This is a genomic window from Vibrio sp. 10N.261.46.E11 (genome assembly GCF_041472735.1).
Taxonomy (GTDB): domain Bacteria; phylum Pseudomonadota; class Gammaproteobacteria; order Enterobacterales; family Vibrionaceae; genus Vibrio.
This window is the reverse complement of the sequence record NZ_JBFRQW010000013.1, coordinates 1-48,099: the sequence shown is the minus strand read 5'-3', so window position 1 is coordinate 48,099 and position 48,099 is coordinate 1. Positions and strand designations below refer to the sequence as shown.

Below are 48,099 nucleotides of genomic sequence, written 5' to 3'. Positions count from 1 at the left end.
AATCCGCGATGAACCTTAAATTAAAGGTGGATGCCATTACCAGTAGAACGACCGATAAAATGACGATGGAGACGAGTTTTAATTTGATAGATAGGTTACTTAATTTCATAGCTGACTGACTTTATTATTTGTTTTGATTATGGATTTTCGACCAAGTTATCAAAAATTCGTACAGTTCAGATGATATGCATCAAGATCGAAAGATATACACCGTGTTACATAGCTAAAAAGAGGTATACGTCAAACAGGCGGAGGTTGAGATTTGGCTGGCGATAGATTAGTAGTGCGGAATTTTCGTGCTTGGGCTAAAACGTTCGTGTACTAGCCCAAGCACTTAATGTAATTGTCGAGTGACAGCCGGTAAAATTAACTTAGAGATTCGACACCAATAATTGAGGTGTAGCTTTTTGTTGGAGGTAGATACTAAAGCGACTTCCTTTACCGACTTCAGATTCAACACGTATCTCACCGCCCGTTTGGCTCAAGATACTTTGGGAAACGGATAAGCCTAAGCCTGTACCATCTCGCTTGGTCGTGTAGAAAGGCGAGAAAATGCGTTTCAGCTGCTCTTCCTTGATACCGCAACCTTCATCTTCCACATGAACAATCGCCCCATGAGACACGCCATTCTCTATCCAGTCTTCACTTGAGATCGTCAATGTGCCCCGTCCTTCCATCGCATGAATCGCGTTCATTTGTAGGTTAACCAGAATCTGTAGCAATTGGTTGCGGTTCACTTCGACCGAGGTTTTAGCATTCAATTTTGAGACATACACAATGCCTTTCTTTTTCGCCCCTGTTTTTACGAGCGTAATACTTTCATCGACAATTGGATTGATATGTTGCCACGTAATTTCATCTTGCACGCCGCCATGACGGCTGTATTGAAGCAGGCTTCGCGTTATGTTTCGAATTCGGTCTATCTGCTCCATGATGGCGTGGACTTCTTCGTCTACACGGCCCACTTCATCGCCGAGTTCAAACTTCATCAATTCTACATTGCCAAGAATCACTGCAGTTGGGTTATTGATCTCATGAGCAATGCCTGCGGTTAATTCACCTAATGCGGCTAATTTCTCATTGACCACCAGCTTATCTCTGGCTTGATTAAGTAGTTTGATGTGCAATTCGAGCTCTTCAGTTTTCTCTTTTAAACTCGCGGTACGAGAGTGAACCTTACATTCAAGTTCAGACGCAGCTTGTTGAATCTCTTGATTACGTTCGTGCAGCAAATCTAGCATCTTGTCGAACTGTTTAGCGAGCAAAGTAAGTTCGTGTTGATCATCCAAACCCAACGTACCGATTCGCTTGTCTTGCCCCATTTGGACTAGCTTTACGACTTTATGGATGCGTTCAATTGGGTTGAAAAGATCGCGCGCACCACGGTGTACGATCAAACCTGAAGCTAGCAGCAGCAGTATGATAGTGATGCTGATTTCACCAAGGTTAGTCAGATACGTTTCTACGAGTGGCCAGATTAGATAGCCGGTATAAAGCATGCCAATAACGTTATCAAACTGGTCGTGGATTGGTTGATAAGCCGTGATGTACCAAGCGTCGTAGACATATGCTCGGTCTAACCACTTTTGCCCTTGATTCAAGACTTTTGAATGAACTTCATGAGAAACGCGAGTACCAATTGCGCGCCCTGCACTGTCTTCACTGCTTAATGGCACATTAGTGCTGACACGCAGATCATCAAGGAATACGGTAACCGTACCAATACGGCGGTTAAAACCATCACGTTGCGGATAGATCAAGTTGCTGATCTGATCAACTAACTGAGTACTGTTGTTGAGTAGGATACCGCCGTCTAGAAAACCGATTACTTGGTCATTCTCATCTCGAATCGACACAACGGTGCGGCTAACCAAACCCCGAGTTTCAACTTTTTGACTATTGAGCATTGGAACTTCGGCTTGCCTTGCCAGGTTTTGGTCTAGATCGTTGAGTTCATTTTGGCTCAATACACTAAAGAACGATTCTTTTCGTGTCAGGTCGAGGTATTCACGCTTTTTCCCCATGCTCTCAACACTTCTCCAACGCAAAAAGTCGAGCTCATAGCGAGATTTGTTTTCAGAAACCCAACGAGTGAGCTCTTCCTTTGAAATATCACTCGTGAGCTTTAGTCGGAAGTTATAAGACTCAGCAAATGCTTGAACGTTGTAGGCCTGTTGGTTTTGAATGAGATGGATACTGTTGTCGGCAACATCCAAACGCTCATCAACATCGATCAATGCCCCCTGCCACGTATAATGAACCGACCAATACAAAGTGATCGCAACCAGAGCACATAAAGTTAAGATGATCGGCGCAGATGTCAAAAATAGCAGACGATAACGCACCATGGTTTTGAACCGGAACGCCCACTTTGTCCACCAATGACGTCTAATCGGCATATTCAGAGCCTTCTGTGTTCCAATCTTTGTACTTACGCTCTAGTGTTTTACGCGCCACACCGAGATCTCTCGCTGCTGCAGATTTGTTACCATCATGGAAACTCACCAGTTGTTCGATGTGAGACTTTTCTACTTCCTTGAGTGTCCAAGTGTTTGGGTAACCCTCAGCAGCGTCTACGTTATTCAAGTTTGGTATTTCCGCACCATGTGACACCGTCACTGAAATGCTAGTGGGTGCAGGATCGCCATTAATTTCACGCCAATAGTGTGCTGGTGGCTTATCTAAAAGTATGCATCGTTCGACTAAGTTCTTTAGTTCACGGATATTGCCTGGCCATTCGTATTCATTCATCGCCAAAATATCTTCATGCGCCCAGTTTGGGATGGGTACACCCAGCTCAGTAGATAACAAACGAGTGAAATATGGGACTAGCTCTATCAGATCAGACGGTCGTTCTCTTAATGGCACAACATCGATTTTAAGCACATTGAGTCGGTAGAATAGATCGCGACGGAAGTGCCCTTTTTCGACCTCTTCTTGAAGGTTACGGTTTGTCGCCGCTACCACACGAACATCGACAGCGATCTCTTTCTCACTGCCGACAGGGCGAATCGTCCTTTGTTCTAATACACGCAACAGTGCTGCTTGCATTGGCAGTGGCATTTCACCAATTTCATCGAGGAACAAGGTACCGCCACTTGCGACTCTGAATAGACCTTCACGGTTTTTCTTCGCGCCGGTAAATGCGCCAGAGGTATGCCCGAATAGTTCACTTTCTAGAAGTTCTGGCGCAATTGCGCCACAGTTGATTGGCACAAATGGCCCCGTGCGTTTACTGGCTTCATGTACACCACGTGCAACTAGCTCTTTACCTGTACCCGACTCACCTTCTATCAAAACGGATGCTCGAGAGGGTGCAAATTGACTGATCAGCAATTTAAGCTGTTTGGTTTTATCTGAGTTACCGATTAACTCGGTCTTGATATGACGGCTAACATCACGCTTCAATGCGTATTGCATTCTTTGATCAAGGCGCTTATCCATACAACGTAGTACAGCTTGTATCATTTGTTCTAAGTTGAAAGGTTTAAGAATGAAGTCTGAAGCGCCAAGCTTAAGCGCGGATATGGTCATCTCTAGATCAGCATAGCCAGTCATGAAAATAACATCGGCACGTTTGTCGTTGTCGTTAAACGCTTCTTCCCACTCAATACCAGAGCGTCCTGGCAGGTTGATATCAAGAACAATGAGATCAAAATGTTCGCTCGAACGCAGTATTTCAGCATCTTCAACGGATCCTGCACTCGATACCTTGCCAAAGAACTTACCCAGAGCCTTCTTTAGAATAGCCTGCATCCCTACTTCATCGTCCACGACCAAGACGGAAAACGCCTGATACTGAGTCAATGTGTTCGGGTTGAGATTGGATGCAGATGAACTAGGTAAAGACATAATGATTAGCCGGTGAGGAAAGTTGGGACAGAGTGTACCAATTAACCTTTTGTCCAACAGGGGCAATGTGCGACATTTTGTCCTAGCTCATGTTTTGATTCATTTTAACGGGGTAAATGGCGCAGTTTTGTCCGAAATAACAGCAATTTAATGAGATCCGATGCATGATTTATTGGCATTAAGATTGCTTGTAAGGTGTAGATTTCTAATTACAACAATTAGCATCTTATGTACATGCCCTTCTTTGAGCCCTTTAAAACGAAGGCATGTCATTCATTTATAACAGAATGGACATAATAATAATGAAAGCAATTCCCCTAACTATTGCAGCTCTATCTATCGTCAGTTACTCGGCTAGCAGCGCAGAAGACACCACGCATATCAAGCTTGCGACAACGACAAGCACTTATCACTCTGGCCTACTGGATTACCTACTGCCTGAATTTGAAAAAGATTCTGGCATCAAAGTAGATGTTCTGGCTGCGGGTACAGGTAAATCACTTCGCATGGGTGAAAATGGTGACGTGGATTTGGTGATGACTCACGCACCAAAGGCTGAAGCGAATTTCGTAGAAAAAGGTTACGGCGTTTTACCTCGTAAGCTGATGTATAACGACTTTGTCATCGTTGGCCCACAAAGCGACCCTGCAAAAATTGAATCTCAAAAAGCAGTGGCAGATGTGTTCAAAGCGATCGCGACTAATAACGTGACGTTTGTGTCTCGTGGCGACGACTCTGGTACTCATAAGAAAGAGATGGGTATTTGGGCGCAAACTAAAATCGAACCAAACTTTGGTGGCTACCGCAGTGTTGGTCAAGGCATGGGCCCTACTCTGAACATGGCGTCTGAAATGCAAGGCTACACCATGACAGACCGTGGTACGTGGTTGGCTTACCAAAACAAACTGGATCTTAAAATCCTTTTCCAAGGCGACAAGAACCTATTCAACCCTTACCAAGTAATCCTTGTTAACCCTGAGCGCTACCCAAGCATTAACTACCAAGCAGCCAAAGTATTCAGTGATTGGTTGGTTAACCCTAAAGGTCAGAAACTGATTAACGACTTTAAACTGCACGGCAAACAACTGTTTGTTGCAAGCGCAGAATAGTATGCTCTAAGTAATAAGTCGTTGGTTGTAAGTAAAGCGTAGCGTTGAAGATGTCGTCAAAACCAACAAACACTACGCTTAACTAATCAGTTAACTGAAGCAATTAAAGAAACAATAGCTGGCCAATATAGGCTCAATAATATTGTGTCAGCTATGATTAACATCAGTCATTACCGATAAAGACCCATTATCGATTCACACGAGATACTTCATGACCCTATGGCAAACAACGATTGATGCAATGAATCTACTGGTGAGTTTTGACCACGAATTGTGGCAGATCGTCGCGGTATCCTTCAGCGTATCTTTGTCCGCCATCTCATTAGTGATTGTTCCTGCAATCCTTATGGCTTTCTTATTGGCTTACACCGAATTCCCCGGTAAATGGGCGCTGCTTTCGGTGATCAACACCTTACAAGCGATACCGACCGTGGTAATTGGCTTGTTGATGTACATGATGCTCTCTCGTTCTGGTCCTTTAGGTGACTGGCAATTACTGTTCACGCAAAAGGCGATGATTCTCGGTCAGATGCTGATCTGTTTCCCTATCCTAGTTGCGATGATGCATGGCGCTCTGCAGGCCAGTGACCGCCGAGCAGTAGAAACAGCGCGCACTCTTGGCGTATCAACAACACGAGTCGCGTGTACCTTGATTTGGGAAACTCGTTTCCCTCTATTGGCTGCAACCATTGCTGCCTTCTCTCGTATCGTCACAGAAGTAGGTTGTTCAATGATGGTGGGTGGCAACATTATGGGGATGACAAGAAACATCCCAACAGCTATCGCCATGGAAAGCCACAAAGGCGCATTCGCTCAAGGCGTCGCCCTCGGTATGGTGTTATTAGCATTGGCATTAGCCCTTAACTTTTTCCTTTCCAGTGTGAGAGGAAAAGGCTATTTAAGAACTTAGGAACGCTGTCATGAGTATAAAAATAACAACGCAGCAAATTTCAATGCGCTACAAAGAGCGTGTTTTGTTCCACATCCCCGAATTGTCGATCGGCCCCAACGATGCCATTTATCTCAAAGGAGACAATGGTGTTGGCAAAACGACCCTACTTAAAATCTTGTCTGGATTAATTCAGCCGAGCTCTGGCCGTATTCAATCACCGACACAGAGCTGGCAGCAGAAATTATTTCCTCGGCTAAAGTTCAAAGACATCATTTACCTACATCAAACCCCTTACCTTTTTGATGGCTCGGTGTACCAAAATGTCGCTTATGGCATTCGCTTTAATAAAGAGAGTCAAAAAGATAAGCGAGCTCAAATAATTAATGCATTAAGAATGGTAGGTTTAGAAACCTTGGCAGACGAGCACATTTCTGTGTTGTCTGGTGGTGAGCGCCAACGCGTAGCAATGGCCCGTGCTTGGATTCTTAAGCCTTCAATCTTGCTTATGGATGAACCAAGTGCTTCTTTAGACAAAGAATCTATTGAAAGATTGGTGATTATGGCCGAAGATCTTCTTCAGAGAGGCGCGAGTTTAGTCATTACAAGTCACCAAACTAACGCGTTAACCGATTTGTGTAAGAAGCAGTGGTGGATCAAGGACAACACTTTGAGCGAATCACCGCTTCTGCAAGTTATTAAAAAGAACAAAGCACAAGAGAATATTTATGCTGCTTCCAACGCAAACTAGTTGGGTTATTTTGGCTGGCGGACAAGCCAGCCGCATGGGCGGAAAAGATAAAGGACTCGTTGAGCTCAACGGTTCTCCGCTTATTCAATACGTTATTAACAAGCTGTCACAACAAGATGTCAGCATTACCATCAATGCCAACCGTAACTTAGACAGTTACCAAGCATTTGCACCGGTTGTTTCCGATTCTTTCCCTGACTATCCAGGCCCATTGGGCGGCATTCATGCTGGCCTTAAAAACGCGAGCACAGATTGGGTCGGCTTTGTCCCTTGCGACAGCCCACAGATTAGTGATGACCTTGTTGAACGTTTTTGTGCAGCAGTAAAAGAAGACAGCGACATTCTTGTCGCGCATGATGGCGAATTTAAGCAACCAGTATTCACCCTATTCCACAAACGTGTTCTACCAAAGTTAGAAGCGTTTTTGGAACGTGGTGATCGTAAAATTATCTTGCTGTACAAAGAGTGTGTCACGGAATACGTTGATTTTAGCGATTCTCCTAACTGCTTTGTTAATCTCAACACGCCAGAAGAACTCACCCAATTCGGAACGCTTCAATAATGAAAGATTCTAAACAACGCCCTAACCTTCCTCTATTGGGGTTTGCTGCTTACAGTGGCACAGGCAAAACGACCGTATTAGAAGCTCTGCTTCCTTTATTGACAGAGTCGGGTTTAAAAGTTGGTGTGCTAAAACATGCTCACCACGATTTTGATGTCGATAAGCCGGGCAAAGACAGCTACCGTTTACGCAAAGCGGGCGCAAATCAAATGCTGATAGCTTCGCGTAACCGTCATGTGATGATGACTGAGACTCCAGAAGCAGAAGCCGATTTTGATTACCTGTTGACTCGCTTTGATACCAACACACTTGATCTGATTTTGGTTGAAGGCTGTAAGAACATTGCTTTCCCTAAAATCGAGCTTCACCGTGATGAAGTGGGTAAACCTTGGTTGTACCAAAACGATGACAACATCATTGCTATTGCTGCTGATAGCCACGTTGAATCTGACTTACCTCAAATGGCTATCAACGACTTAGAAGCGATTCGTGATTTCATCATCGATTACGCGCAGTCCTTTGACCTTTCCTCTACAACAGGCAAAGCAGCGTCATGCACATCTTCAAAAGACGCAGCGCCCGCGGTGTGTTGTGATTCGTTCTCTCCAGCAGGTTTAACCGTAACTCAGGGCCAACAAAAGATTGTTGATAGCATTGACGCGCTTGATCTCACAGAGAGTGTTGAATTACTGCAAGGCTACGGTCGTGTGCTGGCCGAAGATGTGATCTCGCCAATCAACGTCCCACAGAATACTAATTCTGCAATGGATGGCTACGCGATTCGTAGTGAAGATCTTGAATTGGATAGCTACAACATTGTTGCTGAAGTCATGGCTGGTCACAGCTACGACAAAACCGTTCAACAAGGTGAAGCTGTTAAGATCATGACGGGTGCACCAATGCCAGATGGCGTTGATGTTGTTGTGATGCGTGAGCAAGCCGTGCAAGATGGCGATAAAGTTAGCTTCCCAGATGCGAAAATCTCGGTTGGACAAAATGTCCGTATGGCCGGTGAAGATTTAGAAATTGGCCAACCTGTCTTTACACGTGGCACACGCATCGAAGCACCAGAAATGGGCATGATGGCGTCGTTAGGTTTCGGTACCTGCCCTGTTCTGCGTAAAGTGAAGGTGGGTGTGTTCTCAACGGGTGATGAAGTTCAGGCACCGGGCGTTGAGCAAAAGCCAAACTCTATCTACGACTCGAACCGTTTCACTATCATCGGCATGCTTCAAAAGCTAGGTTGCGACATCGTTGATTACGGCATTATCGAAGATGACGAACAAAAGATGATGGATGTACTTCATGCTGCGTCGTTAGAGACCGATATGGTTCTGACTTCTGGTGGCGTGTCTGTTGGTGATGCTGACTACATCAAACTCGCGTTAGATAAGTTGGGTGAGATTAACTTCTGGCGTATCAACATGCGTCCAGGTCGCCCTCTTGCTTATGGCAAAATTGAAGACAAACCTTTCTTCGGTTTACCTGGCAACCCAGTAGCCGTGATGGTGTCGTTCATTAACTTTGTAGAACCTGCAATCCGCAAGCTACAAGGTCAAACTAACTGGACACCAGTGAAAGCGAACGCGATAGCGACTGAGCAATTACGTTCTCGTCAAGGTCGTACTGAGTTCAGCCGTGGCGTGTTCTCAATGAACGAATCAGGCGTGCTTGAAGTAAAAACAACCGGTAAGCAAGGTTCAGGTATTTTGCGTTCAATGAGCGAAGCAAACTGTCTAATCGAGATTTCACCAGCGGTAGACACTGTAAAAGCCGGTGAAACGGTGACGATCATTCCTTTGCAAGGTCGTGTGTAAATAAACAAGATTGTGAGCTTTAAGCGAACTTTAGGCTAGCGAATTTAGAGTAATACATACTCTAAATAGATGAAGCCCCTGATACCAGATATCAGGGGCTTTCTTTTTATTGGGGTAAAGCTCAGCTTAACATTAACAAGAAAAGGTCATTGACGAGGAAATCCGAGTTAACGTTAGAATTGGAATCAAAGTACTCCCGATCCCAATTTAACTAAACAAGCTCGACTTTAAGTAATCTGCAATCGACCAAATTATAGTTGTTACGGCCATTTTCTTTGATTTGATAGAGCTGTTTGTCTGCAATATCACAAATCATTTTGAAGTTTCGATCCACATTGTCACTGGCTAAGTCGACGTTAACCCCACCAATAGAGAGTGTTAATTGTTCCGCATAGAGAGCTTTAGGGTTTGCTAATTTGACTTCATTTAGCATCTTTCGCAGAGTGACAACCTTATTTTCAATATCACTACTATTCTGTCCGAAGCAAATCGCCATGAACTCATCACCGCCATATCTGAAAAGGTAGTCATTCTTGGTTGTGAATGTTTTTTTAAGTAAGCGACTGATAATACGAAGCGCTTCGTCGCCCTCTAAATGCCCATGAAAATCGTTATAAGCTTTATACTCGTCAACATCGATCATAAGGACCGCTAGAGATTGTTTTTGGTAGTAAGCGTTATGTATTAAGACTGGCGTGATGTTATCTAATTGATATCTATTAGCTAGACCTGTTAGTGGGTCAGTAGTACTCAAGATTTCTAGTGTTTGATTCGCACTTTCTAAACGCTGTCTTTGCTTTTGATTTTCTAGCGACACGGCAATAAAGCTAGCTAAATGTTCTATAAGCTGACAATGGTGTTCCTGATATTGGTTTGGTAGATGATGCTGAACTGACAGAAAGCCGATTAATTTTTCATTAAGAATGATTGGCGTTAGAATCATTGAGTTAGTATCAAGCTCGCCACGAAACGTAACGAAATTATCGTATTGTGTGGTTTTACCGATATAGGGTTCTAGAGCCGCATCTGTCGCACTATTAAAATGAACGGTAGCTCGCTTGCGAATCACATACGTACCAATGGTTTGGTTCTCTTGGCAAACTACTTTTAGGTTCGGTATTAATCCTTGAGTATCAACAAAATAGCGGTAGTCGAGTATGTCTGATTTATCGTCATACATAGCAATCCCAAACTCAGATGTTGGTAGAATCATATTTATCTTATGGAGTATCTCAGGCAGTACGCTTTCTAAATCTGCAGCGGTTGCTATGAATTGACCAATATCAGTGAGCGCACCCATATATTTTTGCATTTGAGTAAGAACGTCATTTTGCTTCTTACTCTGAATGGTACCTACCCCTTCTAGAATACGTTCGCTCTGTTCGCGCTCATAACTTCTCATGTGTTTTTCTAAAAGTTCTACATGCTGAGTTTGAAGTGCCGCTAAACCAGACCAATCCTCTTCATCTCGAAAGAGCTTCGCCTTAGTTTGGGCATAGATAGCATAAGAACGGTAACTACTCTTTAGATCAAAATTCTGTTCGAGAAAAGCGCACCCTACTTTTGCTTGTTCGCGCTCTCCAATGCCTTCTAAGAATTGAAACCAGTAAACCAAATTTTCTTTTCGATTATGCTCATCTCTCGATTTTTTGAAGTGCTCTTCTGCCTGATAAAATGCATCTAATACATCACTATCATCGAAGCCTCCCCACAAGAGCATGGTTTGCCCTAGGTAACTATGACAAAGAGCTATCGTCCTGTGACTAGAAAGCGAGGTGCCAATTCTTTTCGCTTCCATAATGGCGCTAACCGCTTGCTCAAACTCATTTGTATGAGCACAGCTATAGGCTAGGTTTAAATGGCTGACAGCACAATCTAGTAACCTATTAGCATTTTGAGATGAAATAATGGCTTTACGAGCATATTGCTTTGCTTGTTCGTATTTTTCTAAGCTTAAGTGCAGGTCGCTTAGATTACAGAATATAAGTGACCTAAAATTGTCGTCTACGAGGTGTAAGTTTTCCAGTGTCTTTGAATAACATGCATACGCGAATTGGTAATCGCCTTGAACGTTATGGGCAGAGGCAAGCAAACCGTTTACAAAAACATAAAGTTGAATTTCTTCAGGCGAAATGACATTTAGGCAGGCTTTATAATGTTCAGCGGCGTCAGCTATATTATCGTGGCGATAGCTTGTTAAACCTTTGAGAAAAAGTGCAATAGACTCTGGGAGCTGTGTATCGTGAGCTTCGCATAAACTCGTAATTCTATCTTCTACTTCTTTCAATCCTTTGATTCCAGGGAAGTTCTGGATTCGCGTGATAATTCCCATAATCTGTGGGTAAAGCGTATTGCTCATAAGTTCCGTTTAGGTCAGCCATATTCAAAAATAGTGAATAGTATACCACGAAATGCTTATTACGCGTTCCATTCGTGAGGCTAATAAGTGGTAATTTCCTATCATTATCTTGAGCGGCGTACTGTTTTTATGTAGAGTGCGCGCAAAGTAATAATTATATTGGAGAGCACCATGGCTCGTACCATTCTGTACACTTATAAAGATGAAGACAAAGAGTTACTGTTTTCGAAACAAGAACACCGCACGATCCAAGAAGCTGTAGCGGCCGCTGAAGGTATAGACATCACTGAGTATCTAAAAACTGAGCAGCAGCTTGAGTTCATTTCTGATACTAAAGCGGTTCGTAACTACCAAGACAACTACTTCCGTAAGCTTGGTTTTACTAAGCTTACGTTGAAGCAAAAAGACAACCTTGGTGTCGGTAAAAAGAAGAAGTAAGCCCTCTGGCTTCTTTTTCTCGATCTGTAGTTTCTAGCTTTTCGTTTTCACTTGAGAGCTAAGAAGTTAAGAGCTAAAGAAACGAAAACACCGAACAATAAAAAATGCCGCAACCTCTTTCGAGATTGCGGCATTTTTATTTGTTCTTTTTAACTATCTAACCTTAGCTAGCTTAACGGTAAGTAACGATTACTTAATGTTAAGGAATGCAGCACCACGGACGCCGCCTGAATCACCGTGTTTCGCTTTGATGATCTTAGGACACTTCGCTACAGACAGTAGGTACTTAGGTATACGCTTTGGCATTTCTTCGTAGATAAGTTCGAAGTTTGAAAGACCGCCACCCAGTGCAACAACATGTGGGTCAAGACCCGTAAACAGGTTCGCAAAACAGATAGCCAATAGCTCCATGAAGCGATCTACGTGCTCAGCGGCTTTTGCTTCACCTTCGTTGTATGCTTGGATGATTTCAATCGCTTTCTTCTTCTCACCGAAGTAGTGCTCGTAAATCAGTTCGAAGCCGCGACCCGATAAGTAACTGTCTAAACAACCTTTCTTGCCACAACCACAACCCAGTAACGGTGCGTTGTCGCCAAGGTGGAACCATGCATCTAGAGGAAGGCGCATGTGACCTAATTCACCAGCAACGTGGTTACGACCAGAGAACACTTTACCTTCGTAAACCAAACCACCACCGAAGCCAGTGCCTAGAATTAGGCCTGCTACTGATGGTTCGTCTTTAAGTTCATCATCCCACGCTTCTGAAAGCGCAAAACAGTTTGCATCATTTTCAATTTTCACACTACGACCAATAAGCGCTTCTAGGTCTTTGCGTAGTGGTTTCCCCGTTGAAGCAGGTACGTTAACAACCAGCATTGTGCCGTCGTCAGCATCTTCCATTCCAGGAAGACCAAGACCAATTTTGCCTTCGCAAGAAAATTCGTTGTCGTACTTCTTTACCAAACCGGCAATTGTATCAAGTAGCAGTTGATAATCTTCAGTGGGCGTTGGTACGCGTTCTGTCGCTACTCGCTCAAGTTTTTCATTGAACGCACCAAACTCAATCTTTGTGCCGCCAACATCGAAGCCGTAATACATGAAATCTCTCCAATTTTTCCCTAAATTCGGGCAAATAAATTTTTGTAAATAAACAACTAAAGAGCATTATCCATAACACTCCCCCTACAAACCGTGATAGATGACAAACTTATCCCGTGTTTGAGTTTGTTTGAACAACAAGTCAGCACAAAGCGGTTAAAGGTTAGAGTGACTTCTCACTTTTAGTATGATCTATGAAAGCATTCAGGCTCGGTTTGGTTGGATCTGACTTATAACGTGTCTTACTTAACATGTAACTTTCCCGAAATGTCTCAAACCATAGCTGTAAAGTCTTGGCACCCTGCTCTTCACCAGCCTGTTTCAAAACCAAGCTCGCCACTTCTGCTGTCGAAAGGTGTTGTTCGTTGTCTGACTTGCGCATCATGTATTGAGAAACCGATTCAGGCTCAATCGACAATACAGGTAAATCTTGCAGATACTCTGAACGACGGAAGATACGTCGCGCTTCGCGCCAGCTGCCATCTATGAAAATCAGCAATAGTGTTTTGTTTGGGTCACGCATTTGTGGCAGATCTTGAACCACGCGTGTTTTGTCGTCGGTATAGTCTTCAGGGAACACGATCACAGGTTGGTATTTGTCCTCTTTTAGAACATCCAACATCTCTTGATTTGGCTCTGTGCGATGCCATAGGTAAGCGTAACTGTCTTTTACAGTATCGAGAATCAATCGACCTGTATTACTTGGTTTCAATATTTCGTTATCTGACAAGATCAACATGGTCGCGACGTTCGTACTTACGTCTGGTTGATGTTCACAGATACAGCTGTCTTGTTTTATTTTACAGAACTCACATCGCACTACTTTACACCCGCGCGCATTAAACGGCTTAGTAGCAATGGATAAACGATGTTGATATAAACGGTGAAAAGCGTGGATTCTCATGGACAATAACGATAAATCTAGAAAAGTGGCACGATTGTACTTACAGTGTCCTTAGAATGATAGAAGGAATAACCATGCAAGACCCATCCCTGCTTCGCCTTGTTTGTTTTATTGTCGTTTTTGGATTATGTGCGCTTTGGGAGTACCGCTTTCCACGTAAAACGCTGACTCAGAGTAAATGGTTTCGTTGGGGAAACAACTTTGCTTTAGTCGCTCTGAATAGCTTTCTGTTAGCGACGTTAATCCCTATCGCGGCGTTCCAAGCGGCAGTTATCGCACAAGATAACCAATGGGGTTTGTTTAATACCCTGTCACTTCCCAAAGAACTTAGCATTGTGGTTTGTGTATTGTTGTTGGATTTCGCTATTTACCTACAGCACTTGGTGTTTCACCGTGTTCCTTGGCTTTGGAAACTGCACCGAGTTCACCATGCGGACCTAGATATTGATGTCACAACGGGAACCCGCTTTCACCCAATAGAAATGATTCTTTCAATGCTGATTAAAGTGAGCTTGGTCGTAGCACTTGGTGTTCCAGTAATCGCTGTTGTCATCTTCGAAATTGTGTTGAATGCCAGTGCCATGTTTAACCACAGTAATGCGCGCCTGCCGTTGTGGTTTGATAAACGATTAAGAAAAGCGATCGTTACACCAGACATGCATCGCGTCCATCACTCTGTCATTGTTAAAGAAACACACTCAAACTTTGGTTTCTTCTTGTCGGTGTGGGACATTTGGTTCAAAACCTATCGCGCTCAACCTAAGCTTGGCCATGATAACGTTCAGATTGGCGTTCCAGAGATTCAAGATGGCAAAGAGCAACGGTTAGACTTAATGCTACGTCAGCCATTTGCACGATTCCCGACAACGAAAGACTAGGTTCGAATTCAGTTGAGTCTCAAGTTTATATTGAGATCAAACCTATCTTAATATCAAACCTGTTTCTATGACAAACCCGTCTCCATAACAAACCAAGCTTAATACTAAGCAAAACGCCCTTAGATTCTTGTGAAAACTTAAGGGCGTTTCTGTATCAATAGGAATTTTAGCGTTGTAAGTACTTCAACTATTATGCTGTCAGGCTTAATTCAGCACGCTCGTTTATTTCAATACGTACTTATGAAGCATAGCTTGTTGGTGTCCTGCTATCTCTCCGACTTGCTCTGAACTCTCGATCATGGACTCAAGCTGTAACTTAGTATTCTCCCCTTGTTCAGAAACGCGAGTTATAGAATGTGTTACATCAACCGTTGCACGTGCCTGTTGCTCAGTCGCCACCATGATTTGTTCAACACGTCCTTTAATTTGGCTAACCGCTACCTCGATTTTTTCAAACGCTTGTTTCACATCTCCACTGGTTTCCAGCGCATTCGCCATTTCATTTCTCGACTCTGTTACAGACGCCCGTGAGCGATCAGCGGCTGCCACCAATTCATTCATCATATTTCGTATATTAGTGGTTTGCTGAGAAGTATCGCTGGCTAGTTTTCTGACTTCATCGGCGACCACTGCAAAGCCTCGGCCTTGATTTCCTGCTCGAGCAGCTTCTATTGCTGCATTCAATGCGAGTAAGTTAGTGTTGTCAGCAATGCCGCTGATCATGTCGACCATTTCGCGAATCTGTTTAACACGTCCGTCTAAGTCGGCCATCGATTCTTCATTCATGCTTAGAGAACGTTCTAATGCATGCAGTCGCTGCTGGTTAAGTCCAACAACTTGACTCCCTGTCACTGACTCATTTTCAGCAAGCTGGGCGTCATCATTTGAGGCGTTAGAAATACGTGCAATTTCACCAATAGATGCTTCAAGCTCTGTAATCGTGGTAATCATGTTTTGAAGTGACTCATTTTGCTCGTGTAAGCTTGAGTTAGTTTGCTCTGCGGCATCGTGACTGACTTCCGCTGTTTGATAAAGCGTTTCACAGTTTCGTGTTACCAAACGCACCGAATCAGCGGTTGAATCTACGACCATATTTAGTTTCAAAGTAATAACCTGCAGCTCTAGCGGCCCCATTAGTTCACTTTGTTTAGAGAAATCATGATCTGCGAGCAAACTCAGTTGTTGAGTAATGTTTTTAAGACCTTTATTCATCCAGCGGCGTAATACAAACCATGAGAACACGATAATTATGGCTATCACTACTCCACTAATAAACAACACACGGTCAATACTGGTGATGGTTTGACTAACGACCAATTCGCTTTCATCAATCAGGTGTGCAGCAGTAGAAGACAATTGGTTCAATGTACTAATCACGGTATTCGCTAAGGTGATCACTTGGGTTAGGTTCTGCTCTTGTTGGTTAACCAGTTCCAGTTTCAGCAGTATTTGTCTAATCACACCTCCTTCTGTAAAGCCCTCCTTCACCATCTCATAAGGTGCGGTAAGGCTTGCAAACTCAGCAATGTCTGGGTGCCAATCGGCAAAATCGCTGTAAGCTAAATTAAGGCCCGCGATTCGGTTTCTCAACTGACGATATTCCTCTTGTGCTTTATCAATGTCAGATTGCATCATCAACATCAAGAAGGTATTGGCCATAGCGGATGCACTGGATGTAAATCGGTTTGCTGCATCGCTCGCTTCTGGGTTGTCTTCAACCAAGAATGAGCTGATTCGGTTCATTTCAGGTCCAATCGATCCAACACCATAACGAAACTCGCCCATTTTACTGTCGATTAGGTTTTGCTTACTTTGAATCTCAATCTGCGCCAGCAATACCGTGTTGGTCATGGTTTGTAGTTGCGCCATATCATCAATAAGGTTTTGTTGTTGATCTAAAGAGATCGCATCAGGAAAAGATTGGGAGATAAAAAGGAGTTCCTCAAGCGTGGTATTACTCTCTGTTGCGAGTTGTTCAATTGAAAATCTTGTTGAATTTAGTGCATCTAAGTCGGTGGACTGGGTGCTGTAGGTGAGAAGTTTCACTTGTTCTAATACGCTTTGCGTTAATTCAGCGTTGTGTAAAGCAAGAGGTAGAGCTTGTTCGGAAAGTGCACCAAAATGTCCTCCGACCCGTTCAACTCCTCGAATGCTAACCATTGATAAAAAGCTAACGAGTAAAAGAATGGCAATAAATACAGCGGTGACGGTTTGAATGAGTGAGAATGTATAACGTGAAGGTTTTATTGATAAATTTGTGTCGGGCATGTGAAATCCAGTTTGACTACGAAAAAAGATATCCTTAAGTTAGTTCGTATACTAGAAGTCCTTGATGACGTTTATATTTCAGTTTTTTGTCAGAAGAGTTACATATGAAATTCAGAAAAATGGCTGTAGTTACAATAACTTTAGCAACATTGGCTGCTTGTAGCTCGACGCTTAGTCAAACGGCACACAAGCCTCTGTCAAAGTTAGAACAATCAACGACCAATGCGTATATGAGTGTGTATGAACAGTGGAAAGGTGTGCCATATCATTTCGGAGGGACTTCATTTAGAGGCGTAGATTGCTCTGCTTTCGTTCAAATCGCAGTGCAAACTGCGACCCAGCAAGCCTTACCGAGAACCACAAAAGATCAAGTTAAAAAGGGAAAGGAAATAGCATATGGACAGGCAATAAGTGGTGACTTGGTGTTTTTCAAAACATCGATGACGGTACGACACGTCGGTGTATATTTAGGAAACAATCAATTCCTACATGCTTCGACATCGAAAGGTGTCATTATATCGAGATTGGATAACCCTTATTGGGCCTCTAAGTTTTGGCATTTTAGGCGTTTATAGTGATTAAAAGATTAACTGATAACACAGTTGCTTTGAAGGTACTATTTAAACGCCTATCGCTGTTTAGCCTAGTAAATGTACTAGAAGCTAATTAGTCGTATTGAGCGACCGCAGTATCAAACAGATTCTTCACTAATGCGATGTATTCATCTAAGAATACAATTTGTTCGTTAGTCGCTTTTTTTGACCATACACCAGCTAACACTTCACCTAAATCAGCCACCACTGAATCCGCTTCTTTCAATAGTTGAAAACGAACGCTTGAATGTAACTCAGGGTTTTGCTCGAAAATAGCCATGATGTTTGTTGATATCATGTCAGTGATGATGTCTTCGACACTTTCATTACCTGTATCGCCATTACTATTAGTAAAGACATCTAGGTTAAATGATAAGTGTTCGATCAAAGCCAAATAGCCATCGGTTTCTACAACCACAATAAATCTCCGTTTAAGCTCAAGAGCAGATTAATATGTACCTACCTAATACTATGTATATGAGTCTGTTTGTCATCTCTTTATTACTAAAAACTGTATTAAAGTGATCCGAGTTAGCATTTAAGCTTAAATTTCAATCAAAACACCCTAACTTCACCAAACACACCTAAAATATAGTGAAAAATAATCTCAACCTATTTCTGCGATTCTATTGTATGAAAATCATCATGCCGTGAGATTAGTTCCAAACTATTTCCTTATATCATTCTCAATTTCTGTTTTGATTTCAAAGGGCTTGAATCAGTTCGAGTTCACAAATCAGCCAATTGATTCTACATTAGTTGAAGAAGAACCAAGAACATTGACGAGTGCGTCTATAAATTGCTCAGATTTATCCTAAACTATTGCTATCAAACAAACAGTATTTCTAACCTTCAATTTTTAACTTTCAGTCTTTGAGGATTTCCTATGTGGCAGGCCATTTCTCAACAACTTTCAGATACTCTTCTATTTAACTTTCAGATTACTGAACGAACCAAGGTTTCTGGTGGTGACATTAACGATTGCTATATGATCAGCGATGGTAATGAACGCTACTTTGTAAAAGTGAACCAGCGAGAATTTTTACCTAAGTTTGAAATCGAAGCTGAGAACTTGCGTTTGTTAAGAGAAACCTCCACCGTTTATGTGCCTGAGTTGGTACTGATTGGTAAAACCAAAGAATGCTCATTCATTATTCTCAATTACTTGCCAACCAAGCCGCTTGAAACAAGCAATAATAGCTATGATTTTGGCGTTCAACTTGCCCAATTGCATCAATGGGGTGAACAGAAAGAGTTTGGTTGTGACCAAGACAATTATATTGGTAGCACCCTTCAACCCAACCCTTGGCATAAGAAATGGGGGCGTTTTTTCTCTGAGCAACGCATTGGCTTCCAACTGCAATTGTTAAAAGAAAAAGGCATCGAATTCGGCGATATTGATGACATTGTTGATGTAGTGAATATGCGTCTTGCAGGCCACAACCCTCGCCCTTCTTTGCTTCATGGCGACCTTTGGAACGGTAATGTTGCTAACTCAGCCTTTGGGCCAATCTGTTACGATCCCGCTTGTTATTGGGGCGATCATGAATGTGATTTAGCGCTAACTGAACTGTTTGAAGGGTTTTCAAAAGAGTTTTATGAAGGTTACCAGAGCGTCAATCCACTCGACGTTGGCTATACTGATCGGAAAGACATTTATAATTTGTATCATCTTCTCAACCACTGCAATCAATTTGGCGGCGAGTATTTAGCACAAACTGAGGCGTGTATTCAGAAGATACAGGCCGTTTAATACCAATCACAGCTAGTTACTGCGATCGATATAAGTGCAACGTCCCATATCACTATTCATTACGATCTATACAAGCTACTACGGTTGGTCAAGTTACAGTGAGGAGAATTCGCGATGCATAAATACACAGAAAAACATGTTTCTTGCCCCCATTGTGGGCATTCAATCAGCATAACACTTGATGCTTCTAATGGGAGCCAAGATTTTTATGACGATTGCCCTGCATGTTGCAATGCAATTCATCTGGACATGCAGGTTGACGAATTGAGAGACAGAATCCATCTGTCAATTGATGCAGATGATGAACAAGTTTTCTGAGCCCAGCCTTTGCTTGTTGATATAAAATGAAAGCTATTCATAGACCAAGCCAAAACGCAAAAAAGAGCACCTGATGTGCTCTTTTTAATATCTTCGACTTTTACTTAGTCAACGCTTTTAGGGCAAGTGTTATTGATGAACCGCTACTACGACGTCTGGTTTGCTAGTACGCGTTCAACAGTATCAACAATCGCTTGTGTTTGCGGATCAAACTCAATGTTTACTTGGTCGCCTACTTCACGGCCACCAAACAGAGTACGATTCAGCGTTTCAGGAATCAAGTGTACAGAGAATCGGTTCTCTTCCACTTCACCAATCGTCAATGAACAACCATCAACGCCAATGTAACCCTTGCTTAACACATACTTCATTGATTCTTGCGGCAGCTCGAACCAAAGCGTGCGGTTATTTTCTGTCTTAATCACATCAACGAGATTAGCCATCAGAGTAATGTGGCCAGACATGCTATGCCCGCCAATTTCGTCACCAAACTTTGCTGCACGCTCAACATTCACTTTGTCACCAACAGTCAGTTGGCCTAAGTTCGTCAATCGCAATGTCGCTTGCATTAAATCAAAAGCAATCTGATTGCCTGAAATTTCCGTTACCGTTAAGCAACAACCGTTATGAGCTACTGAGGCACCAATCGCTAATCCCTCAACCATTTCATCAGTTAACTCAATGGTATGAGTCTGAAACATGTCTTTTTTATTGATAGCAATCAGTGTTGCCATGCCTTGAACGATACCTGTAAACATAAGATTCCTTTAGTAACAGTTTTTCATAGCAGTTATTGTGACATTTCTTTATGATTCGTCCAGTGGAAGCTTAAGATCATTGTCTCTGATTCCTTCAGAATGTCCTTTCCTACACTATTATTCTAATTTTCCCTCTTATTTGGAGTTGTTTGTGCATCGTTACAAAGAAGAATCCTCGAATCTAATCAAACTTGCGACCCCAGTATTAATCGCATCCGTTGCACAAACTGGTATGGGTTTTGTTGATACCGTAATGGCCGGTGGCGTAAGTGCTATCGATATGGCGGCGGTTTCAATTGCAGCAAGTATCTGGCTACCATCAATATTATTTGGTGTTGGTTTATTGATGGCGTTGGTTCCTGTCGTTGCACAACTGAACGGTTCTGGTCGACAAGTAAAAATACCATTTGAGATTCAACAAGGTGCGTTTTTAGCGCTCGTCATCTCCCTTCCTATCATTGGCGTACTGTTCCAGACACAACTGATATTGGAGTGGATGGACATAGAACAACTCATGGCAGAAAAAACCATCGGTTATATGAATGCGGTGATGTTTGCTGTCCCTGCATTTTTGTTGTTCCAAACATTGAGAAGCTTTACAGATGGTATGTCTTTAACTAAGCCTGCAATGGTGATTGGTTTTATTGGCTTGCTATTAAACATCCCGCTTAACTGGATGTTCGTATACGGAAAGCTTGGCGCTCCCGCTCTGGGTGGTGTTGGCTGTGGCGTTGCAACGGCTATCGTATATTGGGTGATGTTTGCTCTGCTGTTCGCGTACGTTTTAACATCAAAGCGTTTGGCTAGAATCAATATCTTCGGTACGTTCCACAAGCCTCAGCTCAAAGCACAAATTCGTTTGTTTAAACTTGGCTTTCCAGTTGCTGCTGCTATCTTCTTTGAGGTGACGCTATTCGCTGTTGTTTCTCTGTTGGTTGCCCCTCTTGGGTCTTTGGTTGTTGCCGCACACCAGGTCGCAATTAACTTCTCGTCACTGATATTTATGATACCAATGAGTATCGGTGCCGCCGTGAGTATTCGTGTTGGCCATAAGTTGGGTGAAAACAACACTGAAGGAGCGAAAATCGCGACACACGTAGGAATCATTGTTGGTTTAGTCACAGCCTTAATGACAGCTACATTAACGGTACTATTCAGAGAGCAAGTTTCGTTACTGTACACAGAGAATATGGCGGTAATTACTGTTGCAATGCAATTACTATTGTTCGCTGCAGTTTATCAATGTACTGACGCAATCCAAGTTATCGCTGCAGGGGCTTTGCGTGGATACAAAGACATGCGTTCGATCTTCAACATTACTTTCGTTGCTTACTGGTTGCTTGGTCTTCCTATTGGCTACATTTTAGGAATGAAAGATTGGATTGTTGAGCCTATGGGCGCGTACGGTTTCTGGGTTGGGTTCATTGTCGGTCTAACATCGGCCGCGATTATGCTGGGTATGCGTCTGCACTGGATGCACAAACAAGACGACGATGTGCAGTTAGAATTTAGCTCTCGCTGAGTTATAACTCACTCAACCGGTATCCCTGATATTGAATACCAAAAAGAGCTCTGATATTCAGGGCTCTTTTTCGTCTAATCAATTAATACTGTTTTATGTGTAGATATTTTTGTGCGGAGACTGTCTACGGGGCGATATTTCGCATCAGTCGGCAGTATGTGCCTTAATATTCACTTTTCTCTCTAACGAAGCGCGCAAACTTGGGTTTTCCATTTTGAGTAAAGCCATTGTAACGAAAGGTAATACGGCTGCCGATCTCAGGCGGCGCAAGTCTCATTTGATCACTGAACCCGCTTCCAATATAAAATTCCACACCCTCTTCCGTGTAAACCAAAATCGAACCCATCATTCCTTTATACTTACCTGTCCCGCCCTTGTAGCCAATAACTGTGGCTTCGGCATCGTGATGCCTTTTTAGTTTTAACAGGTCATTGCTTCGACCTGCTTGATAACGACTGGTAATTTTTCTGAGCATCAAACCTTCGCCATTACGTTCATCGACATTGTCTAATTGATAAAACAGAGCTTCTTCATTTTGAATCGGTACATGTTCGATGTAGCTGACATGACGTTCTCCAATCACACTTACCCAATGCAATATGTTGTAATAGCGCTTTTGATAATCGCCAGTAGCCCCTGGCATATCAAACAGCATCAAGTCTATTTGGCGCCACGCAGCATCACTAGGTGTGTGATCGAGGACGGTGGATTGGACTAAGTGGAACTTGCCTCTTCCTGCCCAGAGCTCCCCTTCAAGGTGTACCTTCGGTAAGTTTTTTGTAAACCACTTCGGTGAGTATATGCGATTACCGTTGCGTGTATAAAGATGCTGCCCGTCCCACAGCGCTCTAATCCCATCGAGTTTTTCACTCTTCCAGTATTCAGACACATCAATGCCTTGCTGGTATGTGTTTGCGAGCACCAGATGATCAGGCGGTAAATAGGATGAATGAGATGCAAGCGAACACGCCCATAGAGTGGCTATCGCCAATTTAGTTAATCTCATCATTTGCTCCGTATTAATATCTGTAGTGGTCAACAAATGCCTTTAATCCTAAGCGCTCTAACACACAGTTAGACAATCTTTGCTAGAAGATGCGATCAACTCATCAACCTTATCTAACCTTTACTTTCATTCATTAAATTAATGGCTTATGGCTCTCATATGTTCCGCCGTTTTTAGTTCTCATATTGAGAAACCAACTTTCTCAATATGAGATAGAGATTAGCAGTCGATTTAAGTTGTTGAAAAATATAAATATAAAAGTTGGCACATTCAGTGCAATTGTTCATACATACTTAAAAGGAGATTTCGCTATGGAACTACGTAAGATTGATTTGAATACAACCACACTAACTCTTTCTATCTTCGGTGATTTAGACGCAGCGGGAAGCCGTGATGCTCAGACTGATATTGACGATGTAATCTCAAATGACGGCCACCCTGAAATCGAAGTCGATTTTAGCCAAGTTGAGTTTTTAGATTCATCTGGTGTCGGCGCGATTGTTTACATGTTCAAACGCCTAACTGAACGCGAACGCAACATGCGACTTGAAAATGTGACTGGTCAGCCTCTTGAAATAATGAACTTGTTACGTATTGGGCACGCCATCCCAGTAAACTCAAAAAATCCTACAAATTCATGAAGATCCACTAAGCTAGAAGTAACAAAACATAATAATAAAAAGTAAAAACATAGGACGTTGGCATGAAAATACTGAAAAGCTACATAGCCCTTTCTCTGTCTGCTTTAGTTCTAGGTGGCTGTACTAGCTACCCTGAACAAGGCACTGGCGGCTTGGCTGAAAGTTATGACTCTATTAATTACCAAAATTCCGACTTTTCTCCTGTCATGCCAGACGAGCCTCTTGGTCCTGAACACGGATTACGTTTTGATTGGCAACTGGCTAAATTACATCTTGATGCCTTGATTCAAGAAGGCGCCCGTTGGTGCTTCCCCGCTGCTGTTGTGCAAGCGATAGAGAAGCAAAATCGTATCGCTCGCGAACTACAAGGTGGCCTGCTTCTAGATGCGGCAAACGACCTAGTCATTCAAAGAAAACGTTTAAACGAACTTGAAGTTCAACTGGACTATGTGACGTCACAAGCACGGTGTGAACCACCAAAAAATGAAAACCAATTTAGAATGCAATTGTCGGTTATCGAACAGTTGTACGACCTGCTTAATGTTGACAACCAATTTGCAGAGAACTCTACCGAAGTTAACCCAAAGTACATGGGGCGACTTGCTGAAGCGACCAACCTGTTGAAAGAACACAAATCCATAGACCTTGTTGTTACCGGCCACGCTGATGCAACGGGTGCCGAAGAATACAACGATAAGTTAGCACTTGGACGAGCGAAACAAGTCGAACGCTACCTAACTATTTTTGGCTTAGGTGCTCAACGAATCAAAGCGGTATCTGTTGGCGAAACGGTTCCTCTTTTTGAAGGCGAATCAGACGGTACGCGTTTAACTAACCGCCGAGTGAGTATTGAAGTTATCTCCCCTAAAAATGCCGAGAAAATGGGAGGTGGATTATGAAATCATTGATCGCTTTTATCATCACCCTATCGTTAAGCTTTACGAGTGTCGTAAATGCTAACGAAGAGTTTTCAGACGCGGTTCAAGTCGGTGACCTTATCCAAGTTAACGTACCCGGTGAAAGTACGTTGAACAAAGGGTTCCAAGTGGATAAACGTGGCCGCATTACCCTCCCTGAAGTGGGCGCCGTATTTGTTGCGGGTTATAACAGTGAACAACTTAACAAAGTCGTTTTAGAGTCACTGGCTACCGCTTATAAAGATCTTTCAAACGCTTCGGTATATGTAAAAGAGCAGCAAATTATCATCTACGTGCAAGGTTATGTAGAACAACCCGGTGAATACACACTGGCGTTAGGCTCAAGTATCCAAATGGCGCTTTACGCAGCGGGTGGATTACGCCCAGGCGCGCAACTGGACAAATTGATTCTTAAGCGAGGCGCGGATAAGAAAGAGTTTAACTACAAACGTTTCCTTGATTCAGGTGACGAATCAACGCTACCTACTCTGCAATCATTGGATTCGCTTTTTGTTCCAGCATCGCCATTAGTAGGCAATATTGAACAAGAATTCGATGCTGCCAAGCTTGCTAACTCTGGCGACAGTGCAGATTCTCGTAATTCCATTAAAGTATTTGGCGAGGTAAACGCGCCGGGTTCGTTCACTTATAAAGAGAACACCGACCTTGTCGACGTACTAATGCGCTCGGGCGGCGTAACTCGCTATGCAAGTGTTGAGCAAATTCGTGTGATTTCAAATAACACACCGACGCTGTTCAATCTTAAACGTTATTTAGATTCTGGTGACGAAAGCTTGCTTCCAATCTTACGCCCGGGTGCGACCATTTTCGTGCCTAAGCAAGAAGAAGAGATCAAGTCCGGCGCAAACATGGTTTACGTTATGGGTGAAGTCGCTGCCCCTGGCGCTTTTGAAGGAAAAAGAGACGCTACCTTCATGGATATCCTTGCCAATGCTGGCGGTCCGACTCGATTTGCTGAGTCACGACAAATACGTGTGATCAAAGCAGATGGTCAAGTGCTTAAGTTCGATTTAGCGGCTTACACAGAAGGCCTACCTAACTCTAATCCTCCAAGCATTAAAGCCGGTGACGCTATTTTCGTTCCAGAGAAAACCGACATGAACGAGAAATCTTGGTTAAAGATTGCACCAGATAGAGCAGTTAACGTGATCGGTGAGGTGAATCGACCTGGTCGTATAGAATGGTCAGATGAAATGAACTTTATGGGATTATTGGCACACGTCGGCGGCCCCACGCTACGCGCTGACACATCGAAAATTGAAGTCGTGACGGGTAGAAAGTTGGTTGTGTTTAATCTTGATGATTTCATCAGAAATGGTGCGCCACGAGATCTGATGCCACAAATTCGTGCAGGCTCTATCGTCCGTGTCCATGACTTACCACAAGATCCGTCAGACAATAAATCTCAATGGGTACGTCAAAGCTCTGATGCTTCGATCTACATTTTTGGACAAGTGAATGCACCGGGTCGTTACCGCTTCACCAAAGACATGCACTTTCTTGACATTTTGTCTGCAGCTGACGGGCCTACTAAGGATGCCGATATACACAACGTTCGTGTCACGCATCGTGATAAAACCTACTCTAAAGTAAGCAAACTCAATCTATCGCTCTACTTTGAAACCGGTGACGAATCATTACTGCCAAATGTAACTACCGGTGACACCATTTATATTCCGGAGAAAGGTAAAAACTGGTTAGACACACCGAAGGAAGAAACCGTTCGTGTGCTTGGTGCGATTAACAACCCAGGACGTTATGTGTTCAACGACAACATGACCATTTTAGATATATTGGCAGAGGCGGCAGGCCCTACCGACAATGCTTACGTAGAGAAAATTACCATTGTGAATATGTCTTGTTGCCAAGGCCAAGCTCGTACCTTCGACCTTGTTGAATTCAGCAAAACAGCCAATATTTACAACCTACCAGTACTGCGCGCTGGTGACACTATCTACATCCCAGATCGCCGTGAGAGCTTTATGGAAAAAGCTCGTGTAGGTCTAGAAGACATATTACGTCTAACAACAATGATCGTCTTAATAGGAGCTTTATAATGACTATTTCAGCAATCCAAGCAGAAGTAGAACAACTGTATCTAGCTTCTGAACTTAACGGACAGAAATCGATTTGCGTGACTGCCTGTCATTCAGGTGACGGCGTAACCTCTATTGCAACTGCATTAGCAGAACGTTTTCTCCTTGCTGGTCATTCTACGCTTTATGTTGACCTCAACTTATACAATCCTGCTTTTAAAGATTTGAACATGTTGGAAGACAATCAACAGGGACAGTTAATTGAACATGTCGAGTCTCATCGTACGTTTATCGGTGTCCCTGCTCCACAAATTGCATCAACGCAATTGGCTTATAAAGATCCGACTACATTACAAAAAGTGGTGAACAAATGGTTAAAGAAATACGATCGAGTCATCATTGATACCTCACCGCTTCTCAATATTAACAAAGGGAATATCCCCGCACAGTCTGTTGCGAGTGCCTGTGACAGCACATTGATGGTTGTCGCCTATGGTGAAACCTCTAGTCACCACCTAGAACAAGCGAAAAAGCTGCTTGATGCGCAGAGTATCAATCTTATGGGTTGTGTGATGAACATGAAACAAACACCTAGCTTTGCACAAGAGTTGGTAAGACAAATCAATCGCATGAAATTCCTTCCATCTAAACTTCGCGATAGCTTGGCCAATAAGCTTTACCAAAATGAGTTTTTAAATCTACCGATGTAACTTTTCTGCGCCACGATAGCTTTTTTGTACAACTATATCTTTTGTATGCAACTTAGCTTTCTTGTGCAGCTGTATGGCTGTCATTAAACCCTGACAGCCACCGCTCCTATTGGACTTTACGCCCAAACACCCCAAAACCAAGTTGGGTGTTTTTAGCGAAATTATTGTTAAAAATACGATTTTAAAAACCAATCAACGCATTTCACACACTTCGATCGTGGTCTTACCACCTTTAAAACCCTTCAAAAATCAACCGCCCATGCCTAACTTTATCGGTAATGTGACACAGACGGTTAAAGTGCCATGTAAATCGCATCAAAGATGGAATTCGTACGATTATTCCCTAAGATTATAAATAGAGGTGGTTTTTGACGAATTTGTAATAGTTTGACAAAGTTATCCGATGGCTGTTGAAACACAGTGGATGAATTGGCAAATCACACTTCACTGACTTTGCACATTTATCTATTCAAACTTCACCCATCCCTCCTTCTGCTCAAATGGTTCAAATACACGGAAAGGATCACCATCGAGCAATTTAGATAATCAATTTACCTTGGTTACCTTAGTTGTATTATTAAAGAGAAAGGAAACTCAATATGAAATACAAGTTAAGCTCCGTATTTTTGTTAGTAGCAGCAGCCAGCGGTAATGCTAACGCTGGAGAATGTGGCAGCGTAACAATCGCAGATATGAACTGGAACTCTGCAACACTGATCGCTAATATCGACCAATTCATCCTAGAACATGGTTATGGGTGTGATGCCGAACTTATCCCTGGCGACACTATGCCAACAGGCACATCCATGATTGAAAAAGGCCAGCCTGATGTTGCACCTGAACTTTGGAGCAACAGCTTAAAAGACGCATTAGATAAAGGTGTCGAAGAAAAACGTCTTCGCTATGCAGGTAAATCACTTGTTAACGGCGGCGAAGAAGGTTTTTGGGTTCCTGCTTACCTCGTTAAACAATACCCAGAGATGGCAACCATCGAAGGCGTGCGTAAAAACGCCAGCTTATTTAAGCACCCTGAAGACCCAGATACATCAGCATTCTACAGTTGCCCAGCTGGCTGGAACTGTCAGATCAGCGCCGGAAACTTGTTTAACGCTCTTGAGCTTGAAGGCAGCGGTTTCACTATTGTTGACCCAGGATCGAGTGCTGGATTATCTGGCTCTATCGCAAAAGCTTATGAGCGCGAAGAAGCTTGGTTCGGTTACTACTGGGCGCCAACTGCCGTTCTAGGCAAATACGACATGGTTAAAGTTGACTTTGGCAGTGGTGTTAATGAACAAGAGTTCCTAACTTGTACCACTAAAGAAGACTGTGATTCACCTAAAGCGACCATGTACCCGCCTTCACCCGTTCACACTATCACCACTGAGAGTTTTGCGTCACGTGCTCCTGAAGCTTATGACTACTTCACTAAACGTGGTTTCACAAACGACAAAATGAACTCGCTGCTTGCTTGGATGGAAGACAACCAAGCCGATGGTGAAGAAGCAAGTCTGCATTTCTTGAGTGAATTCCCAGAAGTATGGCACCCATGGGTTTCTGAAGAAGTGGCTAAGAAAGTTGAAGCCGAACTGTAAAAGCTTGGTTTAACAACAAGTAATTACGCTTCAACAATAATACGGAAATAACGTCGCTATACTTGATGTTATTCATGATTCGGAGCCCTTTTCATAGGCGATTACCTCATCGTATGAACAAGTGGCTCCGAACTATAAGGATATAAAATGGCTGACACCAATTGGTTATCAACCTTTCCAGAGATGGAACGCGCTGATTTACGAACCATAAAAAAGACGCTGGATGGCGCATACCGTGAATTCTCTCGTGAATACGGTGAAATGATTGAATCTCTATTTGACCCTCTTCTTTCATTCCTTGTTTGGTTTGAAAAACTTCTTATCTCAACCCCTTGGATTATAGTCCTCGCTGTTTGTACAAGCCTTGTCTATGCAGCGAGTCGTTCTTGGAAACTGGCTTTAGGTTGTGTCATTTCCCTGCTCCTTATTGGTTACTTTGGTATGTGGGAAGACACCATGCGTACGCTCAGTATCATCACTGTGTGTACCTTGGTTTCGATATTCTTAGGCATTCCGATTGGCATTGCGATGGCTCGCTCGAATCGAGCGCAATCTATCGTTACGCCGATGCTTGATATCATGCAAACCATGCCGGCATTCGTTTACTTGATCCCCGTGGTAATGCTGCTTGGTATCGGTAAAATCCCAGGGCTGATCGCCGTGGTTATCTACGCGATTCCACCTGTGATTCGTTTAACCAACCTAGGCATACGCTTAGTCGACAAAGAAGTATTGGAAGCGGCTACCGCTTTTGGTGCGAGCAAAAAGCAACGCTTATGGGGTGTTCAACTACCGTTAGCAATGCCAACGATCATGGCGGGTATCAACCAAACCATCATGATGGCACTGTCTATGGTTGTTATCGCATCAATGATTGGTGTTAAAGGCCTAGGACAACCGGTTCTTAAATCTATTACCAACCAATACTTCACATTAGGCTTGATGAATGGTTTCGCCATTGTTGCCCTAGCAATCCTTTTTGACCGCGCTTCGCAGGCGTACGCAAGAAGAACCAATGCGCATTTAGGAGGACTCAAGCATGACTAAACCATTGATTGAGATTAGTGGCCTATACAAAGTGTTTGGACCGAAACCGATGTCTGTGATGAACCGAGTTCAGAGCGGCGAACACAAAGACCAGATTCTTGCTGACACGGGTCATACCGTTGGTTTGAAAGAGATTAACCTTGAGATTAACCGTGGCGAAATCTTCGTTATCATGGGGCTTTCTGGCTCGGGTAAATCGACGCTGATTCGCCATTTCAACCGTTTAATTGACCCAACTCAGGGTAAAATTATGGTCGAAGGCATTGATGTAATGAGCCTGAATACCAAGCAATTAGAAGAGTTCCGTCGTCATAAAATGTCGATGGTATTTCAGCGTTTTGGTTTAATGCCTCATCGTACCGTGGTAGAAAATGTTGCGTACGGGTTGGAAGTACAAGGCATCAAAAAAGAAGACCGTTTAGCGAAAGCCAATGAGTGGTTAGAAACGGTGGGGTTGAAAGGTTACGGCAAGCAGTACCCTGCCCATCTTTCTGGCGGTCAACAACAACGTGTTGGTCTTTCTCGAGCTCTGTGTACTAATGCTGAAATCTTATTAATGGATGAAGCGTTTTCAGCGCTCGATCCTTTGATTCGAAGTGAAATGCAAGATCAACTCATTGAACTGCAAGAGAAGCTTCATAAGACGATTGTTTTCATCACCCACGATTTGGATGAAGCACTTCGTCTTGGCGATCGAATCGCAATTTTGAAAGATGGCGAGTTGGTACAACAAGGTACGCCACATGAGATTCTGCTGAATCCAGCCGATGACTATGTAGAGGCATTCGTTAAAGACGTAAACCGTGCTCGTGCTTTGACCGTTGAAACCGTTATGCAGCCCCCTCTCTATCGAATCACATCTGAAACGATTGAAGGTGCTTTGGCACAAATGAAGATGCTGAAAAATGACTACGCTTATCACGTAACGGATGAAGGCTATCAAGGTCTAGTCACACAAGAGAGCCTACAGGATGCAGTTGAAGATTCATCGGTGCATGACTTCAGTGAAGAGATATACGAAGAAGTTCCAGCCATTTTACCTGATGCGGTGATTGAAGAAGTGCTACCAGACACTATGTCTTGTGACTATTCTCTTCCGGTTGTTGATGAGGACGGTAACCTAAAAGGTGAACTAGAGAGAAGCGCTGTTGCTGATATCTTCTCTGAAAGTAGCGAGGAAGAAGTAGAAACCGACCCAAAGCCAAAGATTGATAAAGCTTCGTAGTTCAACTTTTCGTTATCTAAAGCACGGCTGTTTAAATTATCGCTATTTGGGTTATAGCTTTTTAGCTTAGCCAAGCGAGTTAACTGGCTCTAAGACCACTGTTGTTAGTAACTGCAGTGGTCTTTTTTATGTGTATCGGCCTCGCTTTGTCCTGCACACTCCCCTTTAAGCTTATAAGTACCCAGGCTAATAGGTGCCTAAGTTTATACTTCATAAGAGAAAACAAAATTAAATCAGTCCGTTAGGCTTGTCACAAACCCTGTAGCAATATGAGTGAGATGGTAATTAATTGCTCTATTTATACGACAAGCAGTTGAAATTATTCTAGAAAATGACTAGAACTTAATTATTACGCTCAACAAAAGGAACTTAGTTTGATGAATACCCCTGTAACGTCAGACACACCCGCAAATCCAAACTCACAAGAAGTTAGCGGGCTTGTTGATGAAAGCGTTCTAGAGCAAATGATTCAAGATACAAGTGCGGATATTATCCCGATCTTGATCGACCATTATGTCGAAGAATCACAAACACGCTTGGTCGCCATAAAAGAGGCTGTCGCTCAGCACGACGCTCAAACACTTGAGTTTGAGGTTCATACTCTTGGCAGCACCGCACTCTCATTAGGTAATCGCCCTTTGGGTGAGTTAGCTCGCGCTTTAGAGAAGCAATGTTTAGAACAGAATCATGATGCGGTATTTCGACAAGTTGACGAATTATTAGAACTCGCAGAGCGTTCAATCAAAGCCTTGCTTGAAAGAAAGGAGGCAGGCTTCAGTTAACTTTGGATGTTCATCATAGGTATAAGATAAAAACTCAACATAGTCGTTATCAATATAGTGGTTATCAATATAGTAACCATTAACATGCACTCCGTCGTGACCAACAACGCGAGAAGTACACCTATAGTTTGTTAAGAGATTGCATGCGGTAGATAACAATTACACAAAACTCGTATTGATGGATACATATCACTATGTTATTGATTGGTTAGGATAAAGTTTCAAAAGGAATACACAATGCGCCCTAAGGTATTGTTAGTTGAAGACTCCACATCACTCGCCGTACTCTACAAGCAGTACGTAAAAGACGAGCCCTACGATATTTTCCACGTCGAAACCGGCGCGGAAGCGAAGACCTTCATTGAAAGACACTCACCACAGCTTGTTATTCTCGATCTTAAGCTGCCCGACATGCCAGGTGAAGAAGTACTTGATTGGATTAGCGAAAGTGAAATACCAACCGCCGTCATCATCGCGACAGCACATGGCTCAGTAAATATTGCTGTAGATCTCATCCAGCGCGGTGCGGAAGATTTCTTAGAAAAGCCAATTCAAGCCGATCGACTTAAAACCTCTGTCCGCTTGCATTTGAAACGAGCTAAGCTAGAGAACCTTGTCGATGACATGCAAAGCAAGTTCGATCGTGACCGCTTTCATAATTTCATCGGCTCTTGCCTACCTATGCAAGCGGTTTACAAGATCATCGATTCGGTAGCACCAACCACAGCCAGCGTGTTTATTAACGGTGAAAGTGGTACGGGTAAAGAAGTGTGTGCGGAAGCGATCCACCAAGAGAGCCAGCGTAACGGTAAGCCCTTCGTGGCTATTAACTGTGGCGCTATCCCTCGAGACCTAATGGAGAGCGAAATTTTCGGTCACGTTAAAGGTGCCTTTACTGGTGCAACAACCGACCGTAAAGGTGCGGCGATGCAAGCGCATGGCGGCACCCTATTTCTCGATGAGCTTTGTGAAATGGAATTGGAGATGCAGAAGAAGCTCCTACGATTTTTGCAAACTGGGACGTTTACCCCACTCGGTGGCAACCGCGAGATTAAAGTGGATGTCAGAATTATCTGTGCGACCAACCGCGATCCACTGGTTGAGGTAGAAGAAGGACGCTTTAGAGAAGACCTTTACTATCGTGTTCACGTTGTGCCTATCGAGATGCCACCGCTTCGTGAACGAGGAAGTGACATTGTCACCCTGTCTAATCACTTCTTGAAGCTGTACGCGAAGCAAGACAAGAAGAAGTTCAAATCAATAGACAAAGAAACGCAGAATCTACTTAAACGTTATGCGTGGCCAGGCAACGTACGTCAGTTGCAAAACATCATCCGTAACATCGTGGTGTTGAACAATGAAACGAGCGTGACCAAAGACATGTTACCGCCTCCGATTAATAAAGTAGACGTAGCTACAGCCACGAAATCAGTGACACCTATTCGAGTAGCTGCGCCCCAAGCTGCTGTTGTGAAAGCACCAGAAGCTAAGTTGCCACCTATTACACCGGAAGAGTTGGAGCAATCCTCGGTTATCCCCGCTAACAACGACCCGATGACGCCCGTATTTACAACAAGCGAAGGTGCTATTCGTCCAATGTGGCAAATAGAGCGCGAAGCTATTCAACATGCCATCAATCATTGCGATGGGAATGTGTTAAACGCTGCCGTGCTGTTAGAACTTAGCCCTTCTACTGTTTATCGTAAGAAACAGGCTTGGGAATCGGAAGATGAGTACAATCAAGCCTAGCCAAGGTGTACTCAACGTAAACCTTCACGAGATTTGGCTGTTGATCGACAGCCAAACTTTTGGAGGCATAGAAACGCATGTTTTAGAGTTAGCACAAGGCCTGATATCTGAAAGCGCTCAGTATTCAGAGGCTATTCGAATCGTTCTTTTGACTAAGTTTAATCCTGAAGCGATCATCGTTGAAAAGTTGAATGCGCTGAACATCCCTTATAGTTACCTCTCCGATTTAGCCTCATACTCTGCAGGTTCAAGCGGCAATAGCGCGACACAGCTTAAACGTGCAGCTCATCATTATCAGCCAAGGCTTATTCATGCTCATGGTTACAAAGCAAGTTTGGTCAGCAAACTAATAAAGCTCCCACCTCGTTTAAACAACACCAAACAAATCACCACTTATCATGCAGGTGAAACCCCAACAGGCAAAGTGTGGCTTTATGACTGGCTCGACCGTTACAGCAGCTTTCTTTCTGATCGGTCGCTCGTGGTCAGTGAGAAGATTAAAGCGAAAGTGCCGAGTAAAACCCATCAATTGAATAACTTTGTTAAAGTCCCAACCGAATTAACAAACTCCCCTTCATCAAGCCCATTCCATGTAGGCTTTGTGGGACGATTAAGCCACGAAAAAGCGCCTGATCGATTTGTCGCATTAGCCAAATCGTTTCCTGATGTTCGGTTTGAGCTTTTTGGTGACGGGCCAGAAATGGAAGCGTTAGTTAAATCGCAGCCTGATAATGTTACCTTTCATGGCCATCAAACCAATATGGACGACGTTTGGAGCCAAATCGATTTGTTAATCATCCCTTCCCGCTTTGAAGGCTTACCTATGGTGGCATTAGAAGCCATGATTCGCGGCATTCCTGTCCTCGCCACCTCAGTTGGTAACTTGCCTAAACTCATCGAGCACCAAGTTAACGGCTACCTCGCCAATTCAGAAGCTGAACTAAAACAGTTTTTATCTTTGTGGATATCATTGTCGATTGAACAACGTGACTCTCTCAGAAGTAACGCGATAGAAACCGTCAAACACCAATATTCGCCACAAGCTGTTGTCCCGAAGTTGTTGGAAATCTATCAACTCGACCGCTAATACTCGTCTTAGTAGTTAACTGGACATTTTGGCTAGATGATTTAAGTACTTTAGACAGTTTTATACTGATTCTCAAAATGACAAATCTCAACTTAAAATTATAGTCTAACTCAATAATCCAACATTAAATCAGTTAGTTAAATGAAATTCATAACTGGCATTCGCTTTGCAATCTTTAACATCAGGCGTCAATACGACTTTCAAATGTATAACGATAGGGAGCTGCCATGAATAGTTTACTCAGCAATAGAGATTACAATGTTCACCCCTGAAGCCAACAGATTGCCAGTCATCATCACTATCAGCACCTTGTGTGTTGGGCTTGGTATTGTTTGGTACTTTGTGCCTCACCCTGCTGTCATTGTGGCGCTCGCTCTTGTGCCATTAGCTGGGTTATTCGTGTTAAACAAGACATTCTGGCTAGTTCTACTGTTCGTTGTCTTTTCATTTTTCCGAATTCACGAAGCCATACCTCAACTCTATTCGTTAAAAATACCGCTGATGCTTTCATTAGGCGCTCTGTCGGCTCTTCTATGGCATGCATTAATCAGTAAAGAACTTAAAATCTTCTGGCACCCTTGTTTAAATTGGCTCGCCATATTTTGGGTCTTGGTTTTCATTGGTATTATCTTCGCGTCCAACAGGCCAATAGCACTGGCAGAATTCAAGGGCGTTTATTGGAAAATTATCGTGATGACGCTTGCGATTACTTGGCTAGTAAACACCACGGGAAATCTCGCAAAAACCGCGATGACGATTATCTACGCTGGCGCTTTAGTCAGCTCTATTGCCGTGTACAACTCAGTAAATGGTATTGGGCTTGTCGAGGGCTCACGCGTGACCATTGGCCGCGATTTTGGATCTATGTTAGGTGACCCGAACGACCTCGCACTGGTACTGATGTTCCCACTCGCCTTTACGATAAGCCAAGCCACCACGACTGGAATCTCACGATCCAAACGTTTAATCAGTGCCTTAGTTTGTCTGTTACTGCTCGCCGCCATTATTGCCACTCAAAGCCGTGGCGGATTGCTGGGTTGTATTGCGGTGATTGGTATTTTTGCGTGGAAACTAGTGCGCTCTAAAGTCCTGTTAATCTCGGTAGGAACGGTCGCGGCCGCTGTGCTCTACTTGGTTGCTGGGATCTCAGACAGATCTTCTGGGGGTGCTGCTGAACAAGGCATCGATGAATCTGCAATGGGGCGAATCTATGCTTGGGAAGCGGCAGTAAAAATGGCAGTTGAGAACCCACTGACCGGCGTAGGGTTGAACAACTTCTTCTCGAACTACTTCTTTTATAGCTCGCACTGGGACGGACTGAATCACGCCGTTCACAGTACTTGGTTTGGTGTGTTAGCAGAAACAGGCTTTATTGGTCTGATCATTTTTGTTTGTCTTATCGTTTCTTTGATCAAAACCTCTCGCTCTACGCTAGCGAGATTAAAAAACTCGACCACAGAAATCGCCCCCGAGCTTAATGCGGTCGCCTATGCGATCTATGCAGGTCTGATTGGAACAATCGTGTCGGGTACATTTTTGACTCAAGGCTTCAACTGGCCGATTTATATCCTCGCAGCACTCACTGTTTGCGTCTCAAACGTATCTCAAACTGCCTGTCAAAATGAGAAAACCTAAAAGCCAAGCTTTAACGTTTTGAAAATATTACATTTATTTAGTGGCACGGTATATGAAAGAACTTCTATATAACAAGATAGAGGAGTTTCATTATGACGTCATTATCTATGCATCAATTTAAACATTGGCTTAAGTTTCATCCTAATTCTCGAATTAGAAATGTGTTTTCCATTTTGAAGAACATCAGAAGCACAGAGCTACCTTCCCCTCAAATACTTAATCGTTGCCTCTATCAAGCGCACAAGCTAGTGGTGAATTTGGTTTCTGGCTTTACGCGATTCTTCTACTGGACACCAACTTTCAAAGGTCGTGTGGCTCAGTGTGGTAAACGCCTCTACTTGTATGGTGGTCTGCCTTTCGTCAGCGGTCCGGTACAAATTACGATTGGCGACAACTGCCGTATCTCCGGCCACACGACATTCTCTGGATGTACTCAACCACTTGAAGGCTTGGAACACCCACTGTTGACGATTGGTAACAATGTCGACATCGGTTGGCAGTCGACGATCGCTGTTGGAGGTAAAGTGGTTATCTCTGACAACGTACGTATCGCTGGCGGCGCGTTCCTATTTGGATACTCTGGTCACCCGCTTGATGCAAAACGTCGAGCGCTAGGTGAAGGTGATGACCCTCAGCAAATCGGTGACATCATTCTTGAACCCGATGCGTGGCTAGGCACGAATGTGACGGTTAAAGGTGGCGTAACCATCGGCGAAGGTGCCGTAATAGCCGCAGGCAGCGTGGTAACAAAGAGTATCCCTCCCTTTGCAATCGCAGGCGGCAACCCAGCTAGAGTTGTCGGTCAGATTAAATCCGTTGAAGTGACAGAATCCGATGTGTTCGATTCATTAGAGACTCATGGAGGTGACCATGCGTGATTTAATCGTATTTGGTGAAGACTTTGGCGGCCTACCTTCATCAACTCAACATTTAGTTCGCCACCTTGCTAAGCAACACAAAGTATTATGGGTCAACTCTATTGGCTTAAGACAACCGAAGCTGTCCGCTAAAGATGTGACACGAGCGTTCAACAAATTGTTTGGCAAAACCAAAGCCGTGACTCAAAACATGCTTGACTCAGAGGGACACGACAACATTACTATCGTTAACTTAAAAACAATCCCTGCGCCTGCTTCTCAATTTTCTAGAAAGTTGGCTCAGCAAATGATGTTGCACCAACTAAGACCGATGATTGCTGAACTTAATCTAAATGCTCCTATCCTATGGACTTCTCTTCCGACCGCTGTTGATCTGTGCGGGCACTTGGGCGAGTCATCTGTCGTCTATTACTGCGGCGATGATTTTAGCGCCTTGGCTGGTGTTGATCATGACACCGTTGCACAGCATGAATCAGAGATCATTGAAAAATCTACGCTTATATTTGCGGCTAGCAAAAAGTTGATGGATAAATTTCCAAAGCATAAAGCTCACTTGCTACCACATGGTGTCGACGTAAACCTGTTTTCAACACCCGCACCAAGAGCAAAAGATTTACCAAGCAACCACCGCCCTATTGCTGGTTTTTATGGCAGCCTTTCTAAGTGGCTCGATTATGAAATGATTGATCATGTTGCGAATGCGATGCCGGAATGGGACTTTGTTTTCATAGGTCCGAATGAGCTCGATACGCTCATGCTACCTAAGTTGGATAACGTACATTACCTTGGCCCTCGTCCACACCACACGCTGCCGAGCTATTCTCAACATTGGGATGTGAGCTTGTTGCCTTTCGTGGATAACGAACAGATCCGAGCATGCAGTCCATTAAAGTTGATGGAATACCTTGCGGCTGGTACACCAATTATCACAACGCCGTTCCCTGCTTTGGTTCCATATCAAGAGCACGTAACCACGGTTGACAGTGCCAACCAAATGATTTGGGCGCTTGATCATGCACGCCAGCTGAGCAATTCACCTATCTCTGTCGTCGAACAAGAGAGCTGGCAGAACCGTGGTAACTTCGTGCATTGGATGTTGGAGCTATTATGAATAATCTGAAATTGCGGTTATTAGTTATCATCAATGCGATGTGGCGCCAACGCTACGTTATCGTTCTGCCAATGCTCATTTTGCCATTTGTAGGCCTTGGTGTGAGCAAGTTGGCTCCAACTAAATATGACGCGCATACCAGTATGTTGATTCAAGAAACAGCCAAGATGAATCCATTTTTGGAAGACATCGCCGTCTCTACCATGCTCAAAGATCGACTTAACGCATTGAGAACATTGCTTCACAGTCGACATGTTCTTTACTCGGTCGCTGATGAACTGCAATTAACCAGCCCAGATATGCCTGAGGTAGATAAACAAGAGATCATCACTGACTTGTCTCAGCGTTTATCAGTTACTCAACTTGGAAAAGACTTTCTAAAGATAAGCTTAACGTCGAACACGCCAGATGGAATGGAACAAACGCTTCGAGCGGTGAGTGAACATTTTATTGAACAGCTGCTCGCGCCGGAACGTTCGTCAATTGAGGACTCAAGTAATTTCTTGAAAATCCATATAGACAAACGTAGCGCGGAACTTGAAGAGGCAGAAGAAGCGCTAGCCGCATACATGAACGAAAACGTCCAATCGACGCCAGAGGTCCAAAGCCAAAGTTTGAATCGCTTGGCTTCACTAAAACAGACACTGGCGGAAAAAGAGGCGGAATTATCGGGTGTTGAAAAAAGTTTAGGGTCAATCGACCAACAACTTTCACGAACCAACCCTGTGATAGGCAAATTAGAAGACCAAATCATCGACATTCGTAGCGACCTAACCTTGTTACAAGCCAAATACACAAATAAACACAGTGCCGTACAAGCTAAAGTGCGAGAACTAGACAGACTTGAAAATGAACGAAAGAGTTTGCTCGAGGTAACCCAACCAACGATGAACAGCGACCAGCTTTGGGACATCGCGAGTAGTACCACACTGGACAAGCTTTCTAATACCCAACCTCTATTGGTCACTCAGCTACACAGTTTACAACTGGTTCGCTCTCGCTTTGAGTCTTTAACTGAAGAGACCAAAAGCCTTCGTACTATGATTTTCGAATTAGAACACAAAGCGAATAACTTTGGTGAGAATGCAAAAGAGATGTACCGCCTCAAAAGACAAGTTGACATTAAACGCCAATTATCTGATGAGCTAACAGAGCGTTATGAAATGGCTCAGCTAACGGGTTCGCTTGGCGTGTTCGAGCAGAATAAACGAGTTAAGATTATCGATTTGCCCTTTACACCAAGTGTCAAATCTAACATGCCGACTTTTATCTTTATTCTGGCTGGATTCGTTGCAGGTATCGGATTGGGTATTGGCTTAGCGGTGTTGTTCGAGCTGTTTGACTCTTCAGTTAAACGTAAAGACGAAATCGAAGCTATCTTAGGTGTCCCTGTGATAACGGTGATCCCTAAAATGAGCTAGTCAGCCTCAAAGGCATTTTTAACTTGCTAGCCTCGTAGTTTCTTAGCTTCTTAGCTTCTTAGTTTCTTAGTTTTGTAGCTTCCTAGCACTAAACGCCAACATTCGCTTGGCGTTTTGTTTGTCTAAAGCCTCAAGTTCTAACGCTATTTTCGATTAACCCAAGCCCTACGATCCAAATAGCTATTCATTGGTTTTTTGTTTTGATTCCCATTTTGAGAAACACAAACCGCCCTGCAAAGAAATCCCGTAAATAATTGAAAAATATAAACTATTTAATTGGCACAACTCCTGCAATCTCATTGTGTAGTTAAACGTTTTAATAAGTTACTTCAAGTGAAATGTCAGAAAGGCGAAACAAGAATTAGAAAGGCAGGGTCCAAATTATGAATACGCATTTAACAAAGCATGGCAAAAAGATCATACACGTTGTTCAGCACCTCGCTCCCGGCGGACTAGAAACCCTAACGTTAGATCTGCTGCGCCTTGCTAAACCAACAGACCAAGTGTTGATTGTCAGTTTAGAAGGGACAAAACAAGACTCGATCAACAACTGGCCAAAATTGAAGCAGTACCAAAATCAAATCGTCTTTTTGGATAAAGTACCAGGCTTACAACTCAATATCATAATCAAATTTATCAAAGCATTTAATGGGATTAGACCCGATGTGGTTCATACCCACCATATTGGCCCCCTACTTTATGCTGGCTATGCGGCTCGCGTGACCGGTGTTCCTACTCGTATTCATACTGAGCATGATGCTTGGCATTTGAACAATAACAAACGTCGTCGCTTACAAGCATTAGCGTTAAAGGCAGCTCAGCCTACATTGGTTGCAGATGCAACTCGTGTTTACAACCAATTACGTTGCGCCTTTTCGTACAAAAATATCATCACGATTAAAAACGGTGTGGATTGCGAGAAGTTCAAACCGATATCAAAAACAGACGCGAGAGCAAAGCACAACCTGCCAAACGACAAATACATCATCGGTTGTGCGGGGCGTTTAGAGCACGTGAAAGGTCAAGACCAGCTGATTAAGGCACTTGCTCTACTGCCATCAAACACGGTTGTCGCACTGGCTGGTAATGGTTCAAAACGCAATCAACTGGAACAACTCAGTAACCGCTTGAATCTCAGTGACCGTGTAATCTTTCTTGGCTTAGTGGATGACATGACCACCTTTTACGGCGCGTTGGATACCTTTTGCCTGCCTTCTCGTCATGAGGGGCTGCCACTTTCTACACTCGAAGCCCAAGCATGCAACATTCCAACTGTCGCGATGAACGTCGGTGCGGTTGATGAGACCTTATGTCCAGTAAGCGGCACCCTAGTAAAAAGTGGCAGCATTACGGGATTAGCCAGTGCGCTATTAGAAAAACAAAATGAACGCTTTTTTTCGCCTCGTCGTTACGTGCTCGACAACTTCGATATCATCAAAATGGTTTCGTCTTACAACGACATCTCAGAAGGAGCATACGCATGATCGATTGGTTACTTGCAGGACTTTGCTTATTTTCTGGTGCGCTGATTGTCTACCACCACGCCGCCTATCCACTGTTACTGCGTTGGTACGCGAAAAGCCATCCAGCGCGTAAAATCGAAGAGAGCCATCGTTGTTACAAAGATGAACAACAAGATTGCACACTACCCACTATTACCATTCTTGTTCCTGCGTTTAACGAAGAACAGTGGATCGCACATAAAATTCGTAACCTTGCTTCACTCGATTACCCCAAAAAGAAGCTGCAAGTCATTATCGCTTGTGATGGTTGTACTGATGACACGGTCGAAATTGCTCAAATGACAATCCAAGAAGCGATGTGCAGTGATGTTTATTTTGAGATACATGACCATCAATTAAACCGAGGTAAAGTCGCGGTTATCAATAAAGAAGTGACGAGCATAAACAGCGACATCACGGCGCTAAGTGATGTATCAGCCCTTATTTCTTTGGATGCATTACTTATTGCAGCTGCTCATTTTGAAAGTGACAAGGTTGGTGTGGTAAACGCAATGTACCAGCTTTGCCCAACCGGTAACGAAGGTGAAAACACCTATTGGCAGTATCAAACCGCGGTTAAAGAGTCAGAGGCTTCATTAGGTTCGAGCTTAGGTTCTCATGGCGCGTTCTACTTGTTCAGAACACACCTATTTGAACTACTGCCACTCAACACCATCAATGATGATTTCATTCTACCGATGCAAATCGTTAAACAAGGTTACCTTGCAGAATACGAAACCCAAATGGTGGCTTTAGAGCTAGAAGAATCAAATTTGGAAACCGACTTTAAAAGAAGACTTCGTATTTCAGCGGGAAACATGCAACAAGCGATTCGGTTGTTTGGCTTGTTCAGCCCCAAGTTCAAAGGCATCGCGTTTGCATTCTTCTCAGGAAAAGGACTTCGCCTTCTCACGCCATATTTAATGATTGTGTGCTTAGTGTGCTCAATCTTACTTAGCAACTACTTGGTATTTGAAGCACTGTTATGGGCTCAAATTGCCGTTTATACCACGGGCGTACTTGGCTGTATTTTGCCAAAGCGTCTAGTAAACAAACCTATTTCATTAATCTCTTATTTGATAGTTGGACACTATGCCAATTTCATTGGTGGCATTCGTTACCTAATCGGACTAGAAAACTCACCTTGGACACGAGCGAATCATTAAGGACTTATTATGATGAACATTGAACAGCTATCTACCCAAAACCTATACCAATACAAAATCTCACGTGCTAAACGTACTTTCGATTTCGTAAGCTCACTGATTGCTTTGATTTTGCTAGCGCCAGTATTTCCACTGATTGCGATGGCGATTGCACTCACTTCTCGTGGCCCTATTTTCTACCGTCAAATGCGTGTTGGTAAATCGACACCGGAGAAAATGGAAATCTTTGAAATCATGAAGTTCCGTAGTATGTACGAAGATGCAGAAACTCGCTCTGGTGCCGTTTGGGCTACCGCGAATGACCCACGAATCACGCCTGTTGGCCGCTTTTTGAGAAAGACACGTCTTGATGAACTGCCACAACTGATCAATGTATTGAAAGGTGAAATGTCTCTAATTGGCCCACGTCCTGAACGCCCTACTTTTTACACCAAACTAGAGAACGAAATTCCCTTCTTTGCTGACCGTACATATGGCGTAATGCCCGGTATTACTGGGCTAGCACAAGTAAATCAAGGTTATGACACCTGCATTGATGATGTACGTCGTAAAGTGGGTTTTGACCACAGTTATGCATTAAGTCTATGTTCTGTTAAGTCTTGGATTGCTGCTGATCTCGCCATCATTTCTAAAACAATCATAGTCATGGTCGATGGACGTGGGCAATAGGTGAGATGTGTTGGCGGGTAATTGAAGGATGTTATTTTTATAGTCTACTTTAGGATATTTAGTTCTTGGTTTTAGGTTCTTGGATAAAAAGTGGCGACCAAATTGTTTAACAATCGGTCGCCACTCTTAATTTATATTGGGGTGTTTATGCTTAAATTACTTAAATTAGTACCTAAAGCTTAAATTGACCAACAAGTTGGCTTAATTGACCACCAGCCTGTTTAAGTTCATCCACAGCAGCACTTGATGTTTCACTTGATATTAGCAGTGAACTTACAATGTCACGGATAGTCACCAAGTTACGGTTGATCTCTTCCGTTACAGAACTTTGCTCCGTTGCCGCAGTTGCGATATGGTCGGTCATTGCATTAATAGAAGCTACTGCAGTACTAACATCATTTAAGCCCGCAGAAATATCATTTGATGAAGTCACAACATCCTGACACGTGTTGCTACTTTCACCCATCGAAGATACCGCTTGCTCAACCAACTTATGAAGTTCATCAAGCATGGTCTTAATCTCTAACGTACTACCTTGAGTTCGACTTGCAAGATTACGCACTTCATCTGCCACTACAGCAAAGCCTCGGCCTTGTTCACCAGCTCGCGCGGCTTCGATCGCTGCGTTTAGTGCTAGTAAGTTAGTTTGCTCTGCAATCTCGCCAATAACCTGTAATACACCATCTATCTTTTTAGACTGGTCGTGGAGTGAATTCATGTGTTGACTTGTGGTCACCACATTCTGTTCTAAAGAGCCAATAGATTGCGTCGACTTTTGCACAAGGTTTTGAGCATTATGAGCGTCATTGTTAGCTTCATTCGTTGCACTAGCCACTTGATGAGCACTTTGTGCCACTTCGTTTGCTGTACTACTCATCTCTGTAACCGCTGTCACCACCTGCTCTGTCTCGTGGTTGTGCTCTTGAAGTTGATTACTTAGGTGAACCGTTTGGCTACTTATTTGGTCAGTGGCCGTCGTAACATTATTTGTAGCTTTCGAAACATCAGTAATAATATTGTGGAGCTTGCCGACAAACTGGTTAAATGCTTTACCTAATTGTCCAATTTCATCTGTACCCGACACATTAATTCGATGGGTAAGATCACCTTCACCATTTGCAATGTCGATAAAGGTATTAAGCATGTCTTTGATTGGAGCAATCATGCGTGAAGCGACATAAGACATGATCAGACAAGTTAGGGCTACTAATGCAAGCGCAGTAATGACAATGGTATAAATTTGCTGCTCCATACGCTCACTGGCTTCTTTACGGTAAACCTCTGTAGCCTTAGCAATATCATCAATATACAAACCCGTACCTAAGAACCAACCGGTTCCAGAAATAGGAGCAGCGTACGCAATTTTAGGTTGAGGGACAGACGATCCAGGCTTGTCGTAAATGTATTCAATGAAACCACCACCTCTTGTCGCCTGTTCATGTAGGCGAACCGTGATTTTGATGCCATTCGGGTCTTTTAAACCGCCGCCATCTTTACCTTCAAGTTGAGGCTTTAGACTGTGAACAATGTAGTGATCGTTTTCGTCGAACACAAAGAAGTATCCGCTGCCATTAGAAAAACGTGCTTCTTTTAACGCGAACCTAACCGCTTCTTGCGCTTCTTGACCTGTACCAAAACGTCGAACTACATCTTCAACTACAGATTGAGCGATAGTAGCTGCATCTTCAATATTGTTCTTACGTTCATCGGTTAAGACCGTTTGGTAGTCTTGAATTTCATATTCAAGAGCCGATAGTTGGGAGTTAATAACAATGACTAGAGTCACAATCGCAACCAACATCGCTGGTACAATTGCAGACAAAAGCATCTTCATTTTCATAGATAAATTATACATAAGTCGCCTCAAACATTTTGTTCGCGGCATATTACATCATGAATAACCTTAAATAAACGCCGTATTTATTGATTACATCTATGAGGTGAGTAACTCGAATCTATGCTCGATATGTTAACGACATAACTATGTATTATTTCTTTTTATTTGAACAAGCTATATTCCCTTCCACTACCCATACTAACAATTGAATCATAATAACCATCTGAATTATAAGCTCATTAAAATAGAGGTCCTTGTTCCCTTTCCATTGCTGTCATCTTTGTATTTAACTTTTTATGCAACCATAACCATTTTATGTTGTGAAGAGTTAGGGATTCTCTGGCACTAACAAAATGTAAGAGTAAGTAAGGGTACTCTTGACTGGTGGGTGACACTGCGATTGGAACACTTCACCACCTCGCCAAAGCTACTAAGTCACTCTTCATATATATTGAAAGATGGCGTGATAAATTGCCAAGTGGCCGCCAAGCTTCAAACCGCCAATACGACGATTGCGGTGTATAAAGCTTTATGTGGAGATTGGTAAGTAGCAGAATGATGAATTAGCACACGTTAACTGGCTAATAAGTTGACCAACAAGATACTCAGTGGCTAGGAACTAGACGCTTCGTTGCTGTCTGTATCTATGTTTTTGATCAGAGGACCAGCACACTCGACAAAATCACCGATATCGAAAGTCTCAGGCGCATCGGCTCCACCCGTCACCCCAAAACTGCCTTTCACCGTTGGATTCTTCTTAGTCTTATCTACGTCTAAAATGATCTCTACTTTATAAGTGTGACCGTCAGGAAGGAGTTTGGCACACTCTTCGAGTGTCGAAGCGTTAGCTCCCACGCTAAGACCGAATAAACACACCGCAAGTACACTATTTGTCATTTTCAACATCATAAAACCTCTCGAAGACTATAGAAACATCATACCAATAATCTGCAAATCTTCACGATAAACGTTGAGAAGTGAGTTCATAGTAACAAGGCCAACTAGCCCCAACCATGGGGAGCGCTTTCGCTATCATCGTACTCAGTATGACAAACCGAGCACTTGAAGTAGCTAATTTTAGATTCTGATTTATGTGAACCCAACAACACACCGAATACAATATTTAGAGTTCGCGACTTGAGGCTGTTCTTCTCTTGCTGTTTTAACTTCACTTCGGACGCGCTTAACCTGATGTGTGACGTTTTCTTATTGCAGTTTCCACATCGTAATACAGTGTCATTTTCTTGCATTGCCCTATTCCTTTAAGCACGTATATAGACAGTTTCGTTATAACCTAAGTTCGCTGACTGAATTAGGTTCCAAACCGACATTAATAAATAAACGCTTAGACTCAAAGCAAACTAAAGAACCGTCACGCCTTCAACTTCAATTACTGAGTTGACATTAGCGCGTTCGATTATCTTGAGTAACGTTGTCAGGATTAGCTCATTATCTCGAATTTCTGTTTCGCAAGAGAAACGCTCCTCTTGAACACCATCGCTCTTACCCAACATAAATTGAACCGAAACTTCCGTTGCGATATCTTTTGTCGTTCCGTAGTACGCTAACGTGATTTTTGGGTATCCGTTGTCGCCTTTTTTAACCTGCTTTGCGATGCGTTTTTTAGCTTTATCTAAATTCATACAACTTCCTTTTAAGGCTGAAACTAAAAATGAACAAACGTCTGGCATATCGTAGTTTTACTATAAAGCATTACCACATCCACTACATGATTTTATGGATGATAATCCTCTTTTTCTTACGTTAGTTTTTCCACAAGAAACACAAAATTTCAATGAGTGGATATTGTAAATAGACGTCAAGATAACCAGCGGAACCCAGACCAATAATTCTGACCCATTACCACCTGAGCTATAGATAAAACCAATCGAGAAGATACCAAAAACAACAGACTGCAAAGTCCACAATGTTTGTTTGTACTTCGCACCTTTGATAATAAAAAACGTAAAAAAGCCAATTGAGCTACTGATAAGCCCATAAACCGCAAAACCTATAAAGGCTTCTTGTTGATTCATAACTCTCCCTGTCAACCTCACGTTTATGGTCCGAGCAACGCTACTGCCCCAAAACCATATGACCTTAAACATTAGTCAAACTTTAAACGAAAAGTGCCAAGCCTCGTAAATCACTTTTGAGTTATCTGTTCGTTAGTAGCTTTCAAGGCCGTATTTAAACCGTCTGTATCCTTACAACCAATGTAAACATGCTTTCCATTGCTTAGGCTTAACTTCAGCGCTGAACCTATCGATACATTATATAACCAACCATCGCTCAACATGCGGATGCCAATACCTTGATAAGACCTAACCAAAGTCTCAAAGCAGAATAACCTTGTTCATGTTCTAAGCCTTGTTTATAAAGCACATCGAATCTACATTAGCTACTTGGTAATGCCTTGGCCCATTCGGATCGCAGAACAGCCAGAACTACGGTATCCCACCACCGTCCTTTGAAAAAACGATGCTCTCTAAAGTGCGCTTCTTTACGCATACCTAAAGACTTACAAAGCTTAATGGCAGGTAAATTCTTACTGATTGTCTCCGCATAAATGCGGTGTACACCCAATGTTGAAAAACCAAAATCAGCCAAAGCGAGAGCCGCTTCATTGCTTAACTTATGACCTTGATGCGATCTTGAAAACGCACACCCCATTGAAGCTTGCTGATTGTCTTCTAAACGCAAACAAACAGTACCAATGAACTGCCCTGTGCTCTTATATTCAACTGCGAGTTGATATGATTTCCTTGGTTCTTCAGACGCCTGGGCTATAAACAAGTTGGTTAACTCTATATATTTAATAGGGTCACAGTCACTTTCATCATAGAAACGCTGATATTTAGCATCTTGAGACATCGCCACGAAAGCATTTTCATCGCTAGGATTCATATCCCTAATAATCAGTCGCTTTGTCTCAATTTTAAACATCGAAAATTCCTTTTTCATCGTGAAGTAAAACCATAGTGCCCAATAATCCATATTGATCATGAATCTGACTCATCAAATCGCTAGTGTTCCCTCTAAGAGTTTACGTGACCCAACAGTCGAACAATTTGTTAGGTGATGGCTACGATAGCAGGCAATAAAGTAGTGGGAACAAACTAGCGATCAATAAGCTGTGCCCAACAGACGTACTCTCTAATTTTGTCACAATGGTTGATTGATCTGCTCCAGTTAGAC

General features: G+C 43.1%; 42 protein-coding genes. 28 read left to right on the top strand and 14 right to left on the bottom strand.

Features of this window, described 5'->3' with window-relative positions:
• Nucleotides 1-371: 371 nt before the first annotated feature.
• Together AB4407_RS04635 and AB4407_RS04630 are read right to left on the bottom strand one after the other, a co-directional pair.
• Nucleotides 372-2,399, bottom strand: a complete 2,028-nt coding sequence (locus tag AB4407_RS04635) for a cache domain-containing protein (protein ID WP_372119126.1) — start codon at nt 2,397-2,399, stop codon at nt 372-374.
• Nucleotides 2,389-3,852 carry a sigma-54-dependent transcriptional regulator gene (locus tag AB4407_RS04630; protein ID WP_372119123.1) on the bottom strand — a complete coding sequence of 488 codons (1,464 nt, stop codon included), beginning with the start codon at nt 3,850-3,852 and terminating at the stop codon, nt 2,389-2,391. The genes AB4407_RS04635 and AB4407_RS04630 overlap by 11 nt, the downstream gene beginning before the upstream one ends.
• A 302-nt stretch (nt 3,853-4,154) precedes the next feature.
• Between AB4407_RS04630 and AB4407_RS04625 the strand changes: the two genes are divergently transcribed.
• The 5 genes from AB4407_RS04625 to AB4407_RS04605 all read left to right on the top strand — a co-directional run bounded on the left by AB4407_RS04625 (nt 4,155) and on the right by AB4407_RS04605 (nt 8,980).
• Nucleotides 4,155-4,961 (top strand): substrate-binding domain-containing protein, encoded by an 807-nt coding sequence (locus AB4407_RS04625; RefSeq protein ID WP_132982433.1) that lies wholly within the window; start codon nt 4,155-4,157, stop codon nt 4,959-4,961.
• A gap of 211 nt (nt 4,962-5,172) precedes the next feature.
• Nucleotides 5,173-5,871 (top strand): ABC transporter permease, encoded by a 699-nt coding sequence (locus AB4407_RS04620; protein ID WP_009846742.1) that lies wholly within the window; start codon nt 5,173-5,175, stop codon nt 5,869-5,871.
• 10 nt (nt 5,872-5,881) lie between these two features.
• Nucleotides 5,882-6,601 (top strand): energy-coupling factor ABC transporter ATP-binding protein, encoded by a 720-nt coding sequence (locus AB4407_RS04615; RefSeq protein ID WP_372119120.1) that lies wholly within the window; start codon nt 5,882-5,884, stop codon nt 6,599-6,601.
• The gene (gene mobA / locus AB4407_RS04610) at nt 6,579-7,163 is read left to right on the top strand and encodes a molybdenum cofactor guanylyltransferase MobA (RefSeq protein WP_009846744.1); all 585 of its coding nucleotides are present in this window, start codon (nt 6,579-6,581) and stop codon (nt 7,161-7,163) included. Before AB4407_RS04615 ends, mobA begins: the two co-directional genes overlap by 23 nt.
• The gene (locus AB4407_RS04605) at nt 7,163-8,980 is read left to right on the top strand and encodes a bifunctional molybdopterin-guanine dinucleotide biosynthesis adaptor protein MobB/molybdopterin molybdotransferase MoeA (RefSeq protein WP_372119118.1); all 1,818 of its coding nucleotides are present in this window, start codon (nt 7,163-7,165) and stop codon (nt 8,978-8,980) included. Before mobA ends, AB4407_RS04605 begins: the two co-directional genes overlap by 1 nt.
• 211 nt (nt 8,981-9,191) lie before the next feature.
• Here AB4407_RS04605 and AB4407_RS04600 read toward each other — a convergent pair whose 3' ends face one another.
• Complete coding sequence (locus tag AB4407_RS04600) at nt 9,192-11,267, bottom strand: diguanylate cyclase (RefSeq protein WP_372119115.1); 2,076 nt, start codon at nt 11,265-11,267, stop codon at nt 9,192-9,194.
• 243 nt (nt 11,268-11,510) lie between these two features.
• Here AB4407_RS04600 and AB4407_RS04595 point away from each other — a divergent pair, with 243 nt between their 5' ends.
• The gene (locus tag AB4407_RS04595) at nt 11,511-11,777 is read left to right on the top strand and encodes a DUF2960 family protein (RefSeq protein WP_004733780.1); all 267 of its coding nucleotides are present in this window, start codon (nt 11,511-11,513) and stop codon (nt 11,775-11,777) included.
• Nucleotides 11,778-11,966: 189 nt separating this feature from the next.
• On the opposite strand, the gene nagK is transcribed toward AB4407_RS04595, so the two are convergent.
• The gene (gene nagK / locus AB4407_RS04590) at nt 11,967-12,875 is read right to left on the bottom strand and encodes an N-acetylglucosamine kinase (protein ID WP_135385034.1); all 909 of its coding nucleotides are present in this window, start codon (nt 12,873-12,875) and stop codon (nt 11,967-11,969) included.
• A 163-nt stretch (nt 12,876-13,038) separates the two neighbouring features.
• A complete protein-coding gene (locus AB4407_RS04585; protein WP_372119112.1) occupies nt 13,039-13,785 on the bottom strand; it encodes a tRNA-uridine aminocarboxypropyltransferase in 747 nt (248 codons plus the stop codon).
• Between the two features lie 68 nt (nt 13,786-13,853).
• On the opposite strand from AB4407_RS04585, the gene AB4407_RS04580 reads away from it, so the two are divergent.
• Entirely contained in the window at nt 13,854-14,657 is an 804-nt protein-coding gene (locus AB4407_RS04580; RefSeq protein WP_372119110.1) for a sterol desaturase family protein, read from the top strand.
• 222 nt (nt 14,658-14,879) lie between these two features.
• Here the strand turns inward: AB4407_RS04580 and AB4407_RS04575 are convergent, their stop codons facing one another.
• Nucleotides 14,880-16,925 (bottom strand): methyl-accepting chemotaxis protein, encoded by a 2,046-nt coding sequence (locus AB4407_RS04575; RefSeq protein WP_372119107.1) that lies wholly within the window; start codon nt 16,923-16,925, stop codon nt 14,880-14,882.
• A 104-nt stretch (nt 16,926-17,029) separates the two neighbouring features.
• On the opposite strand from AB4407_RS04575, the gene AB4407_RS04570 reads away from it, so the two are divergent.
• Nucleotides 17,030-17,500: a C40 family peptidase gene (locus AB4407_RS04570; protein ID WP_372119104.1), complete on the top strand. Its 471-nt coding sequence runs from the start codon at nt 17,030-17,032 to the stop codon at nt 17,498-17,500.
• Nucleotides 17,501-17,591: 91 nt separating this feature from the next.
• On the opposite strand, the gene AB4407_RS04565 is transcribed toward AB4407_RS04570, so the two are convergent.
• Entirely contained in the window at nt 17,592-17,936 is a 345-nt protein-coding gene (locus AB4407_RS04565; protein ID WP_009846752.1) for a DUF3802 family protein, read from the bottom strand.
• A gap of 468 nt (nt 17,937-18,404) precedes the next feature.
• Here AB4407_RS04565 and AB4407_RS04560 point away from each other — a divergent pair, with 468 nt between their 5' ends.
• Nucleotides 18,405-19,271 (top strand): fructosamine kinase family protein, encoded by an 867-nt coding sequence (locus AB4407_RS04560; RefSeq protein ID WP_012603955.1) that lies wholly within the window; start codon nt 18,405-18,407, stop codon nt 19,269-19,271.
• Between the two features lie 114 nt (nt 19,272-19,385).
• Complete coding sequence (locus AB4407_RS04555; protein ID WP_372119102.1) at nt 19,386-19,589, top strand: CPXCG motif-containing cysteine-rich protein; 204 nt, start codon at nt 19,386-19,388, stop codon at nt 19,587-19,589.
• A gap of 146 nt (nt 19,590-19,735) precedes the next feature.
• On the opposite strand, the gene AB4407_RS04550 is transcribed toward AB4407_RS04555, so the two are convergent.
• Nucleotides 19,736-20,347, bottom strand: coding sequence for a riboflavin synthase subunit alpha (locus AB4407_RS04550; RefSeq protein ID WP_372119099.1), 612 nt, complete (start codon nt 20,345-20,347; stop codon nt 19,736-19,738).
• A gap of 151 nt (nt 20,348-20,498) precedes the next feature.
• Here AB4407_RS04550 and AB4407_RS04545 point away from each other — a divergent pair, with 151 nt between their 5' ends.
• Nucleotides 20,499-21,869, top strand: coding sequence for an MATE family efflux transporter (locus AB4407_RS04545; protein ID WP_372119097.1), 1,371 nt, complete (start codon nt 20,499-20,501; stop codon nt 21,867-21,869).
• A gap of 163 nt (nt 21,870-22,032) precedes the next feature.
• On the opposite strand, the gene AB4407_RS04540 is transcribed toward AB4407_RS04545, so the two are convergent.
• Complete coding sequence (locus AB4407_RS04540) at nt 22,033-22,911, bottom strand: DNA ligase (RefSeq protein WP_372119094.1); 879 nt, start codon at nt 22,909-22,911, stop codon at nt 22,033-22,035.
• A gap of 275 nt (nt 22,912-23,186) precedes the next feature.
• On the opposite strand from AB4407_RS04540, the gene AB4407_RS04535 reads away from it, so the two are divergent.
• From AB4407_RS04535 to AB4407_RS04455, 17 genes are all read left to right on the top strand, one after another.
• Nucleotides 23,187-23,516 carry an STAS domain-containing protein gene (locus AB4407_RS04535; protein ID WP_004733793.1) on the top strand — a complete coding sequence of 110 codons (330 nt, stop codon included), beginning with the start codon at nt 23,187-23,189 and terminating at the stop codon, nt 23,514-23,516.
• Between the two features lie 62 nt (nt 23,517-23,578).
• Complete coding sequence (locus AB4407_RS04530; protein ID WP_372119092.1) at nt 23,579-24,415, top strand: OmpA family protein; 837 nt, start codon at nt 23,579-23,581, stop codon at nt 24,413-24,415.
• Nucleotides 24,412-26,511, top strand: a complete 2,100-nt coding sequence (locus AB4407_RS04525; RefSeq protein WP_372119091.1) for an SLBB domain-containing protein — start codon at nt 24,412-24,414, stop codon at nt 26,509-26,511. Before AB4407_RS04530 ends, AB4407_RS04525 begins: the two co-directional genes overlap by 4 nt.
• Nucleotides 26,511-27,200, top strand: a complete 690-nt coding sequence (locus tag AB4407_RS04520) for a chromosome partitioning protein ParA (RefSeq protein ID WP_372119089.1) — start codon at nt 26,511-26,513, stop codon at nt 27,198-27,200. The genes AB4407_RS04525 and AB4407_RS04520 overlap by 1 nt, the downstream gene beginning before the upstream one ends.
• A gap of 599 nt (nt 27,201-27,799) precedes the next feature.
• Nucleotides 27,800-28,792, top strand: coding sequence for an ABC transporter substrate-binding protein (locus AB4407_RS04515; RefSeq protein WP_372119087.1), 993 nt, complete (start codon nt 27,800-27,802; stop codon nt 28,790-28,792).
• Nucleotides 28,793-28,939: 147 nt separating this feature from the next.
• Nucleotides 28,940-29,839 (top strand): ABC transporter permease, encoded by a 900-nt coding sequence (locus AB4407_RS04510; protein ID WP_372119084.1) that lies wholly within the window; start codon nt 28,940-28,942, stop codon nt 29,837-29,839.
• On the top strand, nt 29,832-31,064 hold the full coding sequence (locus AB4407_RS04505; RefSeq protein WP_372119081.1) for a glycine betaine/L-proline ABC transporter ATP-binding protein: 1,233 nt from the start codon (nt 29,832-29,834) through the stop codon (nt 31,062-31,064). The genes AB4407_RS04510 and AB4407_RS04505 overlap by 8 nt, the downstream gene beginning before the upstream one ends.
• A gap of 377 nt (nt 31,065-31,441) precedes the next feature.
• Nucleotides 31,442-31,846 (top strand): Hpt domain-containing protein, encoded by a 405-nt coding sequence (locus AB4407_RS04500; RefSeq protein WP_372119078.1) that lies wholly within the window; start codon nt 31,442-31,444, stop codon nt 31,844-31,846.
• A 237-nt stretch (nt 31,847-32,083) separates the two neighbouring features.
• Nucleotides 32,084-33,595 (top strand): sigma-54-dependent transcriptional regulator, encoded by a 1,512-nt coding sequence (locus AB4407_RS04495; protein WP_372119076.1) that lies wholly within the window; start codon nt 32,084-32,086, stop codon nt 33,593-33,595.
• Nucleotides 33,576-34,682: a glycosyltransferase family 4 protein gene (locus tag AB4407_RS04490; protein ID WP_372119073.1), complete on the top strand. Its 1,107-nt coding sequence runs from the start codon at nt 33,576-33,578 to the stop codon at nt 34,680-34,682. Before AB4407_RS04495 ends, AB4407_RS04490 begins: the two co-directional genes overlap by 20 nt.
• A 258-nt stretch (nt 34,683-34,940) precedes the next feature.
• Entirely contained in the window at nt 34,941-36,317 is a 1,377-nt protein-coding gene (locus AB4407_RS04485; protein ID WP_372119070.1) for an O-antigen ligase family protein, read from the top strand.
• Between the two features lie 92 nt (nt 36,318-36,409).
• Complete coding sequence (locus AB4407_RS04480) at nt 36,410-37,195, top strand: DapH/DapD/GlmU-related protein (RefSeq protein WP_372119068.1); 786 nt, start codon at nt 36,410-36,412, stop codon at nt 37,193-37,195.
• Nucleotides 37,188-38,306 (top strand): glycosyltransferase, encoded by a 1,119-nt coding sequence (locus AB4407_RS04475; RefSeq protein ID WP_372119066.1) that lies wholly within the window; start codon nt 37,188-37,190, stop codon nt 38,304-38,306. The genes AB4407_RS04480 and AB4407_RS04475 overlap by 8 nt, the downstream gene beginning before the upstream one ends.
• The gene (locus AB4407_RS04470; RefSeq protein ID WP_372119063.1) at nt 38,303-39,727 is read left to right on the top strand and encodes a GumC family protein; all 1,425 of its coding nucleotides are present in this window, start codon (nt 38,303-38,305) and stop codon (nt 39,725-39,727) included. Before AB4407_RS04475 ends, AB4407_RS04470 begins: the two co-directional genes overlap by 4 nt.
• A gap of 383 nt (nt 39,728-40,110) precedes the next feature.
• Nucleotides 40,111-41,211 (top strand): glycosyltransferase, encoded by a 1,101-nt coding sequence (locus tag AB4407_RS04465; protein WP_372119061.1) that lies wholly within the window; start codon nt 40,111-40,113, stop codon nt 41,209-41,211.
• The gene (locus AB4407_RS04460) at nt 41,208-42,395 is read left to right on the top strand and encodes a glycosyltransferase family 2 protein (RefSeq protein WP_372119058.1); all 1,188 of its coding nucleotides are present in this window, start codon (nt 41,208-41,210) and stop codon (nt 42,393-42,395) included. Before AB4407_RS04465 ends, AB4407_RS04460 begins: the two co-directional genes overlap by 4 nt.
• Before the next feature lie 9 nt (nt 42,396-42,404).
• Nucleotides 42,405-43,064, top strand: a complete 660-nt coding sequence (locus AB4407_RS04455) for a sugar transferase (protein ID WP_372119055.1) — start codon at nt 42,405-42,407, stop codon at nt 43,062-43,064.
• A 172-nt stretch (nt 43,065-43,236) separates the two neighbouring features.
• On the opposite strand, the gene AB4407_RS04450 is transcribed toward AB4407_RS04455, so the two are convergent.
• The 5 genes from AB4407_RS04450 to AB4407_RS04430 form a co-directional block, all read right to left on the bottom strand.
• Nucleotides 43,237-44,919, bottom strand: coding sequence for a methyl-accepting chemotaxis protein (locus AB4407_RS04450; RefSeq protein ID WP_372119053.1), 1,683 nt, complete (start codon nt 44,917-44,919; stop codon nt 43,237-43,239).
• A 594-nt stretch (nt 44,920-45,513) separates the two neighbouring features.
• A complete protein-coding gene (locus tag AB4407_RS04445; RefSeq protein ID WP_372119050.1) occupies nt 45,514-45,810 on the bottom strand; it encodes a hypothetical protein in 297 nt (98 codons plus the stop codon).
• Nucleotides 45,811-46,262: 452 nt separating this feature from the next.
• The gene (locus AB4407_RS04440) at nt 46,263-46,544 is read right to left on the bottom strand and encodes a hypothetical protein (RefSeq protein WP_372119047.1); all 282 of its coding nucleotides are present in this window, start codon (nt 46,542-46,544) and stop codon (nt 46,263-46,265) included.
• A gap of 60 nt (nt 46,545-46,604) precedes the next feature.
• Complete coding sequence (locus tag AB4407_RS04435; protein ID WP_009846781.1) at nt 46,605-46,937, bottom strand: hypothetical protein; 333 nt, start codon at nt 46,935-46,937, stop codon at nt 46,605-46,607.
• A gap of 361 nt (nt 46,938-47,298) precedes the next feature.
• Nucleotides 47,299-47,847, bottom strand: coding sequence for a GNAT family N-acetyltransferase (locus AB4407_RS04430; RefSeq protein WP_372119045.1), 549 nt, complete (start codon nt 47,845-47,847; stop codon nt 47,299-47,301).
• Between the last annotated feature and the right edge of the window lie 252 nt (nt 47,848-48,099).

Excerpts from the sequence above, each read along its gene's own strand:
- AB4407_RS04635 (WP_372119126.1), bottom strand. The coding sequence starts at position 2,399 with ATGCCGATTAGACGTCATTGGTGGACAAAGTGGGCGTTCCGGTTCAAA.
- AB4407_RS04630 (WP_372119123.1), bottom strand. The coding sequence starts at position 3,852 with ATGTCTTTACCTAGTTCATCTGCATCCAATCTCAACCCGAACACATTG.
- AB4407_RS04625 (WP_132982433.1), top strand. The coding sequence starts at position 4,155 with ATGAAAGCAATTCCCCTAACTATTGCAGCTCTATCTATCGTCAGTTAC.
- AB4407_RS04620 (WP_009846742.1), top strand. The coding sequence starts at position 5,173 with ATGACCCTATGGCAAACAACGATTGATGCAATGAATCTACTGGTGAGT.
- AB4407_RS04615 (WP_372119120.1), top strand. The coding sequence starts at position 5,882 with ATGAGTATAAAAATAACAACGCAGCAAATTTCAATGCGCTACAAAGAG.
- mobA (WP_009846744.1), top strand. The coding sequence starts at position 6,579 with ATGCTGCTTCCAACGCAAACTAGTTGGGTTATTTTGGCTGGCGGACAA.
- AB4407_RS04605 (WP_372119118.1), top strand. The coding sequence starts at position 7,163 with ATGAAAGATTCTAAACAACGCCCTAACCTTCCTCTATTGGGGTTTGCT.
- AB4407_RS04595 (WP_004733780.1), top strand. The coding sequence starts at position 11,511 with ATGGCTCGTACCATTCTGTACACTTATAAAGATGAAGACAAAGAGTTA.
- nagK (WP_135385034.1), bottom strand. The coding sequence starts at position 12,875 with ATGTATTACGGCTTCGATGTTGGCGGCACAAAGATTGAGTTTGGTGCG.
- AB4407_RS04580 (WP_372119110.1), top strand. The coding sequence starts at position 13,854 with ATGCAAGACCCATCCCTGCTTCGCCTTGTTTGTTTTATTGTCGTTTTT.
- AB4407_RS04575 (WP_372119107.1), bottom strand. The coding sequence starts at position 16,925 with ATGCCCGACACAAATTTATCAATAAAACCTTCACGTTATACATTCTCA.
- AB4407_RS04570 (WP_372119104.1), top strand. The coding sequence starts at position 17,030 with ATGAAATTCAGAAAAATGGCTGTAGTTACAATAACTTTAGCAACATTG.
- AB4407_RS04560 (WP_012603955.1), top strand. The coding sequence starts at position 18,405 with ATGTGGCAGGCCATTTCTCAACAACTTTCAGATACTCTTCTATTTAAC.
- AB4407_RS04555 (WP_372119102.1), top strand. The coding sequence starts at position 19,386 with ATGCATAAATACACAGAAAAACATGTTTCTTGCCCCCATTGTGGGCAT.
- AB4407_RS04550 (WP_372119099.1), bottom strand. The coding sequence starts at position 20,347 with ATGTTTACAGGTATCGTTCAAGGCATGGCAACACTGATTGCTATCAAT.
- AB4407_RS04535 (WP_004733793.1), top strand. The coding sequence starts at position 23,187 with ATGGAACTACGTAAGATTGATTTGAATACAACCACACTAACTCTTTCT.
- AB4407_RS04530 (WP_372119092.1), top strand. The coding sequence starts at position 23,579 with ATGAAAATACTGAAAAGCTACATAGCCCTTTCTCTGTCTGCTTTAGTT.
- AB4407_RS04525 (WP_372119091.1), top strand. The coding sequence starts at position 24,412 with ATGAAATCATTGATCGCTTTTATCATCACCCTATCGTTAAGCTTTACG.
- AB4407_RS04520 (WP_372119089.1), top strand. The coding sequence starts at position 26,511 with ATGACTATTTCAGCAATCCAAGCAGAAGTAGAACAACTGTATCTAGCT.
- AB4407_RS04515 (WP_372119087.1), top strand. The coding sequence starts at position 27,800 with ATGAAATACAAGTTAAGCTCCGTATTTTTGTTAGTAGCAGCAGCCAGC.
- AB4407_RS04510 (WP_372119084.1), top strand. The coding sequence starts at position 28,940 with ATGGCTGACACCAATTGGTTATCAACCTTTCCAGAGATGGAACGCGCT.
- AB4407_RS04505 (WP_372119081.1), top strand. The coding sequence starts at position 29,832 with ATGACTAAACCATTGATTGAGATTAGTGGCCTATACAAAGTGTTTGGA.
- AB4407_RS04500 (WP_372119078.1), top strand. The coding sequence starts at position 31,442 with ATGAATACCCCTGTAACGTCAGACACACCCGCAAATCCAAACTCACAA.
- AB4407_RS04495 (WP_372119076.1), top strand. The coding sequence starts at position 32,084 with ATGCGCCCTAAGGTATTGTTAGTTGAAGACTCCACATCACTCGCCGTA.
- AB4407_RS04490 (WP_372119073.1), top strand. The coding sequence starts at position 33,576 with ATGAGTACAATCAAGCCTAGCCAAGGTGTACTCAACGTAAACCTTCAC.
- AB4407_RS04485 (WP_372119070.1), top strand. The coding sequence starts at position 34,941 with ATGTTCACCCCTGAAGCCAACAGATTGCCAGTCATCATCACTATCAGC.
- AB4407_RS04480 (WP_372119068.1), top strand. The coding sequence starts at position 36,410 with ATGACGTCATTATCTATGCATCAATTTAAACATTGGCTTAAGTTTCAT.
- AB4407_RS04475 (WP_372119066.1), top strand. The coding sequence starts at position 37,188 with ATGCGTGATTTAATCGTATTTGGTGAAGACTTTGGCGGCCTACCTTCA.
- AB4407_RS04470 (WP_372119063.1), top strand. The coding sequence starts at position 38,303 with ATGAATAATCTGAAATTGCGGTTATTAGTTATCATCAATGCGATGTGG.
- AB4407_RS04465 (WP_372119061.1), top strand. The coding sequence starts at position 40,111 with ATGAATACGCATTTAACAAAGCATGGCAAAAAGATCATACACGTTGTT.
- AB4407_RS04460 (WP_372119058.1), top strand. The coding sequence starts at position 41,208 with ATGATCGATTGGTTACTTGCAGGACTTTGCTTATTTTCTGGTGCGCTG.
- AB4407_RS04455 (WP_372119055.1), top strand. The coding sequence starts at position 42,405 with ATGATGAACATTGAACAGCTATCTACCCAAAACCTATACCAATACAAA.
- AB4407_RS04450 (WP_372119053.1), bottom strand. The coding sequence starts at position 44,919 with ATGTATAATTTATCTATGAAAATGAAGATGCTTTTGTCTGCAATTGTA.
- AB4407_RS04445 (WP_372119050.1), bottom strand. The coding sequence starts at position 45,810 with ATGATGTTGAAAATGACAAATAGTGTACTTGCGGTGTGTTTATTCGGT.
- AB4407_RS04440 (WP_372119047.1), bottom strand. The coding sequence starts at position 46,544 with ATGAATTTAGATAAAGCTAAAAAACGCATCGCAAAGCAGGTTAAAAAA.
- AB4407_RS04435 (WP_009846781.1), bottom strand. The coding sequence starts at position 46,937 with ATGAATCAACAAGAAGCCTTTATAGGTTTTGCGGTTTATGGGCTTATC.
- AB4407_RS04430 (WP_372119045.1), bottom strand. The coding sequence starts at position 47,847 with ATGTTTAAAATTGAGACAAAGCGACTGATTATTAGGGATATGAATCCT.